Below are 45,995 nucleotides of genomic sequence, written 5' to 3'. Positions count from 1 at the left end.
CAGGTTACCTACGTGTTACTCACCCGTCCGCCGCTAAGCACCGAAGTGCTCCGCTCGACTTGCATGTATTAGGCACGCCGCCAGCGTTCGTCCTGAGCCAGGATCAAACTCTCCATAATAGTTGAACGATTGCTCGTCCATTTATTGAAAGCTGAATAGCTCAATTGACTTGCTAGCGAGATTATTAATCTCATGTTTGAACGATTGCTCGTTCTGTTTACTCACTCGTTGTTCAGTTTTCAAAGATCAATCAATGTCCCAGTCGTTTCGAACCGGAGGTATATCTTAAGACTCCACTAGCGAACTGTGCAACAACTTGAATTTTCCAATTCCGCTTGTTTCGTTCAACTCGCTTGGCGGACTATTAATGTACCATGTTGTATTCATCCTTGGCAACGTACAAAATATGGAATCAATCAAATATCATCATGTATGCTTACTTCATTTAATCGATCCTTGTTAAGTTAAGGTTAAGTTAAATTTTATTGTCGGATACATCTTACTTTACTGCAGTACTGTTTAATCCCATCCCAATTTCCCCATATGCATCCTCGACATTTTTTGGGCTGTCTAATTTTAATCTCTGTAAACAAGTGTACTTCTCCCCATTCATTAGGACTCTGGATATTGATGATTAATTTATCCATTGAAAACAAGAATATACCATCGCCATAAGAACGCTAACGATTAGTCGCTTTTTTAGTTATACAAGCTTCTTTTTAAGAATAAGTTGGTTAAGTAAATCATTCATCAACTTCGAGCGAAGAGGTGTCCAAGCTTGAGTACCATGATTAGTTATTTCATTCTGGGTTTATCGCTTGCGGCTCCGATTGGGCCAATTAATGCTGCCCAATTGGACAAGGGGATCAAGCACGGCTTCATGCACGCATGGATAATTGGCATCGGAGCCATCATTGCTGATGCTATATTGATGGCGCTTATTTATTTTGGAGTTGTTCATTTTCTGACTACCCCATTCATGAAAACCTTCTTGTGGTTCTTTGGGTGCTTCGTGCTCATGTATTCGGGAGTCGAGAGCTTAATGAGCGCGGGCAAGCTGAAAGAAGAACATAATCGAAGCGCAGATACGCTTGCGAAATCGTTCTTCTCGGGATTTTTCATGTCCATCTCCAATCCGTTATCCATTCTCTTCTGGCTGGGCATTTACGGATCCGTGTTAGCTGAGACGATCGCCGTATATGATAGAGATCATGTTTTGTTCTATACGGGAATTATGTTTACAGGGCTGCTTGTTTGGGATATCACGTTGGCCAGTTTAGCGAGTACATTTCGGCGGTTTTTAACATATCGCGCGATAACGTTCATTTCCATTATATCCGGCTTATCCCTTATCGGGTTTGGCTTCCATTTTGGGATTAAAGCTTGCCAGGCACTTTTCGGTTGAAGTACTGCTGTTTATGAGGCACACTCTCGGTTTGTTTGCTTGGTCGCATTTAAAATACTTACATATCGATCAGAATAATGGGGAATATTAATTATTAAGGTTGGTGTGAAAGTATCGTTAGAATCGTTAGAATAGAAAGTTAGGTGCACAATGGAAGAGAGAAAAAACTGGGATCTTTTAGCGATCGCCTCTATTCCCCTAATTATGACATTAGGCAACTCCATGCTAATTCCGGTTTTACCTGCCATTCGCAGCAAGTTAGGGATTTCTTCTCTTCAAGTCAGTTTGTTAATCACCATTTATTCAGGCATCGCGATTATCCTCATTCCCCTAGCGGGTTATTTATCCGATCGGTTCGGGAGAAAAAAAATTATTATTCCAAGTTTGATCATTACCGGGGTTGGTGGATTAATTGCCGGTTTAGGAGCTTGGTGGCTGGATCAGTCTTACCTTGTGATTATGTTGGGCCGTTTGTTGCAAGGAGTCGGGGCATCGGGAGCCTTTCCGATTGTTTTGCCGCTGGTAGGTGATATGTTCAAAAAAGATAGCGACGTCAGCAGCAGTTTAGGACTCGTAGAAACCGCCAATACATTTGGTAAAGTCCTAAGTCCAATCCTTGGTTCAGCACTAGCTCTGATTTCATGGTTCCTTCCTTTTATGTCGATACCTGTCTTTTGCGTTATATCTACCATACTAGTTGCATGTCTAGTTAAAACACCCAAAAAAGAGGACAGTGAAACAAACATTTCATTTTCTGAGTTTATCCAAGATATCAAACAATTGTTCAAAGATAACGGTCGTTGGTTATATGCAATTTTTACAATCGGCTGTATATGTATGCTCGTTATTTTTGGGGTGCTGTTTTATCTATCCGACACTTTAGAAGAGAAATACCATCTGGATGGCATTGTGAAAGGTTTGGTTTTGGCTATCCCTCTAGCCGCTTTATGCTTAGCTTCTTATATCATTGGGAAAACGATCGGAAGAAACATGAAGCTAATGAAATGGATCGCTTTTGCCGGCATACTCCTTGTAACAATAAGCCTTTTCTTAAACGGGCTCGTTCATTCATTGAAAATGCTGATCACACTGATTAGTTTTGGCGGCATTGGAATCGGGGTTGCTCTACCTTGTTTGGATGCTTTAATTACTGAAAATATCGAGAAACCGCAGCGAGGAACCATTACGTCGATCTATAGTTCTATGCGATTCATTGGCGTTGCCGCCGGTCCTCCCCTTGCCTCAATCCTCGTTAAGTTCTCGCCTCAGCTCATGTTTTATTCGATCGGGGGGACTGGGGTTATAGCCGCTATTCTGGCGTTGTTTGCTATTAAACCGGATTGTACAAAGCAAGCGGGATGAAGTCGTCACGATGTGTTGTTGGAAATTTCATTGGCTCAATCCCATCTCCCTTTCCACCAAATTCCCCGTTAAAAAGCTATAAATCCGAGCATGATAACTATGCACGACGATCATATGCCGAGAGGGGAAATGACAACAGTGAAAAAGTTTCGTACATTGACAATGACGGTAGCTTTGACAACAGCATTGAGCTTTGGGGCAGTTGGTGCGTATGCAAATACAGGCACCACCTCGGGAACAACGGGGATGGGGACAACAACAACAACATCTGGCTATACGGGTAGTAATTATGATGCAAGGACAACAACGGATGGGACAATTACACCGATCGGCACTGCCAATCCAACTGGTACTACGACACCAACGTACGGAACAAACAACTATGGTGGCAACAATTTAACGAACCGGATGCACACAACATCGACTTTAACAAACACAAACACGGACCGCGGTCATTATCGTACTTACGCCACTACTACAGACAATAATAGGAATTGGGGATGGCTTGGTTTAGCCGGACTATTAGGTCTCATTGGTCTAAGAGGAAACAACCGCGGCAGAGATGAGAGTTTCAAATAAGAAATCATTGCAAAGGTGTACCTATATAAGGTGCACCTTTTCTTTGTCTGCCTTTATTCATATCTTAATAAATAACCTGGATTCGGTAAGGGGAATACTAATTTTAATTACTTGATAACAAAGGGGTTGGTTATCCATGGTCGGTACTCATGTTGTTGGATTATCATCAACAGAACTTTCGGCATTATGGTCATCTTATGTCAGCGACAGTATCACCGTATGTCTATCCGGGTATCTATTACAAATAACAGAGGACGATGAAATAAAGCCATTAATTGAACGATCATTAAAATTAGCACAAACTCACATGAAAACGATCCAGCATCTCTTTAATAAAGAAAAATTTCCGCTGCCAATCGGCTTTACAGAAGCAGATGTCAATGTTGCGGCTCCCCCTCTCTATTTCGATACATTCCCTCTAAGCTATGTGTACGCGATGAGCCGAATTGGCCTGACCAAATACGCTGCTCTACTATCTAATACAGCTCGGGAGGATGTAAGAAACTATTATACGCAATGCCTGCAGTCGACCTCTGAATTGTACAACGACTCCGTCTCCCTCATGTTAGCCAAAGGAATCTATGATCGACCACCAATGATTCCTTACCCCGAGCATCCTAACTTTATTAAAAAGAAAGAAAACATATTATCTAAATGGTTTGGTCCTCAGAGAACGCTGAATGTCATGGAAATCTCCGAAATGTTCTTCAACATAGAGCGTAACTATTTCGGACTTATCCTTCTTACCTCATTCATACAAGTCGTAAAGGATGAAGCCATAAAGAACTTACTAATCAAAGGAAAAGAATTATCGATGGATCAAATCAAATTTATCAATGATAAGCTCTTTCAAGATGATTTGCTCGGGACTATCATGGTGAATACGGAAGTCACCACATCAACCGTCTCACCCTTCTCAGATAAATTGATCCTGAATCTGATTAACATACTAAATTCAACAGCCCTCATCTATCTTGGTAGTGCCATCTCAGTGACGACACGCCTAGACTTGACCGCTGAATATTTGAAGCTCATAGGAACCATTATGAATTTCGGTAAAGATGTAACGGATCTGCTTATTGAAAGAGAATGGCTAGAAGAGCCGCCGCTCGCACCTGACCGCAAGAAGCTTGCAGGGGTCTAGAACAGTCAATGCAGCATTCTCGTTGAATAATATAACGCTCTAAGGGGATTCTATAAATGTTAATTAAAATACTAGTCAAATAGGAGTTGTTACAACTATGGGTATCTTATCCGGCAATCAAAAAGATGAACCGTTGCATTACGGAGAAATCTATGATTTATGGCAGTTTTCAATGACGGCCAAAGGCTGTGTTTCCGCCAACAAAGCATATCGGTATCATGCTGTCGATAATGACCTCAAGAAGATACTCGGCGACATCATTAACCAAGCTGAGCTGGAGATAAGCGAATGTGATACGATTTTGATAGATAACGGCATCGTACCATCTCCTGCTTTACCGGACAGGCCTGAAACGAAATTAGAAGATATCCCAGCCGGTGTAAAGTTATCGGATCAAGAAATTGCAGCCATGATCGGTGCCGATACTTCCCTTAGCTTAATTGCATGCAGCCAAATTATGGGTAAGGCAACACGAGAAGATATCGGAGCCTTATTCGCTAAATATCACGCAACCAAAGCAGCAATCGGGTTGAAAATATTGAAAACATCCAAAGAAAAAGGTTGGCTGATTCCTCCTCCCCTTCAAATTAAGCGGCCGGAGCTTGTAGAGGCTTAATCATAAAAGCTTAAGGAGATCCTTAGTAATTTATTTACTGAGGGTCTCTTTACGTCATTCTATGATGAATAAGTAGAACGTTATTTTGAAAATAATAACTCCGTTGAGGGGTGGGATTTCATGAGAAAAAAAGACATTATTGAATTGATTGATGCTAATGTTAATCAAGTTCAAACTCTAATTCGTGAACGAGTACATATCTGGCATGAATATGTCCTTTTTTCAGATTTATGGTGGTTCGGCGTATTCTTATCTATTGTCCCTTGGGTAATTTGGTTTTTCTTACGAAATAAATACAGTTCTGATCGAATTCTATATGTTGGGTTTTTCGTCATCGTGATCTCACTTCTTCTCGACATTCTAGGCGACCAATTAGGATTCTGGCACTATAGATTCAATGTTATTCCTGTCCTTCCCACTTATTTCCCGTGGGATGTAACACTGATGCCTGTTTCGATCATGTTTCTTATCCAAGTAAAACCTAATACCAGCCCTTATCTCAAAGCCCTTTTCTTTGCATTGCTTACTTCGTACGTTGCAGAACCATTCATAACATGGCTTAAAATATATGAGCCGACAATTTGGAGATATAGCTACTCATTTCCTATTCAATTCATCATCTACTTATTTGCTCATTACATCAGCAGAAGAAATAAATTTGAAAAATTGACTAGTTAGCTGTGAAAAGAAAAAGCAGGCGTGAATGTACGCCTGCTTGACGGGAGCTTGCCATTTTTTATTCTGACGCATGCAACCACTCGGGTCCGACATCGCTCGGCTGTAGAGGCTTGTTCCGAATAGGCGTGTTGGTTACCTCATCCGCTCCGGCGTCCCTGTTTCCTTGAGGGCGGGGCTGGCCATCCATATCCTCTTTTACGGAGTAAACCCCGTTTTTCAATGCATTAATAATCGGACTTGTGCCGCTTGCGCGATATAAACCGTCTTCTGCCAATCCCAGCTGTGGATCTTGCTCAATAATCCCTGCGACCGGCTCAATCCCGAGTTCAGCGCCATGCATGAAATTACCTTCATACATAAGAGCTGCAGAATCGTCGATTACCTTAATTAGAGGAAGCTTAGCGTTCCCGCTTGCCTGGACAACGTTATTGGCAATTATCGTGTCTACAGGCGCTAACGTATTCGTACTGCTTTTTTTATCGCCTACGATGATGTTATTCTCATTGTTCACGAGTGTGTTGTGAGTAATGAGCACATGTTTGACTTGAAAATATTTGTTCAGAGCTGAGTTCGGAATGCCATTGGTTAGAACGATGGCCCCCCGTGTCGTATTGCTGCCCACAATGCCACTAATATAATTGTTGGCTATCACATGGTCTTCGCCAATAACCCGAATCGCGCCGGCATTCGTCTTGCCATTAGCGAAGAAGAAGTTGTTTTCAATGTGCGTTCCATTGCCATGACGGAGGGTGACGGTCGCTGCATTGTTCAAAAACGTATTGCCGCGAATTACATTCTTCCCTGATTTAACCGAAACCATTTCGATTTCTCCATCATTGTTCTCGAACAGGTTGTTCTCTACCGTTGTATAGGAATCCGTGAGCGAATAGGTACTCGTTCCGATTCTCAACGTTTCCGCTTCATTACTAATCACTTGTCCATGATCGTCTTGCAGGATGGGCCGGCCGGCAAAATGGTTGTAATCAATAACATGGTGCTGCTCGCCCGCCTGCTCTCTCCAGACGACCATCGTTGCACCGATGTTTTTCTTGCCTTTGAAGTAGGAATGATCCACCCTGTTATAGCTGCCGTATAATCCAACCCACTTCGTATTCTTTTCGTTGCTTGGAGGATTGTAATCGAGCATTTGGATGTTCGTAAGCCGGGAATGCGTCGCTTCATGATCTCCTACCCTGAACTCAATGACGCCGGAATCATCGATATCTCCCCCATCTTTGAACACCAAACCATCCACCACAAGATAAGATCCTCCGATGTTGAGTGTGGAGGCGCCGCTGAGCACTACCTGACCCGGCGTTTCCGCGCGGAGCGTGATGGGTTTATTGGGCTTGCCTGCACCTTCCATCACAATGGCAGCATCCTTCCATATTCCGTTCCTCATCACAATCGTATCACCAGGTTGCGCTTTGCTCATGGCTGCTGAAAGTTCGTCCACTGAAGAGACTTTCACGACCGATTCCTCGGCTGATGCACCAAAAGGGATGGAAGAGAAAGCGGTTACAAGACAAAGCGATAATAGGGATTTCCTTAACTTTTTCACTATGCTGCCTCCTTTATGTAGAATCTACAGCTATTATCCTATATTTTCCTGGAGAAGATTATGGTTTTTTTTAGCTTGACTGTGGATTTATTTGGTAAGTGGTCTTCCAGAAGATATAAAAAAAACAGTTATCTCCGCATAGAGATAACTGTCATTTAGGAGGGTACCGCGAATAAGAATTATCCAATTGATTCCTGAAAATCACTCAACGTTATAAACCAATATTACAACTAATGATACTGCCCTGTTATATGTTCATTCGAATCTCTCAATAACTTGGAGAGCAGTACAATTTGGCCGGCATGATAGCCATAGTGTGACGCAACCTGAACAAGGAGCCGGCTGATCACTCTCACTTCATAAGTTTCATTCTCTGAAGCGTTAACCCGAAGCATTCGGTTCCAATCCTCCAAGTCATAACGGATGATGACCTCCCTTTTTAAATCCTCCTCGGACAAAACGGATAGTATACTCGCTGACTCGGAACGTGTCCTTAATAGTAGACTAATCAATTCATCCTTCGATACGCCGCCTTCAGAAGCAAATTCTTGCGTGCGTTCCCGAACGAACGGTTTGTTTCCAATGGCACTTATGAAATTTTGGTACTCGTTTCCTGCTAAATGCAAGATTAGGTTACCAATGCTGTTCACGGAGTCCTTCATTTTAGTCCAAATGAGTTCGTCATCAAGATGGTATAAACTCTTAATAATGCGATCGAGCTGCTTGTTCATATCTTCGAGTACATGCTTGGTCAAGTCTAGCACGATGATTTCCCCTCTCAGCTTTTTTATTGGGATCCATAGTCATTCAACTATTTCTGTAAAAAAAGCAATTTCCGCACTTGCTCATTTCTCAACCAAAGGCCTCCCCAGACCAACACGGCAAGATAAACAGGAAACAAGACGTTAGAAAAAAGCGGGGCATCTAGACGAATATGTGTCGCAATCACACCGCCAAAATAGCCCGTCATCACCACTGCGCCTAAGACCGAAGTCCGGGGTATTGCATAAAGAATCGTTGAAAGAAGTCCAAGAATACCAATTAAGACAATATGATGTTCTTGGTAACCAAGGGAAACCGTAGATTCAACAACGAACGCAGGTTTAAATAATTTCATAATACTATCAAGCAGCATGAATAAGATCGCTACCCCGCTCATCACCCTTGACGTCCAAAGTCTGCCTTTAGAAATTGTTTTTGTCATCGTTCATCTCTCCTTATCATTTGTTCCTTCTAAGCATACAACGAATGAGCTATTTACAAATCGACAAAAGGAAAAAATTTTTTTTCGAGTTAAATAACGATAAGCCGAAACAAGGAAAATGCCTGCAAATACAACAAACTCCGGACCAGCTGCCAACAGGCTGCAGATCCGGAGTTTACTTCTTACTTTGTCGAAGCTGTATTCGTGTAATTAACTTTTAACCAGTCAGCCGTACCAAAATCCACTTTTTTGGAGATACCGGCGTATTGGACGACGGTTGGCACAACGCTATTGAGCGGAACGGTTTGGTAGGCATATGGCAATTTCTCGTTGTAATCGTAAGTGAATGTAAACGGCGTGCTTGGCGGTGCCGTTTTGCTCATGTTCTCTACGCCGACAATATGGGAAGACCACGCCCATTTCCCGATGGTTGATTTGTCATACCAAGTGATCCCCTTGGTAAACATGTTATTGCCATCGTTATCCCAGCTGCTTCCAATATAAGATCCGCTGCTATTCGTTACTTTGGAGTTTACAATTAAGCTATGGTTGAGCGCGTCTTTGAACAACTCATTAAATGGCGCACTCATGTTGCCAATATCGTCACCTTGGCGTTCTGCGCCAATTAGCGGTTCGTTGAAACCATCATACACATTCGTATCTGCGGCTATCGATGCGCCATTTCTTGCATTCACTCCGCGTGATAACGTATCTCCGCCGTATTTGGAAATAGCGGGTACTCGATTCATAATATCTTGATGCGACGAGTCATCGAAAAAATTATTATAGATATGGCCTGTACCTTGACGAATCATCGGCAGCCGCTGTCCAACATTCGTATATCGATTGTACGCCATGGTCAATCTGAGTCTTTGGTTTCCATCCTTGACCTCGACTCCGGTAGGACTTATATAGTTCGTATAATCCTTATCGCCGGAACCAACCAAATGAACTTTCGAATGATAAGCGGCATAAGCCATAATCTGATTTTTGGTAGCGCCCTCATTGCGCATTTTATAGTAAACGCTTGTTGAAGGATCCAATGTACCGGCTGTATATTTTTGCTCCATGAACTCGATGGACTGATAAATTGAACTGCTCTCATCCGGATTCTCCGTTGCTTCCAATCCGAATTTATTCCAAGAGAACGTGACATTGGATGCTCCGTTTTCCATGTCAATCATCCCATCTGCCGCGATCGAGAACTGACAGTGGTCTATCCACACATTGTTGGCGCCATTCACCTTGATGAAAGACCAGCCTACCTCTTTATGCTTGCCCGAGTCGTCCCATTGCCACATTTCATCAAATTTGAGATTCCTTAAGACAAGATCGTTAGATGTTCCTTGCAGCTTAATTTCCGCATGCTTAATGGTCTTGCCTGTTGTTGAAAAGATGGTTAGTCCATCTACATTCGCAATACTTAATTTAGATACACCGGAAGCGATTAGCAATGGATTCGTAAATCCGTTCGATGGCTTCGGATAATTGGTTATGAAGCTATACTTCGATCTTTCGGTTGAATCTAAGGCTAATTCCGTCCATCCTAAATTAATGTCATCCGCCACTTCAATGACTTTGACGGATCCTTGACTCGCGTCCAGAATAGCCTGCAGAAACTCTTTTCCATTATGAACCGTACGATAATAGGAAGTACCGATATAATGGCTTCGATCTTTTACACCTGAAGAAGCATAGCCGGGTACAGACAGAAAGCTGGAATCATAGTTCTTCTCAACCTTCGTTGAATTAGGAATTGTGGTGATTACCGCGGCCTCTGCTACACTGCCAGTAACGATGTACGATGAAGTCACCAGTAGACTCCCCACTACCAAACTGCCTAATACTTTTTTCATCATCATTAAATCCCTCCTTCAAATTGTAACTACACCCCGAGAGCCGTTATCTGCCACCTGTATCCGGCTTTCCCGCCCTCAACAAATGAAGCGCTTCCAAGCTTTGCGGGAAAGATTTCATTTCCATACAAGGAAAGATGAAGCGATGCCTTGGGGTTTATGCTCATTTGTGAAAAAAGGTAATAATTACTCGAATTATAGCATGGGTATGTCCATTATCTATGGGGGGAATCGCTCATTGTTATGGTATGAAACCTTCAATTCTCACCTAAGCTATAACGGGCCAAAAAAAAGCTGACACCGATTAGAACGATGCCAGCTTCTCGCCTACTCGAAAAGAGCAAAAAATTTCGAAACCCGGCTATCTTATGCCCGCCTCCGCCAGTTTCACGTCCAGGATCGCCTTCTGGCGCAAATGGTGTCTGCTGTGCATGCTAACCATCTCAAACCATTCACGCGCATGAAGCCAACCAAACCAACCATGGCGCACCTTGCAAGCCGGATTTGCCTCATCTACACGCCCCGCCCAGTAGGTCAGCTTCTCTCGAACCTGCTCTAGGCCAGCGATGATTTCTTCCTTACTCTCGGGGTTTCTTGTCGCGTTGGGCGGTTCCTCAAGTTTCACAGGGATATTGGGCCACTCTTTTTCGGCAAGCGCCTTCGTTCCGTCTTCCGTCTTGCCTGCAGTCTCTTCGTGTGCTGCCTTGGTGCATGTTTCCATATGCCCGATGTACTCTTTCGCCACTTCGATCACGTGGATATACATTTGCCCGAGCGACCATACGTTTTCTTCACTTTTAAATCGCAGCTGCTCGATTGAATAGTTGTCCAGATTTCGTATGTATTGCTCGATGATAGCCGAAGACTCCTTCAACATCCGTATCCTCTCCTCCCCAATCCCCCCAACCTTCCTAATGAAAATTATATCGTGTGATCTGATTTAAAATCAATTCAAAGATCATCCCTTAACCAACCTTGCGCAGCTGCGGCTACCCAACGAATTAGCTCAGATAGCGGTGACCTTTCCACATGGTGAAACCGTTCCGGTTTTTCGTCATTCTCCCCCAATGCTACGGTGAATTGCGCTTCTTGAATCCAATGATGCCGGTAAAAGTCACGTCCTTTAATCAGTATCTTATCCTTATATACCTCTACATACAGTCCCTCGCTTTCGTTGGGCCCCAGTGCCGTTTCACCGCCGTGGCCATCGTCTGTCCAGGGCTGATGCACGGAAGATGAATTGACCATCGTGAACGGGTCCCGCACAAGCGTATCCTTCAGCTTCAACTCCCAATGGGTGTGCCCGGAAAAGAAAATCACCTGCGGGTAATCCGACAATATTCGTTTCAATTCCTCATGTTGAACGACCGCTCTATTATTCGTACAGCAGAAATGCGTGCCTGCCACACTATAGGGCAAGGGTTGATGCAAAAACACGAAGACGGGCTTCGCCGCATCAACATCTTCCTTCAGCTTCGTTCTCAACCAGTCCAGCTGCTTAGGCGATAGGTAGGCATCTTCCAAGTTAGCCTCATTGGATTGACGATACTGCTCCGAACCAAGAAAAATAAAATGGTACCCCTTCATGTTCCGGTCATAGTAGACTTGTTGTTCACCGGTAAGCTGCAAGAATCGGTGTATCGATGCTTGCTCCGTTTCCTTGTTCGGAAATGTATCGGCATTCCAAGCATCATTGGCGTCGTACCAAGCTTGATAAAATTCATGATTCCCAATCGTCAGCGCAAGGTTCTTCGGATGCGGATTCGCCTTCAGCAATTCATCTAATTTGTCATAGTCAGATGACATTCCGTTTGTTAAATCCCCGTTGATGACGAGGAGATCGGAATTCGGATTCAACTCGTTTAAGTCACGCAGAGCAGCAGCGAACTTATGTTGGGACTGCTCGTCCCAAGACTGCACATGAATATCGCTAATAACGGGGAAAGATAGTTGCGGCTTCTCCTCACCCTGCGCACTGAAAGGTACTGTGAATAAAGCTAGTGATAATCCCCATCTCAAAAAACTTGTTTTCACGCCCACCACACTCCATTTCCATCCATGATGATGTCTGATATTCATTACCACCATAAGCTTTGAATGTAAACAGGAGATTTGGCGCAGCTAAAGCTTATATGAACGCTTGGAGGGCTCTTCATATCGCTTTCACCCAACTTGACAGGATTCGACCCTTGTTGAGCTATCTTCCTTTTTTTCCATATTGAAAAAAAATGCCCCTCCCTCTAAGGTGAACTTAGTAGGAGGGATTTCGATGCTTAGAAAGTTATTTCACAGTTATAAATGGAGGAAACTCAGAGTTTGCATTTGGAAGAAACGGCTGCACCGTCAAATACAAATCCTATCACGGCGGTATTCTCCTGCTATCCCCTGCCAGTTACATGTTACCTCAGGGCCATTTTATGGCGGTTCGGTCTTGGTTGACCGTCAATGTAGAAGAGCCACCCTCTTTATTCATATTTCCTATGACCGATATTTGAGCTCCGATGAAAGGCTTGTGATATCCCGATACTCGATTAAGAAGAATGACCTGCCCTATTTTATTCTCTATCATGAATTTTTTCATCTTCTCGATACTTTAGATTATTTGCAGAAACATCACAAGAAGAACCTCGGCACTTATCAAGCCGCACTGAAAGCTGCTGTTCAGCAAGCAACGAACTACCGCAATCTTGATGTAGAACAGCGCGCAGATGATTTTGCTTATCAGGAATATGTGAAGCAACGCAAAAAGGCCGGTTAAACCGGCCCTTACCATTCGAGTTTCTTCGCTTTCTCTTTGATATAATCGGCCGTCCTTAGCGCCAATGACATGACCGTATTCGTTGGGTTGCCGGCGCCCGAGGTGACGAAAATACTCGCATCGCAGACGAAAAGATTAGGAATATCATGCGTTTGTCCATATGAATTCACAACAGATGACTGTGGATCGTTCCCCATCCGACACCCTCCCATCATATGAGCGGTATCTGGAATGACGAATTCCACTGTGCCGCCGGCGGCCTCAAGAATTGCGCTCATGTTACTGACCGCATGATCAATGAGTTTGGTATCATTATCGCCGTAACTAAATGTCACTTTGGCTCTTGGCAATCCGTACTCATCTTTTTCGTCCGCTAAAGTCACCCGGTTCGCTGCATTTGGCAGAACTTCGCCAACCAGAGTAACTCGACCATAGTAATTGTAATCGAGCAATGTCTCCCTGAATCTTTCCCCCCAAATCGGCCCTCCCTTGGCCTTAGCAATTCCGCTGGCGAAAGCAACGGGTCTTGCTCCGTGCGCATGCAGGGTATAACCACGGACGAAATTGTTATGAGGGTCGGTGCGGTAAAAGTCTTGGGTGGTTGCCAAAACGGGAGTCCCTTTGTATAGCCTGATTTCTTGATCGAATTTGGCATAGACGTCCTGACTGCTGTGCACCATAATGGATTTCCCTACCATGCCGCTGCTGTTGGCTAATCCATCTGCAAATTGGGCATTCGCAGAATGGAGAAGCAGGCGAGGCGTCTCGACGACAAAAGCCGATAGTATAACCAGCTTTGCTCTTTGTTCATACGTTTTCCCATCGTGAACGAAGGTGACTCCTTTGGCTTTGCCATCCTTCCCCATCAGTACTTGCGTGACCATACAATCGGCCAGCACTTCTGCTCCGGCTTTGATCGCTTTGGGAATATGAACGATCAACGTGCTGAATTTGGCGTCCGGCATACATCCTTGATTGCAAAACCCTCGATTAATGCACGGAGGGCGGCCTTCGAACGGTGCGGAGAGGATCGCAAGCGGCGGAACCGACGAACGAATGCCGAGCTTCTCACAGCCTTTCATGAACATATAAGCGTTCGGGCTAAGCGGCTCCCTTTCCGGGTAAGGGTAGGGTCCGTGATACTCCCCCCAAGGAAAGTGCTTCGGACCGGATACGGCAATTTCTTTTTCAATTCTGGTGTAATACGGTTCCAAGTCCGTATAATCGATCGGCCAATCGTCCCCAACGCCATCCATGGATTTGACCTTGAAGTCCGATTGGTGAAACCGCAAGAAGACAGCTGTAAAGTGGACGGTGCCGCCGCCGATCCCGCGCCCCGAGTTATTGTGTCCCATCTGCAAGGGGTCATTCCCATCTACAATTCGGGTGTCCTGCCAACCCAGATTCTTCATAGAGAGCTCATCGCTGGCGAAATCTTTCTGCGGATCCCGGAAGGGTCCCGCGTCTAAGACGACAACACGCATGCCGGCTTCGCTTAATTCTTTGGCCAGCACGCCGCCCGCCGCCCCGGCCCCTACGATTACCACATCTACTTCTTCACCTTCGTATCTGCGTTCTATCATCGTTGTGGTTTCGCCTCCCAAGGATCCAATTGACCTATCTCCGTTCGTACATATCCTCGCGGATAAGCCGGGCCTGCATAACCGATCTCCGACCATACATTCGGATGCGAGCAATAGGATTCTATTGTCAAATTCATCAGCTTCTTGAATAGTTCTTTCTGCGGTATAGGGCTCCAAATATGTTGAGGTTCGGCCATAGACGCGCTTATCGATTGTAAATATTGTATTTGCTCTTGGGTATCCAGTTCGGTATAAGCAGCATCGTATGTCAGGCGTGCCCCTTGCTCAATGGCGCCAAGACCTGACCTGACTAACTCGGAGGCATGGGGTACGCCGACTTTTCTCTGACTTTCTCCCGGCGATTGATGAAGGGTCTGATCAATATGAACCAAAATATAATCCAATACGTCGGCTCTCTGATCATTGACCAGGATCGAACAGATTCGTCGGAGTAACTTCGTTTCCGGTTCGGTTAGAAAATGAAAGGTGATCTCCGAATTCAGCCGCGAGGTTACGATAGATTGCGTATGATCGTCCCACGCATCCTGTTCGTCCATGACATCGAAAGAAGGATAGTGGCCAATTTGGGTCATGAGATCACCAAACTTTCCAGTACATCGCGATCAAGCCGAGAACACTGAGCGCCGAGAACATTAACGGCAGTGTGACCGGCGGTCCGATGAGAAAGTTGCGTAAAGCCCATCCGCCAACTCGAATGCCTACCCCTCTGAAGTGGAAATAGAATCCAATCAAACCGGCTACCGTACCGAACCACATGAGAACCATAAACAAGTTGTGCAGCCAAGCAGCGTTATACCAGGCTAACACCAGACCCGTTATCAGGAAAATCGGTGAAGAAATGACGGGTACCCACATCGCTTTATGGGTGAAATTTTGCCGATAATGAAACATCGTAACTTGAATACCAATCACGAGAAAAGCCAAACTGACAAACAAGATTAACACTCTGTCGAGTGACCATGCTGACCAATTCATCGTAACCCCTCTTTCTTCGCAGTATTGTCGTTTCAAATTATTTCCTCGAGTTACCAAATATATTCTGCATATACGCACATACTAGGTGGAAATGAGACAAGGAGTTCAAAAATATCGATGTTAACGACTGCAGATAACCATTCATCAAAAAGGGTGACTCCGACGCAGCAGCCTTACACGGTTGCTGAGTTGATCCTTGAGCAGCTCAGTATCTTAGGCGTTGAACGGATTTATGGCGTCGTGGGCGATGCCATTTTCGGACTCATGGATGCTATAGCTAAGCATAAAACGATTTCGTTCATCGCGGTTAGACACGAATCCGTCGCCTCCTTAATGGCTTCTGCCGAGGCCAAGCTAACAGGACGGCTGGGTGTCTGTATCTCACAGATGGGTCCAGGGCTGGCCAATCTTCTCAATGGCTTAGGCGACGCCTACTTGGATAAAGCCCCTGTGCTAGCCATTAGCGGACAAGCACCGCTTCGCAAAATCGGGACATTCTATAAGCAATATATCAATCAGCAGGTATTGGCAGATGCCCTAGCTCCCTATAGTCAACTCATCGTTCATCCGGACGCGGTCATCGACGCCTTGAAACAAGCCGTACTCACATCTTGCTTGCATCGAACGGTATCACACTTATCCATTCCTGCGGATCTATTCGCGATGGCTACTACTGCGCAGCCGTTTGAACGTCCGTCTAATCCTACCCTTTTACCCGGTACGGAGACTGTACAGCAGATCCTGTCTCTCATAAGCACTGCGAAGCAGCCTATGATTCTGGTAGGCGATGCGGCCCAGGCCGCTCAAACATCGATTCAGACTTTTGCGGAAATATGGGGCTGCGGTATCGCCTTAAGCTATGGGGCCACAGGCGCCATCCCGGACAACAACCCATGGTTGTTAGGCTGGCTAGGCGAAGGCGGGAACCCCTCCCTCACCCATTTGTTTCAAAAGGCGGATGTTATACTTGTGATCGAATCCTCTTGGTGGCCGGATGGTGATGTTCCTCACACTGCGCAAGTGATCCAAATCGCCAAGCATCAAGATGACATCGGTATCGCCGTTCCCGTTGATATCGGGTGTATCGGAGATCCCGCGAAGATCATGCCGCAGCTGATAGCAGGTTTACAAGGACATCTGCCCAATCAAGCTTGGCTTGACCAGGTTCGGGCAGGCAAACAGCGATGGTCCGAGCAAACCGACAAGGAACGCAATCAATCCTCCTCTCCGCTTCACCCTGCAAACGTCATTCACCTGATGGAGCAGCATCTGGACGATGATGCGATTGTAGCTTTGGATGAGGGCGATGCAACACTCTGGTTTCTAAGGAATTTCCGGCCTGGACATCAAAGGGTTCTGCTCTCGAGCAGATGGCGTACCATGGGCTTCGGTCTGCCTGCAGCCATGTCCGCCAAACTATGCTCCCCGGATAAACAAGTCATCTGCATCACAGGAGACGGCGGTCTAGGCATGGTTATGGCTGACTTGATTACCGCTGCACAATATCAGCTGGCAATAACCGTTGTTGTTTATAATAACGGTACTCTGCAAATGGAGCGGGATAAAATGTTCTTGAAAGGTTTGCAGCCTGAAGGAACCGAATTGACCAATCCTGACTTTGCTAGGGTGGCGGAAGCTTGCGGTTGGGATGGCTACACAATTAGGAACTCTGATGAGTTCAATGAAGCCTTTCTGCAATCGCGGTCAAGCAGTAAACCCGTATTGCTTGATGTTAAGATCGGCCGGATTCCGTTCCCGGAATTCCCCAAACAACCATCATGAGGAGAGCAACCTATGACATCGAACACAACGCATAATTCGAGTGGTTTACTTTCACCGATGAAACCACTGCCTCCATACCAAGCACAGCACCAGGAGCAGCAGCCCGGTATTGAATCACGGATGAACCCGCGCCCCGTATTTGATAATCCTGACTACACAGGCAGCGGCAAGCTGAAGGATAAAGTGGCCATTATTACCGGAGGGGATAGCGGACAAGGGCGGGCCATTGCCTGTGCTTATGCCAAGGAAGGCGCCGATATCGTGATCGTCTATCTGAACGAGCATTCAGATGCGGAGGAAACGAAGCAATATGTGGAACAATATGACCGCCAATGTGTGACCATGGCTGGAGATATCGGTAACGAGGCGTTTTGCAAGCAAATCGTGACCGAAACGATAGCGAAATTCGGCAGGCTGGATATACTCGTTAACAACGCTGCGGAGCAGCATGTCCAGATCAGCTTGGAACATATCACTTCCGAGCAAATGGAGAGAACGTTCCGGACCAATTTTTACTCCATTTTTTATTTATCCAAAGCCGTATTACCTCATATGAAGCCGGGCAGCACGATCATCAATGCGGCATCCTTAACGGCCTATGAAGGGAACGAGCAATTAATCGATTATTCGGCGACCAAAGGAGCCATTGTCGCCTTCACACGTTCCTTATCCAAGTCTCTTATCGCGAGTGGTATACGCGTTAACGGCGTCGTCCCTGGAACGATATGGACACCGCTAATTCCGGCCTCTTTCCCGCCGGATCAGGTTGCAAACTGGGGCGCACAAACGCCGATGAAACGTGCAGGCCAGCCCTATGAGATCGCCCCTGCCTACGTTTATCTGGCTTCGGATGATTCCTCTTATGTATCCGGCCAATTTGTTCATATTACCGGAGGCGTGATTTCGAATGGATAATGGGGAGACGCTCCCCATTGATTTAATCTCTGGAGGTCGTACTATTGCTAATTCGTAAAATTGATACCTTTCCACTCTTTTACCGCCTTCCCAAGCCGTATGGGGATGCCAATGGAATGAAAACCTATCGCACCTGTTATCTGATTCGTATCACGACAAACTCAGGTGTCGAAGGTTGGGGAGAATGTATCGATTGGTTGCCTACCGTACATAAAGGCTTTCAAGAACGAATCATCCCCTATTTGATTGGCAAATGTGCTGCAGATCGGAATACCATCGTGTCGACATTGAAGAAATGGCACTCCCGTTCATCTGCCGCAGTCAGCATGGCATTAACCGAGATACTGGCCAAGACCAACCATTTATCCGTGTGTGACCTCTGGGGAGGCAAGTTTCGGGAGAAAGTGCCCGTATATGCTTCGTTTCAAAGCTATTCGGATGAAAGCCATTGGCAAAAGGTCTCTCTGAGCGGTATTGAGCAAGCAATCAACGAAGGATTTAACAAGATTAAAGTAAAGATAGGCGGGAAATCCATATCGGAAGATCAGCAGCATATCCTTAAGGTTCAAGAGGTGCTGCAAGGCAAGATTGAACTGGCATTGGATGCCAATCAAAGCTATGATGCCATTGCCGTTCTACGTTGGCAGTCATTGCTTGCTTCATGGGATAATTTGCTGTGGCTCGAAGAGCCACTGGAGGTTAAGCGCGTCACAGAATACGCAGCGTTAAGACAGCGCTTGTCCACGCCCCTTGCCGGAGGAGAAAATATCGGAACAACAGCAGACTATCTGCCTATTTGCTGCCAGCATGCTCTTGATTTCATCACGCCGGATCCTATGCATGAGAAGGGCATTGACGGATACAGGGATACGTTAAGTCTTGCCAGAAGCTTTGGCGTTCGCGTAACACCGCATTCCTATGATGGTGCCCTGTCAAGGTTATATGCGCTTATGGCTCAAGCCTGTGTGGAACCTTGGAGTAAAATGGAGCATGACGCCATCGAACCCGTAGAATGGGATGCCATGGAGAACCCTTTTACCAAATTATTGCCCCTCTATCCTACGAATAGTGAAATCACGCTACCCAGTGGCAGTGGAATTGGGCTCGAAATTGACCTTGAGCTGCTTGCATTCTATCAATGGGACGGGAATCGTTATGGATAATTCAAAAAAACAAGGAGCCTGTACTCCTTGTTTTTTGAATCCGGTGCCTGTTAGGTACCGAATTCGGATTATGGAATAATTTCAAAAACAGCACCTTGGCTATATTCAGCCACTTTCATAGAATGATAAACCCCTAGATAAAGTCTGGTCTGATCCAAATTCGTCCCCAAACTGACATAATAAACGGGTTGAGTGCCAAAATTATAGCTGGTTTCAATAACACTATACTCACTTGGTTTGCAGTCATTTCTTACCTTGGTATAGGCTAAGACACCTCTAGCCGGAGGCCGATTCTCTTCATTCCGTGCCAAATCGGTAAACACGACGCTTCCCGTTAAATCCGGGATTGCATACCCTTGATAGGGTTGGACTCCCGTAAGTGCAGTTCCTCCAAATTTATCGGGCCGCGGATCTTTATGAAAGTAACTAGTTATTGGCGAAAGACGCCTCGTCGAAGTTAGAACAGCCTCCTTATAATACGCAATTGTTTTCTCATCCAGAGTTGGATGGTTGGGGCAGCTTCTCATCATCGACGTCGGGAAGCCGCCTTCCCACCCTCGCCAGCCCAAATTAATAACTCCTTCCTCGTCAAGCTCACGATGCATAAGTGAAGCTTGCACAAGCTGAGTAACCGGGATTGGCTGGTAGTGAATGAATGCGAATATCGACTCGACCAGATCTTGTCCGACATTTCCTACATATTTCATATACTGATTATATACCCTGTGGAAAGAAATCCCTGGTATGTTGCGAATCCCTTTGGCCATCACGGTCAACATTCCCTGAATCGACGCCGGGAGTTCATTAAACCGTGTGACGACGGGCGGAGAATCGATGAATGTTGGCATTGCGACGTCGATTTCAATAATTTTACCGGCGATTTCCATATCATCTTGGCTTAGATTGAATGGATCAAAGCCCGATCCGCCATCTCCGGTTGTTAATACAAGTTTGCCTGATTCAGGTGAAAAGTTTAAGCTGTTGACGCCATTATGATTCAAAAATGGTCTTCTGATGTTCAGCAATGTCCGTCGTTTCTGAGGTTGCCCTGCCGGCTGCATGATCCATTCTTCAACTGTATCGATGTGATCATACTGAGTTTCTCTATGAATCCATTGCAGGTTCAAGGTTGCCGGATCACACGGGTCAGGTTTGAAAGGATTCGTCAGAGCACCTGGACCTTGCGTTCCTGCTACTGAATAGTGAAGATAAAATAGACCGTTATAATAAAAATCGGGATGAAACGCTAGCCCTAGTAAGCCTCGTTCATCGTATCCGCCGCGAGAAGCACCAAGTTGAAGGAGTCGATGGCGAATATCCAAAAACGTTCTTACGACTCCGTTTCCTATGTAGAAGATCTCTCCTACTTGGGTTGAAATGAATAATCTTTCTACGGACTCACCCGGAAGTATAGCAGTCTTCAGAACTGTCGGTAAATTTATGTTACTTACAATCGGCAGTAGATTAACCCCAACTTTTTTTAACAACCTATACGCACCTTCTTCTTGTTTTTAAAAGAATATGACTCGTATAGTTCTATTAGTACCTAGTGAGGGCTCGGGAATCTGCTACCCAGGGTGAACCTACGGAATATGATTAACAGGAGAGGAAATACTAAGCAAAAATAAATTAGTGGGAGTTTATATGGAAACGATTAAACCCATCAAAATCAAATCAACTGCGTCAACTACCTATGAAAAACTAACGTCAGCAGAAATGGGCAAGCTTTGGGCAACGTATGTGGGAAACAGCATGTCCAAATGTATATTGAGTTATTACCTTCATCACGTTGAGGATGAGGATATCAAAAAGTTATTGGAGCATGCACTAAAATTAAGCTTAGAGTTCATGAACACTACCGAACATATACTCAGGAAAGAGAATTTTCCGATTCCTAATGGGTTTTCCGATGAGGACGTTAACCTCGGTGCTCCTCGTTTGTATGAAGATGTCTACTATGTTCATTATTTGAAATATGCAGCTAAAGCAGGTATGAGCATTTACAACGTAGCTATTCCGCTTGTTTTTAGGAAGGATGTCAGAGAGTTTTTTATTTATTGCATGGATGCCACCATGGCTCTGATTGTACAAATCAACGAAGTATTGATGAGCAAAGGACTAATCATTAAACCGCCGATTATCCCGGTACCAGATCATGTGCAATATGTTCATCAAGATTTTTTAAATGGTTTTTTAGGCCATGTACGATCTTTGCACGCCTTAGAAATTGCCCATTTGCATGATAATATTGAAAACAATGTTACAAGCAAAGCTTTAATCATGTCATTTGGCCAAGTCGTCAAATCCGAAAAGATTCGTAAATTGTTTACGGAAGGTAAGGAAATGACGCATAAGCAAGTCGAACAATATATGGAAAAATTACATCGTGAAAATTTGCCTTCACCGTCCTTTCTTGACCATCTGGTTACATCGTCAACCTTCTCTCCATTTTCAGACAAGTTAATGTTGTTTCATAAGATTGACATGTTTTCAATGAAAATTAGAGCGATTGGCAATTCAGCGGCTGTAAATGGCAGGCATGACTTAGGAACCCTCTATGGAAAGTCATTAGTGCAGCTCACATCATTCGTTAATGATGCAGCCAAAATTATGATTGAGTACGGTTGGATGGAACAAATCCCCCTAGCAGTGAATAGAGACGTATTATCAACTGAATAGCAGAAAAATCAAAACTAGAGATGGAGCTTGATGCCCCATCCCTAAAAGAACGCATTTCTGCGGTGTTATTCCTCCTCAAACAACCGTTCGCCTTTGTGCAGCCTCCAGGCAATTTTGGCCGTATGCGGGAGCTCGCGTGCAGTTGGCGCATGTGCGGCCAAATATCGGGTGCAGGCAAGCAGCATCGTTTCTTTGGCCTTCTCCGCAAAAGAGCCTGTCACCGCTTGCCAGCGGTCGTATTCGGCTACAGCGGCCTCATACATTTGGAAAGAATGGAATTCCGCATCCTCCCGCAGCAGCGCATGACCAAGCGTATTCATCAGAGCTCCGGGCTCACCGCCGCCATGCAGGTAGTTCACGACCCACTGCGCAGCCGGTCCGACCTGCTGGCGCAGATCCAGCAAATCGAGCAGCTCCTGATGATTGGCAGGCGCTGCGGAGCCGGACGGCTTGGGCCGCGCAGCTGCCGGCACGTTCAAGAAACGGTCCAGATATACGCTGACCGCTCCATGAAAAATCGCCCGCTGCAGCAGCGGCTCATCCGATTGCAGAAGCCTTTCGTGTACGGCGTGAGCATAAGTGAACGTATGAAGGACGGCAATCCAATCGCCGAAATCGTTCTGCGTATGGAACCGAACGATCCGTTCCGCGGCGGCCAATGCTACGATCTGCGCCAATTGCGCGGGAGCCGTTCCCGAGATGAGCAGGTCTCGCAGCAAAGCGATCGTCTGCTCCGGCGAATCACTCAGCAGCAGCTGCAGCAGCTGCTCTTCCGTATCGGCAGACCGGGCTGACTGCTGCCGCGAATCCGCTGCCTCTCCAACGGACATGGTCTGCGCTGTATGCCTTTCAAGCTCCTGAACCGCTTGCTTGATCGGTTCTACAAGATTGAGGGGCGCTTGCCATTGGTGCAGCTCCTCGCTCCTTGTCGGACGCGCCATCATCGGTACGAGCGAGGTTAACACCCGCTCCTTTTGCGATGAGTCCGCCCACTCCAGCGCTTCGAAAGCTTTGCTGTGGAAATCGAACACATGACCGCCGTCTAAGTAAAAGTGATCTGTTGCAGCGATAAGCATCATATCCGACAGCCGCTTCGCATCAATGCCCTTCGAAATCGCGGTGATCAGCACTTTCTCCGCTCCCTGAGTATCCCTCACCTCTATACAGTTGCGATACCATTCCGTCAACCGTTCGAACGGCACGTCCGCTGACGGAAGTGCGGACAGCAGGTGGCGGGTTCCTCGACCCGAGCTTCCCCTTGCGACATGGACAAGACCTTGGTACAAAGCGAGGATCTTGCCGTTCTTGTCCAGCTTGTCGACGATCTGCGCCATCGCTGTAAGTATCGTAAGTCCCGCGTTCCAGCCGGTACCGTAGGTTGTGCCGAATTCGATGCCGACGCGGGCGATGTCCTGCTCCGGCACCCCCGCTTCGATCAGTCCGACGACCGCTTTCGCGATGACAATGCCGATATTTTGCTCGAGTCCTTCCTTCAGTCTATGCTTATATTTATCCACGCCCTCCACTCTTCGGGAAACCGGATTTACCCATACTTCGCCGCTGTCGATCCGCACTTCGTACGAAGGCACATCATCCGCCCATGGATCCAGCGTACCGCCGCTGCAGACATCGAACCGGGCATGATGCCAATGGCACGTCAACATGCCGTCGCATAAGCTCCCCATATGGAGCGGGAAGCCTAAGTGCGGGCAGCGGTTGTCCACCGCGTAGACTTGTTCTTCATGGTAAAATACAGCGATACCTCCTCGTATCACTTTTTTGCCCGCTTGTTTAAGCGCTTCCAAACCGCCTGCTGAAATCCAGTTCAAACTGACATTCATCGATACAGCCTCCTTTATTTATCGAGCTGCACTCCACACCGTAACCGATGTATTCCGCCAGAACGCTCTGCTTTTCGTTCCATAATTATTATACCTTAGTATCCCGGCCAAAGCTTTAGCAAAAAGCATTTGCACGTCTTATAAATTCAAAGAAAATGACTTCAAAATGTCATGCACGTTCACAGGCTGACCGATCTCCATACTTTTCTCCATCGCAGTCAGCAAGGCTAACGTATGGATACCTTCTTTCAAATCCGGTTTAGGGGTTTCCCCGCGATCCAAGCATTCTGCGAAATATTCGATATAGTTTTGATATTCGCCGGCGTGGTGGCTATCTCCCTCAAACCGGAAATAATAGGGGGATTTCTCTTCGAACGAGTGGGTAACCGGCTGCTCCGGCGGAAAGTGAGTGTGATATAACAGCTTGGAGTACAAGGCTCGGCTGGTTCCCTTCGTTCCCCGGAGTGTACAGCTGATGCCTGGATCAACATGCTGCAGCGACGGCTTGGTGTAGGAGCCGGCGACTTGGGCAATTCGCCCCTCCCCATCTCTCATGACAAATCTCATCGTATCAGGTGCAGTCAATCCATACGCTTCGTTCGTGCTGCTCGAATGACCGTATCCGAATACTTCTTCGATGTCCGGCAAGTACCATTTGGCCAGATCTACAGCATGGATCATAAAGTTATACAACCAACTGAACCCTCGCTGCCTGCTCCAATCTTTCTGCAAGAACCAGCGAGAGTCTGAAATGTACGAGGCCTCGACCGTATCCACTTCCCCGTGGCGGCCGGCCATGAAGTCATTACGCTGATGAAGCATCGGCTCGAAAAACCGGGAGCTTTGCCCGACAAATACGTGCTTTCCCGAAGCTTTCCACACTTGAAGCAGCTCGTTTGCTTCTTCTAGTGAATGAAGCAGCGGCTTGGTTACAATGACATGTTTGCCGGCTTCCAAAGCCAATGTGATGTGCCGTCCATGCAGCTGGTCCGGTGTATAGATGGCAATGACCTCAATGTCGGGATCATTCAGCAAGTCCTCATAGCGAAGGGTATACCGTGTAAGGCCGAACTCCTTGCTGCGCAGCTTACACATCTCTTCGTTCATATCGCAAACGTTAACCAGCTCCCAACGGTCGCTTTGCAGCGAGGCCGAGAGAATGCTGCGGCCTTCGCCAAGACCGATGACACCTAGCTTGTATTTGTAAGAATTCATGCGTACACAGCTCCTTTTGTGAAAAATGCAGTGAAGAGGACTCGCGCCGCTCCGCTATCCCTTCACCGATCCGGAGGTCATCCCGGAAATGATGTATTTCTGGCCTAGCAAGTAAATGATGATGACCGGAAGGGTAGTCAGCACAATATCCGCTGACACTAAATTCCAATTCACCTGGAACCGCCCGTAGAAGTTATATACGGCCAGCGTCATCGGCCACTTAGTCGAGGAGTTCAAGTAATATAACGGAAGCACGAAGTCGTTCCATGCCCCCATGAAATTCAGAATGGCCACTGTCACAACGACAGGTGCCAAGAGCGGCAGCACAATGGCGTAAAATAGCCGGAAAGGCGGACATCCATCCACAATGCCCGCCTCATCCAATTCTCGGGGAACCGAGGCAACGAAGCCGTAGATCAGAAAAACACTGAACGGGATTGAGCCCACAGCCAGCAAAACGATGATGCCAAGCTGTGTATTAATAAGATGTGTCATTTGCATGACTTTCGTCAGCGTGACGAAGTTGACCGGCATGGCAATACCCATGATGACAAACAAATACAGGATTCTATGGAGACGCGTACGGTTCCTGGAAAATACATAAGCGGCTATAGCAGCAAGCGCAATCCCGAGCACGGTGGATACGGAGGCGTAAAGCAGACTGTTAAAGAACGATTGAATGAGCTTGCCTTGTTCGATCACGATGGCGTAATTGCTCCACTGCAGACTTCCAGGCAGCGCCATGCTCATGGAGTTCGCCTCCAATTGCGTCTTCAGTGAATTGATGATGATCAGGAGTAGCGGAACGAACATGATCAGGCTGAGTATCCAGGCGAATGAGTTGCGTAGCAGTGAAACGGCAAGGTTCATTTTCATGCACTATGTTCCTCCTCTTTGGCCATCAACCGGATCACGAAATAACCGACGATTGTCATGAACAAGAACAGAACGGTTGACAGTGCTGTCCCCACACCATAACGGCCTTGGGAAAATTCCTTGAAAATCGTCGTATACAGCACATCCGTCGCATACCCGGGACCTCCGTTGGTCAACACATACACAACTTCAAATACCTTGAGCCCATGCAGCAGATTGAGCACCGTCGTGACGACAAGCGCAGGCATTAGCAATGGGACCGTCACGTACTTGAACTTTTGCCAACTGTTAGCACCATCAATTTGGGCAGCTTCATAGTAGGATTTGGAGATGGATTGCAAGCCGGCAAGAAGAATAATCATGATATAGCCGACACCTTTCCAAGTGTCGACCGCGATAATCGACTTGAACGCCCAATTCACGTCGACGAGCCATTTCTGCGTCAGGATATCCAATCCAACGGCCCGCAACGACTCATTCAGCAGACCGGTCGCAGGATTGAGCACCGATTTGAAAATAAGACCGACAACCAGCATCGGCACGATAGACGGCATGAAAATCATGACGCGGTGGAATCCTTTCATTCGAATGCCTTCATTCAGCGCAACCGCGAACGCAAGCCCAAGTAACGTCTTCAGGACCACCGTCGATATCGTAAAATTGATCGTATTGGCAATGAACTTCATATATTTCTCATCGGCAGAAAAAAGCGATTTGAAATTGTCGAAGCCGATCCATTGAATCTCATCGGAGTACATATTCCAATTCGTGAATGAATAATAGAAGCCCATCAAGCCTGGAACAATAAAGAAAACCAAGTATAATCCGAGTGTAGCCCAACTGAAATAAGAAGGATAAATCTTATTGTTCATTTCGGTATGCTCCCCACTCCGTTTAGAATCTGTCTCTTTATTTCGCCCAAGCCGGATCTTTGGCTACTCCCGCCATATCGGATCTTCGTTTGTCGATGCTCTTCAACACATCGGCCGGCTCCATTGATTGGCTGAACATGGCGACGATATCTTTCCCCATATCCATCCATTGCGGATTCACATAATTGACATAATCCTGAATATCCGTCCCTCTTTTCGGATAAGCAGCGAACAGCTTTTTCTGCTCCTCGGTGTACTTATCTTTCAGACCTGAGAAGTTAAGGTTGGAAACGGTCTTGTCGTTGTCCACCATATATTGCAAATTTTCCGGTTTGGCAAGAAAGGCCAAATACTGCTTCGCTTCTTCGATATGTTTGGACCCCGAATAGACGAACTTGCTGGGACCTCCCGGGTTGATGTAGTAAAACTGATTGTCCGCCAGCGGAATCGGGAAGAATCCGAAGTCTTCAGCTTTCCATTCAGGGTTGACCTTGGCGACATCATTCGGCGTACTTTGGGTTGACAAGGCCATCGCATATTTGCCGCTAGCCAGTTTGTTCGCCGTATCGGCACCTGTATCGGAGAACGCATTGTCGCCGAAGAATCCGAGGTCGTACATTTCCTTCAGCTGCGTCAACGAAGCTTTCATCGTTGGATCATCGACAAATTTCTTCTTGTTCGCATTCAAATCGTTATAAAGATTCGGCGTAACTTCATCGTAGCGCGGGCCCGGTTCAGCGAACCAGAGCACGTGATGCCACCCGTCGGCGATCGGCTCATACAGAGGTGTTATACCGGCCTGCTTGATCTTTAAGGAGGCTTGCTTAAATTCCTCGTATGTCTTCGGAATGTGGAGTCCTAGCTTTTCAAAAATTTTCTTATTGTAAACGACGACGAAGCTGTTGCCGGTATCCCAAATCGTAAGCGCATACACTTTGCCGTTCAGAGAAAGCTGCTCCAACGATAGCTTATCTTCCCGCTTCACCCATTCCTGGTCGCTTAGATCGACAGCATTCTTTTCCACATTGTAATTCAAGCTAATTTCGCTTTTGCCGCTTTGTCCGCCGAACAGATCGGGACCTTCTTTGGCATTGAGCTTTGTTTTGAGCACATTGAAATACTGGTCGGCCGGAATGATTTGATAATCGATACGAATACCGGTTTCACTCTCGAACTTTTTGGCCAGCTGCATCTCCGTATCCTTAATCCAACCTTGGCTTGCGATGTACGTTAGCGTTACGTCTTTTTTAGAGGACTCTGCCGATCCTGTTGCTGCCGGAGTTGAAGCGCTGCTCCCTGTTGTTGGTACTGAGCTGCTGCTGCATCCCCCGACCAGTGCCACGGTAATAACGGAAACTGCCAACATCCATAAAGGTTTTCTCATAACACCACTCCCCTTGGTTTATGCCCTCATAAATCCGCTTACATTTCAGTCATGCCTTCATTATAGATAGCCCGTTGCCTGTGGAACATGGAGAAATCCGACTCCTTTTATGCATTTATTTTACTTGGTTGCGCTTACAGAAAAACTTTGACAAAACGTCTCGACGGGTTGAAAATGAAACCATTACCGACGCAGCTCGTGTTTGGAGGCCGTTCATGTGGACTAAATACCGCAACATTCAAACGATTCTCTTCTCCACCTACTCGTTGTTAATCGTTATCGTGTTCACCGTTCTGGTCGCATGGTTCTATCTGTGGGCCTCCGACTTGATACGCAAGAACGCGACAGACTCATTGGAAAGCATGGGACAGTCCATGCAGGATAGTATCGATTCGGAATTCCGTAAATTAAACGATGTATCCTTGAACGTCATGTACTCCAACCTTGTGAAAAACCATTTCCAACGCTATCTGTCCCTTACGAAGAATGAGGACATCAAACAAACGTCAACCGCAAACGTTTCCCCTTTTGATAATTCCGTGCAAAACGCCAAAGAATTAACGGACATTCTAACGGCGGCAATCGGTCCTTCCCGACCGGTCGAACAGTTGTATTTGTACGATTTCAAAAGCAAAGTCTATGGGAATGGCTTCGATAACGGCGAGCGAACATATGTTCCAAGCGAGAAATCATGGTTTGAGCCTGTAATGAACAATGCGGATGGCAAATACATTGCGCTCCCCGTTCCCGATGAGGAAATGTCGCGCTTCATCTCGTCGAGCCAGGAGCAGTACTCCGTTTCTCTATTCCGCCTCTTCTATGACACGTACAACGCTCCGATGGGTATTATCGAGGTTAAGCAGTACTTTAACCGAGTCTTTAAAAGCGCTATCGATTTCACGGAACGGAACCCGTATCAAGCCAAAGTACTGGTCTACAACCATGCAGGTGATATCATCTTCCCGACCAATGCAGACAAAGACCGGTATGAACCTTATATGAGTTTCAAAGGCAAGGTCGATCCAGGCACAGGGCAATCGTTCCTCAACCCGGATACGGGCGAGAAAGCGCTGCTGTCACTGCATCACTCCGATTTTACTGGCTTCAATACGGTCATGATCGTATCCGAAAGCAAATTGTTATCACCGCTTTTTACCTTTGCGAAGCGGACCGTACTTATTGCACTCGTCATTCTGTTGTTGGCCATTGTCCTTTCCTTCCTCGCCGCCAAACGAATCACACGTCCTATTCTGAACATTCACCGTTCCATTAAATCAATGCGTCTGGAAGATCTAGGCACCGTTCGTGCTGCAGCCTTCGAGCTAAACAGCGGATTGAATGAGCTCGACCAACTGCATGGGTCGTTCGTGAAGATGAGCATGCGGCTCAAACAGTCCATGGAGGATTTGCTGATGTCGCAGCATCAAGAACTTCAAGCGAAGCTCGTCGCTTTGCAGACGCAAATGAATCCGCATTTTCTATATAATACGCTTACTACGATTCAAGTCATGGCGCAGGAGAATATGAACGAAGAAATCGTTGCGATGACCGAAAATATGTCCGATTTCCTCCGTTATTTCTCTACGGACGGCTCGCTTGTTGCGCTTAAGGAGGAAGTGCTTCATACCCGCAAATATTTGGAAATCAATCAAATCCGCTTTAGCCGTAAGCTGCATTACGAGTTCCGTTTAGATGAGCGCATCCTTGATCTGTACATCCCGAAGCTAATCATTCAACCGCTTGTGGAAAACTCGCTCAAATTCGCAACCAAACAGAATCCTCCTTGGTTTATCCGTGTAACCGGCACCATGGATGCAAGGAGCTGGCGAATTGAGGTTTCGGATAATGGCGGCGGGTTTAGTGAGGAAAGCTTATCTCATCTGCATAACAAAATACGCGAAATCAATGAGACGAACGTCCTTCCACTGCTCAAGCTGAACGGGATGGGGCTGCTGAACATTTATATCCGTCTGAAACTGATGTATGGCAACGAAACGATTTTCCGGATCGGGAATGGACCGGGACAAGGTGCGACCGTCCTCATAGGCGGAACTTTAGATCAAGGAGGCATCAACGATCATCATGGTCATGGAAGCAAATCGGTTGGTTAAGGTCATTGTCGTTGAGGATGAAGATTTGATCCGCAACAATCTTGTGAAGCGAATCGAAAGCGGTAACCATGCGGTCAAAGTCGTAGGTGCAGCGCAGGATGGCAAGGATGCGTTAGAGCTAGTGCGCCAGGAGCAGCCGGATCTCCTCGTTACTGATATTCGCATGCCCGTCATGGACGGACTGGAGCTTATCCATATTCTGCATATGTATTTCCCCCGTATCCGTAAGATCATCACCAGCGGCTATGCGGATTTCGAGTATGCTAAGCGGGCTATGCAGTATAATGTCAACGATTATTTGCTTAAACCCGTTTCCACGGATGAACTGCAACGAGTCATCTCACGGATGATTACCCTTATAGAGAGCGAGCGTGCGCAGTTTGAGGAGCGCTTGAGAGGACTGAGCCCGCATCCCGCTCCGAATCCAGAGGATACCGTTCAGCTTGTTCGCGATTTTATGAAGGAAAATTTCACTAAGGAGCTCAGCCTCGAGCATATCGCCCGGCATTTCAACTTCACCGCTTCGTATTTGAGCAAAATATTCATTAAGTATACGTCAGAGCCTCCCTCCCGCTATCTCATGATGTTGAGAATCAACGAGGCCAAATATTTGCTTACGCATCATCCCAATCTAACGATCAAAGAAGTTGGCGAAAGCGTCGGCTACCCCGATCAATTCTACTTTAGCAGAATTTTCAAGCAGATAACCGGTTTTACACCAAAGGAGTATCAGAAATAAATCATGGATTTTGATGGAAAAATCACACCTTTTAACTTCATGATGGCCATTCATTAATTGATGAAATGCATTCATATTTGATATTCTATTATTATCATTAATGAACTGGTCATTTTAATGCCTAATAATCGATGTAAGTTATAAAGTGAGGCCACATCACATGGAATTTCGCCAACTGGAATACTTTGCAGCCATCTGTAAAGAAATGCATTTTACTAGAGCTTCCGAGAAGCTTGGCATGAGCCAGCCTACGCTAAGCCATCAAATCAAAACGTTGGAGGATGAATTAGGGGTTCCCCTATTCGACCGAATCGGTAAAAAGATTGCCATCACGGAAGCGGGAAAAATTTTACTAGCGGAGTGCAAAGTGATTTTTTCTTCCCTGGAGAATGTGAAAGTGCAGATCATGGAGCTTCAGAAGGTTGCCCGCGGCACTTTATCCATCGGCGCACTCCCTGGCGAGCTAACGCAATTAGTCTCCTCTGTGTTGCTTGACTTTCACTATATTTATCCTGAAATACAGATTAAAGTTATTAACCTAGACGATATTGTGGAACGCGTTATGCAGAATGAAATCGATCTTGCAATCACAATCTTCCCTATTGAAGACGAGCGGATACGCAAAATACCGTTATACAAAGAAGATATGTATTTAGTGGTTTCCAGCCAGCATCCACTAGCTGACCAAGAACGTATTAACTTTGAGGATATCAACCAATATCCCGTCGTTTTGTTCCCTCAATCGCATAAGTGCCGTCAAGTCATTGATTTTACCAGCAACAGCTGCGGGTTAACTATAGAGCCAATAATTGAAACTACAGCGATAGAAACGATTATTAGCCTTGTAAAGACTGGTGCTGCAGTGACCGCGCTATCCAAAACGTATGTAAATATGTACAACGACGCGCAGTTAACCGCAATTCAGATTGTAAATCCAACGCTCAGCAGAGAAATTGGCATCATCTACCATAAAGATAAATATATTAGCCAGGCTACGCGGTTATTTATAGATTTGTTATCGAAGTCTATCGTTGAGCTGAAGCTGGCCTAAAAGGAGCCTCCTGCAGAGGCTCCTTGGTCTAGTTCAACCGTCCACTAAGTATACTCCTGATTTCGTCAATATTCTTCATCTCCTGGACCATCTTCCCTGTGTGTCTTATGTAGATATCCCTAATGAAGTCTGCGCCGAAGTCATGCAGTAACAGTGCGCCAAACACTTTATCCTGAAAGTCACGGGGATGAGAATCAGCCATAAACGCCTTGATCGCTTGCCGATCGTGATCGAAGAGATCGAACAAAATCGGCGGATATTCATACCAGACAGGAGCAACTATGCATTCTGCGAAATCTATGAGATAGAGTCGGTGATTCTCATCTTGAATCAAATTATTTGCGTTCAGATCCCCATGCACATACACGCAATCGGACAAGTCAAGTTCGCCAATAATCGTTTCAACCTGCCTCTTCACACACTCGGGAAATGGCTCCCATCTAGAATTCATCAATGCCCGAGTACGAATCATCCGGGTATCCATCTCTTTATCAGGTATGGTGTTGAACAATGACATCGTATGCTTAAGCTCTTGAATAAACTGCATCTTTTGGGCGTCATCGTACTTGTTGAATGCGTGTCCGGCTAGCTCACCATCAATGAAATCCATGACTATATAAGCAAATAAATACTTGTCTTGCCAACTGGAAGCGGCAACGATTCGCGGTGTACGAATGCCTAGTTCATAGGCTCGACGCATGGATTGCAGCTCCACATCATAATCGGCGTCCTGGTTTACGCCAGATTCGCAGGGTGCTAATATTTTGATTACATATTCCCCCACCCTAAAAACCGCATTCGTTCCTGCTGCTAGCAGCGAGATCCGGTCAATGCCCTCTAGTCTTTCCTTCTCGAAAATGGCACTGATTAATGGTCGAAAGTCTTCAATAGACTGGAGAACAGCAGCCCAGGATGTCCAATCAATGATTTCCTTACGAAATAAATACGCCACTATTTCTCCCTCCCATCTTGGCAATCCTCCGTGCTTCTATCGCAAAAAATGAAAAAGCCATCCTTGCGGGATGGCCTACTCCTTGACCTCAACGTTCGTTATCCGCTTATTCACTAGGCAGGACCGCTTTCATGGGGTAAAATTCCGTTGACATGATTCCTGCCACAACCGCAGGGTCTTCATCTATGATATGGGGAACTTGAGCTTCATTCTCAACTTCAATGATAGCAAGCCCATGCGGTGATGCGGGATTAAGAACAGGCCCGAACACTAGGGCAATCCCCTGATTCTGCTTATCCGTCCAATAGGCGATGTGATCCATCATGATCTTCCGTTCTTCCTCGGTCATGTCGACATGAAAAGTGGGTCTCGGCGGTGTGGACCATAACATGAAGTGCATCTTTTCCGAATTGTTAGCGATGTTCTCTGCCATAGCGTATCACTCCATATTCTTTGATTGTATGTCCAATGATGCCATAAATACCATCCATAATCCGATCACGAACAATCAGAATCTTATTTGCAGTGATAGCTTTCTGTTGGCTGATTCAAAACCCATTCCAGCATTTCGATTTGAATTCGAATAGCCTCCGTATCATTTACTTTCTGAAGTTCTCGTAATTGGATTAATTTAGCTTTGACTTGATTCTCTGTTCTCATACTAGCCTTCCTTCACATTCATATTTCTATCGAATTAGTATCCAAATCATGAAGCCAAGCAGCAAGCGCTTCGCCAACTTCATCTGGTGCGTCTTCTTGGGGATAGTGGCGTCCCGGTACAGTAACTTCGGTTTGCACGGGCCATGTACGGCAGAAATCGATGTGGGCTTGGGGCAATAGGCCGGGAGTGCATTGAATAAATAGCTTGGGAACAGCGCTTTGCGCCATCCACTCACCATACTCCGTGACGATTTCGGTTACATCAGCCGGATCTCCATCGAAGGGAAGTTGGCGTGCCCAACTTAGCATCGGACGGCGGCTTTCGCCTTGCTCCAGAAATGGCCGACGGTAATGCGCCAGCTCTATATCCGTTAGCTTACGTAATATGTTGACCGGCAAGTTGAACTCGATGAACGAATTTTGCTCTGACACCATTCGCTCTCCTTCCGGCGACCGGAGCGATTGGAATATGCTGCGTCCATTCTCCGGCATTTCACTCCAACTGCGCGGTTTGATGATCGCCTCCATGTACGCGATGCCTTTGACGGCGCCGGGATGGCGTTTACTCCAGTCGAAGCCTAGGGCCGATCCCCAGTCGTGAACGACGAAAGTGACACGCTCGCGAACACCGAGCTGAGCGAGCAGCTCGTCAAGATAGCGTCTGTGTTGGGCGAAGGTATAGGCTTGAGGCCCGCTATCCGGAAGCTTTGCCGAATCCCCCATTCCGATGAGATCAGGCACTATGCAGCGCCCGAACTTCTGGGCATATGGAATAATGTTGCGCCATAGATAGGAGGATGCTGGATTGCCGTGCAGGAATACGATTGGATCTCCGCTTCCTTCTTCCACATATGCCATTTCTAATCCGAATACTTGGTTTCGTTTTTTCTCATAAGGGAAGGTCTCGTTCATCATTTTTCATCACACCCTTCGATTTCATTTGATCATATTTAGAACGGGCGATTTCGATGGCATAAGCAACATCTTGCTCGGTATTCAAATAAACGGATAACCAGCCTGAATCCGGGTACATGTGATGCACACTTGCCTTCCCAGCTTCGACCCACCGCTTGCGTTCAGCAATCGGCACAAGGAGGTCAAACAAATGATTGCCGTGCAAATGCCCGATTTCCGTACCGTTTAGTTGAAACTCCACCCCTCCGAACCGATGCGGATGCTTGGTTACACCAGCCCAGCTTAACAGTTCTTCCGACAGGCCTGCTCCCCCAATCATGCTCATATTACGATTCCCCTTGTTCGGTCAGATTGTGAAGCACCATTTTCAGCAACTTGATGAATAATTCATACTCCTCATCGGCAATACCTTTCCGGGTTTTATTCTTCACACGAGCCAATGCTTCCTGTACCTTAGGTACCACCTCAAGTCCCGAGTCCGTCAAATAAAGCAGATGATAACGGTTGTCTTCAGGATCGGCTTCCCTCCTCACGTAACCTTCCGCTTCCAGCTTGGTTATGGCTTTGGCGGTAGTCGTTTTGTCAATAAGCAGTTTCTCGCTTAACGCCTTCTGAGTGATTGGTTGTTGGAATGCTATCGCCATAAGAAAAATATACTGTCCGCTTCCGATACGATAGGGTGCCAACTCGGCTGAAATCAATATTTGCATATGCCGGTAAATAGCCGAGATGTACGGACCGTGGGATTCCGCTGCGCTTTTGTCATTTTGACTGCAATGATCGCTCAATTGGTCGCCTCCTTCAATAGGATGTTATTGCAACTAATTTCAGAATACACCAAATAGGATGCTATTGCAACTAATTTTTGTAATATTTACCCAGCTCGCACTGCCGCCCAGCAATTTATCTAACTCGTTCCGCCAACTCTAAAATAATTCCCTCTGGCCCACGACAATAGCATAACTTAATAGTTCCTTCATAGGTTTGTATCTCACTAAAGATCTCCATACCTTTCTTTCTCAATTTTGCAACAATGCCTTCAATATCTTCGACAGTAAATGCAATATGTCGGATTCCCAGGGTATTGGCCAGAGGTTGTTGAATGTCTTGATCATCGGACGGCTTATAAAATTTGATTAATTCTATCCATACCTGACCGTCTGGTGTCCCCAATCCTACACAGGCTGTTTTGACATCATTCAGCCCAACTACCTGATTCAACAACTCTCCTTCCATTTCCCATTCCCCTTGCACCTTAAGGCCTAAATCGACGAAAAACTCCTTTGCGGCTGAGAGATCATTTACGACTACTCCCAAGTGATCTATTCTATGGATCTTCAAAAATCTACTACCTCCTATATCGCTGTTTCATTTCAGAATCAGTTTCATTAATCGATCGACTTCGTTCCGCCAACCGCCATCGATGCCGGGGGTATCCTGTAACATAAGACCCGTTATGACCGAGAAGTAGAAGAACAACAGCTTCTCCGGCTCACCTTCGGTGAATTCGCCGGCCTGTTGGCCTTGTTGGAACAACGGAACCAGCTTCCCGATCGTCCGGTCGGGTGAAGAGCTCGCCAAGATTTGCTTCGTCTGCTCCGGTACACCTTCCTCGATTTGCGCGTATCGCAGAAGCAAGAAGTAACTCTTGTGGCTTTCATCCAGCATCGTCAACGTGAAAGCTCTTAATCGTTCCTTTGGCGAGCCAGGGAGCCGCGAGATGTCCGCTAAGGATGTCTCCGCTTGGTCGAGAGCTTCTTGCACGAGCATTGTGAAGAGCTCTTCCTTCGAGCTGAAATACCGATAAGACAGTCCCTGGCTGACACCGGCTTCTTCCGCGATCATACTTATCTTCGCTGCCTGCAGCCCCCATTTGGCGAATACTTTCAAAGCCGCTTTCTTAATGCGTTCCCTTCGGTCATCGGGTAACATTGCTGGTTTCTGATCTTGATCTTGCTTCATTCACATTTCTTCCTTTCCGTTCGGCTCATTGCCAACTTTATAGTTGATTTTCGCTCATCTCCCATAACTGTTTCGCAGCTGCCGGATCCTGTGCCTGATTGGAAGGAACGGTGCGCTGCATATCCTTGTAATAGTGCCCGCTCGATAAGGACATTTCGTCGGAATCTGCGAGCCATACCAGCGTTTCGGCCCCTTTCTCCGGTGTGCGCGAGAACCGCTTCATGACGGACATCGTCATCCGTGCCAACGTTCCGTTGTCTTGGTTGAAATTCGTCGACACGAGCCCGGGGTCGAAGCAAGCTGCAGTAATGCCGGTTCCCTTCAGACGCCTTCCCAGCTCGGCGGTGAACATAATATTGGCAAGCTTCGTTTCGCCATAACGGAAGTTGGGACCGCCCATCAGTAAGTGTGGGAAACGAAAATTTTTCCGGCCGCTCTGGTCATCGAATCCGATACCGGTCCGTGCCATCTTGTGCCCATGGGAGGCGGTCGTGATAATGCGCCCATGTCCGCTCTCCTTCAACTTATTCAAGAGCAGCTTCGTCAGCAGGAACGGAGCCAAATGGTTAACCGCCCACGTCATCTCAATACCGTCTTCGGTAGTTAGATACTTAACGAACATCGCGCCTGCATTATTGATCAAAACGTCCAGCCTCGGCCATCTATTCTGAATATCCTTCGCCGCATCGCGAATCGACTGTTGTGAGGTCAGGTCGGCCAGAAAAATATCCACCTTGGCTTCTTTCCCTGCCGCCGCCTTCAATGCCGCTGCCGTCGCTTCCGCCTTCGACTGGCTGCGGGCTATGATTCCCACTATGGCCCCGCGCTTCACAAGCTCCTTGGCTGCTGCCAAACCGATTCCGCTAGTTGCGCCGGTAATGATGACGTATTTGCCTTTTACCGACCAAGTTCCTTCTTTTGCTTCCATCATTCAACACTCCCTCATAAGTGAATGAACCATTCATTCATTTGTTGACTCAAGCTTATACCTGAAAATGGAAAATGTCAACAACCATTTTGAACGCTTGTCACCGAATCCGCGCAAGCCTTGCGCGCGGTGCTACCGAAAAGGCAACCGTTCATTAGTCGGTTGCCTTTTGTCCAGTATCGTTATATCTTAAATGGAAATTCCACGCCTCGAACTTTGGAAAATATCATCGTATTACGCAAAGAGCCATCTACATCATACTTATCGTTTCGAAGTACCCCCTCTAGCGTAAATCCCAAGCGTTCGGCAACTCTAGCACTCCTTTTATTCCTTTCATCACATCTGATTTCGATACGATTCGCTTGTAACTCATTTATGGCGAAGTTCGTGATAGCTTCTACTGCTTCTGTAATGTATCCTTGCTTCGCATAGGAAGTACGTACCCAGTATCCAATTTCAAATTTACGTGATTGCCAATCTATCCTGTGTAGACCGCTGCTTCCAACAACCTCATCGGTTCCCTTACGTATAAGGAGTAACCTTAAATCAGAGCGATCCAAGAATTGTAGACGCGATTTACGGCAATTAATTTCGGACTCTTCGACTGTGGGAATGTTATTTGCCCACGGCATCCAGGGACGCAATTCCTCAATACTTTCTTTTACCGCCTCATTGACCTTAACGCCATCATTCCATAAGGGAGCACGTATAAGCAATCTTTTACTTTCGAAGCTCTCCGGTATCGAATAAATAATTGGATCAATTGCCGCCATATCAGTACCTCTTATTCGTTTAATTTTAAAATAATCCTATTTATTGAAATTAACTCAAATGGCCGGACTGCCCATGCTTCATATGGAAATTTCCCATGATTGAATGTTGATCTCACCACGAAGATACTCGCCATTCAAACCTGCATCCAATATATTCCATAGGATCATTGAACTTGTATCAAAAAAGCAGCCGATCATCTCTGACCAGCCGCCTTCATGCTTTGAATTACTGCTCTGTTAAGTTTATCGGACTCCCTTTCCCCAAACAAGTAATCTCATCCAATCGATGACTAAGACTGGTATTGGTCATCACTGACCTTTTCCAACCACTCCACCGCTTTACCGTCAAGACGTTCTTGAATAGCTATATGAGTCATAGCTGTGGTAGGCGAAGCTCCATGCCAATGTTTCTCACCTGGCGGGAACCACACCACGTCACCCGGGCTAATTTCTTCAATCGGACCTCCCCAGCGTTGAACGCGTCCTTTGCCTGCCGTTACGATAAGCGTTTGACCGAGCGGATGAGTATGCCACGCCGTGCGTGCACCTGGCTCGAACGTAACGCTGGCTCCAGCTCCGCGGGCAGGTTCAGCCGCTTCAAATAGTGGATCGATGCGAACCGTGCCGGTAAAATAATCAGATGGTCCTTTACCCGATGGTTGGGATCCAACTCTTTTAATTTCCATTTTCTAAACGCCTCCGTTTGAATTACATATTTGTTTTCACGTTGTTCTTGCCATCATTGACATTCTCTCGCCGCGATTCGATTCTCACAAGTCGGGAATGACTGCGCGTGCAAGGTGCCTGGCCGGAAGACGCACTTCCCGCAATTTGTCCATGTGATTCCATCGCTAAGCTATGGGCAGCGACAAATGGCGTGCCGGCAACGAAGGTAAATACAACGGCGAATAAAATACCATTTACAAGAGCATAACCCATAAATAGTATCTCTTATAACCCCCCAAAAAACAAACACGCCAATCTATGAACTGAACAAAGTGACCAGACTCCCTTCATTGGGGAGAAGAGCGACACGGTTGATCATCTTCAGCAGAGAGATGAATTTCGTCATTGCGATACCGCGGTAGGTATCGCGGGTAATCACGCGAAATGACGAAGCCAGCCGATGCGGCCACCCGCGGTTAGACTCGCTTATACTGCATTGCGCGGGTCTGCGCTGCAGTAACTGGAAAAACTCCATTTAATCCAGTGTCCAGACAGCCCTCGGCACGGTATAAAAGGAATTTCTCCTGTTAAAATTAGCGGTTGGCGAATCAGTACGGCACTTATCGAGAAATTAACAGGAGATTTTCCAGTTATTGTATCATCCGAAGGGGAAATCGGTTGCAATAACTGGAGAAATTCCTGTTACGCTTCATGCCGCACTCGCAACTGCCTCGCTTTGGTCCACTCCACGTTTCCCTACACTTGTATCTGCCTCGCTTTCATGCACCCTGCGTCTCCCCGCGCTTGTAACTGCATCGCTTTCGTACACTCTGCGTCTCCCCCGCGCTGCCACGCTCTAAGCTGATCTGCGCTGCAGTAACTGGAAAAACTCCAGTTAATCCAGTGTCCAGACAGCCCTCGGGACGGAATAAAAGGAATTTCTCCTGTTAAAATTAGCGATTGGCGAGCCAGTACGGCACTTATCGAGAAATTAACAGGATAATTTCCAGTTATCAAAAGCGAGCACGCTCTGCCGGTTGGCTCGAGCTCCGGAGCGTGGGCCGCCGGCTTTTTTGCTCGTTCTGTTGCTGCGCTGTGTTGCCCTGCAGAGCCGGGTAGCGCCAATCACCATTCGGATTTATAAAGTGGCTATGTCGATGACGAACCGGTAACGCACGTCACTGCGCAAAATTCGCTCGTACGCTTCGTCCACTTGATCGGCCCGGATGACCTCAATTTGAGGAACAATGCCATGCGCCGCGGCAAAATCAAGCATCTCTTGCGTTTCCCGAAGTCCGCCAACTAAGGACCCCGCTACACTTCGTCTGCTCATGATTAGCGAGAAAACGTTGTATTGACTTGGTTCCGCCGGTGCGCCGACATGAATAAGCGTTCCGTCTACGCGAAGCAGCGATAAATACGCATCGACATCAATATTGGCGGACACCGTGTTTAGAATCATGTCGAAACGGCCGGCTAACGTGTGGAAAATTTCAGGATCCAGCGTTGAGAAATAATGATCCGCGCCAAAGCTCAATGCCTCGTTTTCCTTATCTTTTGCCCGGCTTAAGACCGTAACTTCAGCCCCCATGGCATGCGCAAACTGGATGGCTACGTGGCCAAGACCACCCATCCCCAGAATAGCTACCTTTTTCCCAGGACCGGCTTTCCAACGTTTCAGAGGGGAATAGGTGGTAATACCGGCACACAATAGCGGACTGGCTACATCTAACCCTAAAGAATCCGGAATATGCACGACGAATCTTTCGGTAACTACAATGTTTTGGCTATAACCGCCATAGGTTGGATTGCCCTCATAGTCCAAGGAATTGTAAGTAGCTACAAAACCTTTGGAACAATGCTGTTCTTCTCCCTGTAGACAATACTCGCACTCTCCACAGGAGTCCACATAGCAGCCTACGCCTACCCGATCACCAACTGCAAACTTCGTTACCTGCTCCCCTACTGCCGTTACAATCCCGGTAATTTCATGACCAGGCACCATGGGGAAGATTCCCCCGGCCCAGTCCCCGTGTGCGCTATGAATATCAGAGTGGCAAATCCCGCTGAACTTAATATCGATCGAGACGTCATTCGCCCGTAATTGTCTTCTTTCAATTGTTGCCTTTTCGAATGATGCTTTGGCAGCAGTAACTCTTAAAACACGAGTTTTACACATGAATATGATCTCCCTTCCAATTTAACCAAACTATGATGATTAACCAAATCGGATTGATTAATCAACTAGTGTTTATTATTATATAATTAAATACGTCTTATCAATGGTTAAATAATCGCGATCTGTTGATATATCAACAGATTGCTCGATCCTGTTAAATAACTTAGAAAGATTGGTGAATATAAAGATGGCTAAAGTGGATAGGAGAATTATCAAAACACAGGAAGCTTTGAAAAAAGCGGTAATTGAATTAATGACGGAGAAAAATTTCGATGATATAACTATTCAAGATATTGCCGATCGGGCAAATTTAAATCGCGGAACCATCTATCTTCACTATCAAGACAAATTTGATCTATTGGATAAGCTCATAGAATCCCACCTGAATGAATTAGGTGAGATGGACGAATGGGCATGCAAGATGGATTGGAACGAGGCACTCGTCCCCTATTTTGAATATTTTGAGAAAAACTATTTGTTTTTTTCGACCATGTTAGCAAGTACTGGCGTTCCTTCGGCTTTCAGAACCCGGCTGTTAGCTTCTTTTATGGAAGGGTTCAAAGGTGAAATTGACAGAGAAAGCGGAAAAAATGCGGATTTATTGGATGATGTCATGCTGCAATATGCCGGCACCGCGTATGTCGGTGTCATCGAATGGTGGATCAGGAATGGAATGCCCCATTCTCCTCAAGTGATGGCTAAGCAGGTCGGAACGCTGTTAGAGAGAAATCTGTAGAAACAACAAAAAGAAGGCACGCTTCGGTGCCTTCTTTCTTTTTGTCGTTCCTTCCTCTTTCTGCCGCGGATAGCCTTACTTGCTCCGCTCCAGCACCAGCACATAGCCGCGCGTCCCGTCCAAGCGAATGCGGTCGCCGTCGCGGATCAAGGTCGTCGCCCCGTCGATGCCGACGACCGCCGGCAGCCCGTACTCCCGGGCTACCACGGCGCCATGCGTCATCAACCCCCCGACCTCCATCACCAGCCCGACGGCGGAATGGAACAGCGGCGTCCAACCCGGGTCGGTGAAAGGGGCGATCATAATTTCGCCCTTGTTCAGCTTCGCCTCCTCCGGCCGCAGCACCACGCGGGCGATGCCCTCTATGACGCCGGCGGATACCGGCGTTCCGACGAATGCGCCCTCGGGGGCATCCTGCAGCTTGCGCCGGCCGATAATCATTTCGCCTTCGCTCGTCATCAGCCTTGGTGGCGTCAGAGCGCGGAAGCGCTCCAGCTCCTCCTTCCGCTGCTCGAGCAGCACAGCAAGCCCGGCCGGCCGCTCGCCCTCGGTCAGCTGCAGCAGCTCGTCGAGTGTCAAATAAAACACATCATCCGCCCGCTTCAGCACGCCCGTTTTGACCAGCGAGTGACCTTCGTCGAGAAGTCCTTCGCGCACGAGGCGGAAGTGCTGCATCATTAAATATTTGGGATGCTCCCGCAGCCCCATCAACCCGCGGTATACGCTAATCAACCGCGACATCAGCTTCGCCTTCAGCCTGCCGAAAGATTGAGCGCGCAGGCGCTTCAGCAAGTCTCTTGCTGCAGTCTCCGCTTCGAGAGCGCCTTCGGCGAACTTGGTCCGGTGCTCCCCAGGCTCCATACTCCGCATATGGCTGCCGATCGACGGCAGCAGCGTGCTCGGGTCCTCGTACCACCGGGGGCGCGTGATGTCGATTTCGCCGGGGCACCTCATTCCGTAAAGCTCCATGAACCGGTCCCACTGCTGTCCGAATGCATCGCCGCCTTCCACCTGCCGCAGCTTCTCCCTGAACTGAAGAGGATCGCCGTGCAGGATCAGCTCGGTCACCTGCGGGTACGGTCTTGCCGCATCCGCCAGATCGCCGATCATGAGCCCCATCTCACTCGTAATGTTGCCAGGAAGTCCTCGATTGAGCACATGCACGACCTCGGTATCGCCTAACCACTTGATTGACAGTGCATTCACCAGCCGCGACGAAATAATTCCGGCAAGCGGATAGGGGATCAACTGGGGAAAAATGATCAGCAGCAGCAAACCGATATGCTCCTGAAGTCGGACGACCCGTTCAACGCCGGAGATGCCCGATAGCCGCTTTCTCCCCTCTTGGATCGAAGCTGCGATGTATGCATTTACTTCAGGATGTGCTTCGGAGACAGGAGCGTACAGCAGCTTGCGCACCACCTTCCCCAGCACGGGACGAATAAAGCGAAGAACGCCTTTTTTCACACCGGGCGCTGAAGGGAGATGTTGAACGTATGACTTCCGCTTCACGAGTTCCGCTACGCCGAGGCCGATCATTTCATCGACGTTGGCCAATACCTTAGGTAAAATAATGCGGGCCTCCTTCACCGTCAACAGCTTCGTGATATCGATGTAGACCCTTCCACCGACCGCCGCCGTGTGGTCGTTCATCGACCGGATGCCCGTTTTGCCGAATGGAAAAAGCGTGCGAAGCACGGACAGCCCCATCGGCTTCATCGCGTCCGTCATCATCTGTTGATGGCCGAAGGAAACGAGCAAATGCGGGCTCTCCCCTGCCGGGATATTCATCTCAGGCAGCGGATACAACGAAGTGATCGGCCGGCTCTGTACGATATAGAATTGCCCTTGCGCGAAACACCACTCGATGTCCTGCTCCGACCCGTAATGCCGCTTGATCTTCTCGCCGAGCGCAGCGAGCTCCAAAATCCGCGCATCGTCCAGCGCCTGCAGCTCCTGCTCCGCCTCCGGCAGCTCCTTCGTTACGGTGCCTCCCTCTGCGAGCGCATAGATAGCCAGCTTCTTGCGGGAGACGGTCTTCGTCAGCAGCTTTCCTGACCTCACCTGGTATAGGTCGGCGGATACTTGCCCGGACACGAGCGCCTCTCCCAAGCCGAAGCTGGCGTCAATCGACACCGTTCCCCGGTGGCCCGTAATCGGATCGGCCGTAAACAGGATGCCGGATACTTCGGGGAACACCATGCGTTGCACGACAACGGATAGCTGCACGGCACGGTGATCGAACCCATGGCGTGCTCTGTACGATATCGCCCGATCGGTGAACAGCGACGCCCAGCATTTGAGGACCGCGTCTAACAGTGCGGCTTCCCCGCATACATTCAGATAAGTATCCTGCTGACCGGCGAACGAAGCCGTCGGCAAATCCTCCGCCGTGGCGCTCGAGCGCACCGCATACGCTTGATCCGCTCCGGACCGGTGCCAGCTTTGTACGATTGAGGTGCGAATATCATCCGGAACAGGCATGCTCACCAGATGCTCGCGGATGAGCTGGCCCAATACCGTAATTTCCCCTAGTTGATCCGCCTCAACCTTATTCAACCGCCCAAATAATTCGTCTATAAGGACACTCTGCTGCAGGAACGCCCGGTACGCCTCCGTAGTGACACAAAAGCCCGAGGGAACGGGAAAACCCGCCTTCGTCATTTCGCCCAAATTCGCGCCTTTGCCTCCGACAAGTGGAAGGCTGTTCTTATCCAGCTGGCCAAAATCAAGCACATAAACGCTCATGGTTATTCGCTCCTCTTATTGGATTCATCCGTGCGAAGACCGTACATAAATAAACCAAACAACGTTTCGCCCATCTCGACCATCGTAACCCCATACTTGGCGGCCACATCTGGACGCGCCATCCGATGGATGCTTTCCAGCATGATGGCTGTCACTAGCTTGGGATTAACGTTCCGGATATGTCCCTCCTGCATCGCCCGCTGAAGCAGCCGTTCGATGAACGTGAGCTGAGCACTGCGGAAAGCTTCCAGCTTCTCCCATAAGCTCGGAATATATTTTTGGATATCGTTCAAAAACAGCGGATGCAGCTTGATAAGCTCCCCCTTGATGCCCATAAACACGCGCTCAAATACGTCCAGCGGATGACCTGTCGTCTCCATATGCTCCTTGACATGAATCGCAACCGCTTTCAAGACCGTTTCTAGCACCGCTTCGGCAATCTCCTCTTTCCCGCTAAAGTACAGATACAGCGTCTTCTTGCTCATCCCGAGGCGGGACGCCAATTCGCTCAGCGTCACGCCGCGATAACCTTGGGCATTAAATAGATCGGCCGCCTCTTGAACGATGCGCGACCGGACCGATTCATCCATCCGCACAATCCCTCCTATCCACTCCGGAAACCAGTTTGGTTTCTATAGTTTCCATTGTACACATCCGCCTTCCCGATCGCAAGAGTGTAAGCTCATTACCGGCCGGCAAAATGAAGGGATTGTTCGATTCCGATTACAAATGAGAGCCCCCGCTAGCATCGAGACATTGCCCGGTTATCCAGCGGCTGTCGGGAGAGGCTAGGAAAGCAGCAATATCCGCGACATCCTCCGGCTGCCCCCATCTTCCAAAGATAGAGAAGTCGGCTCCGAATTTGTTGGAAGCAGGATCTTGCAGCATGCCCGCATTCATATCCGTGGCTACGAATCCGGGTTGGATGGCATTGATCGTAATTCCACGTGGGCCGAGCTGTTTGGATAGTGCAAGCGTTAGTGTATTTATTGCCCCCTTAGTCATACTGTATGCCGGAATCGCAGGCAGTGAAATTCTTGTTATAGCAGACGACATATTAATGATTCGGCCTTCGTCTCTTAAACGTGGTAATGCTTGTTGAATCA

At 47.3% G+C, this 45,995-nt stretch carries 47 protein-coding genes and 1 rRNA gene (1 of these 48 running past the window's edge); 15 read left to right on the top strand and 33 right to left on the bottom strand.

Annotated features, from left to right (window positions below; translation table 11 throughout):
• Positions 1–119, bottom strand: a 16S ribosomal RNA gene (locus PUT07_RS25950); the annotation flags it as partial.
• A 659-nt stretch (positions 120–778) separates the two neighbouring features.
• Between PUT07_RS25950 and PUT07_RS25945 the strand changes: the two genes are divergently transcribed.
• The 6 genes from PUT07_RS25945 (at position 779) to PUT07_RS25920 (ending at position 5,784) form a co-directional block, all read left to right on the top strand.
• Positions 779–1,405 carry a LysE family transporter gene (locus tag PUT07_RS25945; RefSeq protein ID WP_274471651.1) on the top strand — a complete coding sequence of 209 codons (627 nt, stop codon included), beginning with the start codon at positions 779–781 and terminating at the stop codon, positions 1,403–1,405.
• 150 nt (positions 1,406–1,555) lie between these two features.
• On the top strand, positions 1,556–2,767 hold the full coding sequence (locus PUT07_RS25940; RefSeq protein ID WP_274471650.1) for an MFS transporter: 1,212 nt from the start codon (positions 1,556–1,558) through the stop codon (positions 2,765–2,767).
• A gap of 129 nt (positions 2,768–2,896) precedes the next feature.
• On the top strand, positions 2,897–3,346 hold the full coding sequence (locus PUT07_RS25935) for a hypothetical protein (protein ID WP_274471649.1): 450 nt from the start codon (positions 2,897–2,899) through the stop codon (positions 3,344–3,346).
• Positions 3,347–3,482: 136 nt separating this feature from the next.
• Positions 3,483–4,490 carry a DUF3231 family protein gene (locus tag PUT07_RS25930; RefSeq protein WP_274471648.1) on the top strand — a complete coding sequence of 336 codons (1,008 nt, stop codon included), beginning with the start codon at positions 3,483–3,485 and terminating at the stop codon, positions 4,488–4,490.
• Positions 4,491–4,587: 97 nt separating this feature from the next.
• Positions 4,588–5,106, top strand: coding sequence for a DUF3231 family protein (locus tag PUT07_RS25925; RefSeq protein WP_274471647.1), 519 nt, complete (start codon positions 4,588–4,590; stop codon positions 5,104–5,106).
• Between the two features lie 120 nt (positions 5,107–5,226).
• Complete coding sequence (locus PUT07_RS25920; RefSeq protein ID WP_274471646.1) at positions 5,227–5,784, top strand: CBO0543 family protein; 558 nt, start codon at positions 5,227–5,229, stop codon at positions 5,782–5,784.
• 58 nt (positions 5,785–5,842) lie between these two features.
• Here the strand turns inward: PUT07_RS25920 and PUT07_RS25915 are convergent, their stop codons facing one another.
• From PUT07_RS25915 to PUT07_RS25890, 6 genes are all read right to left on the bottom strand, one after another.
• Entirely contained in the window at positions 5,843–7,345 is a 1,503-nt protein-coding gene (locus PUT07_RS25915; protein WP_274471645.1) for a polysaccharide lyase 6 family protein, read from the bottom strand.
• 230 nt (positions 7,346–7,575) lie between these two features.
• Positions 7,576–8,109 carry a DUF1572 family protein gene (locus tag PUT07_RS25910; protein ID WP_274471644.1) on the bottom strand — a complete coding sequence of 178 codons (534 nt, stop codon included), beginning with the start codon at positions 8,107–8,109 and terminating at the stop codon, positions 7,576–7,578.
• Positions 8,110–8,156: 47 nt separating this feature from the next.
• Positions 8,157–8,549, bottom strand: coding sequence for a DoxX family protein (locus PUT07_RS25905; protein WP_274471643.1), 393 nt, complete (start codon positions 8,547–8,549; stop codon positions 8,157–8,159).
• Positions 8,550–8,731: 182 nt separating this feature from the next.
• Positions 8,732–10,411, bottom strand: coding sequence for a pectate lyase family protein (locus PUT07_RS25900; protein ID WP_274471642.1), 1,680 nt, complete (start codon positions 10,409–10,411; stop codon positions 8,732–8,734).
• A 355-nt stretch (positions 10,412–10,766) separates the two neighbouring features.
• Positions 10,767–11,282: a DinB family protein gene (locus tag PUT07_RS25895; RefSeq protein WP_274471641.1), complete on the bottom strand. Its 516-nt coding sequence runs from the start codon at positions 11,280–11,282 to the stop codon at positions 10,767–10,769.
• A gap of 74 nt (positions 11,283–11,356) precedes the next feature.
• Positions 11,357–12,439, bottom strand: a complete 1,083-nt coding sequence (locus PUT07_RS25890; protein WP_379240615.1) for a metallophosphoesterase family protein — start codon at positions 12,437–12,439, stop codon at positions 11,357–11,359.
• A 235-nt stretch (positions 12,440–12,674) separates the two neighbouring features.
• On the opposite strand from PUT07_RS25890, the gene PUT07_RS25885 reads away from it, so the two are divergent.
• Positions 12,675–13,163, top strand: a complete 489-nt coding sequence (locus PUT07_RS25885; RefSeq protein WP_274471640.1) for a hypothetical protein — start codon at positions 12,675–12,677, stop codon at positions 13,161–13,163.
• An 8-nt stretch (positions 13,164–13,171) separates the two neighbouring features.
• On the opposite strand, the gene PUT07_RS25880 is transcribed toward PUT07_RS25885, so the two are convergent.
• From PUT07_RS25880 to PUT07_RS25870, 3 genes are read right to left on the bottom strand one after another with little or no spacing between them, the layout of a single operon-like run.
• Entirely contained in the window at positions 13,172–14,746 is a 1,575-nt protein-coding gene (locus PUT07_RS25880; protein ID WP_274471639.1) for a GMC family oxidoreductase, read from the bottom strand.
• Positions 14,743–15,339 carry a gluconate 2-dehydrogenase subunit 3 family protein gene (locus PUT07_RS25875; protein ID WP_274471638.1) on the bottom strand — a complete coding sequence of 199 codons (597 nt, stop codon included), beginning with the start codon at positions 15,337–15,339 and terminating at the stop codon, positions 14,743–14,745. The genes PUT07_RS25880 and PUT07_RS25875 overlap by 4 nt, the downstream gene beginning before the upstream one ends.
• Before the next feature lie 4 nt (positions 15,340–15,343).
• Positions 15,344–15,742, bottom strand: coding sequence for a hypothetical protein (locus tag PUT07_RS25870; RefSeq protein ID WP_274471637.1), 399 nt, complete (start codon positions 15,740–15,742; stop codon positions 15,344–15,346).
• A gap of 117 nt (positions 15,743–15,859) precedes the next feature.
• On the opposite strand from PUT07_RS25870, the gene PUT07_RS25865 reads away from it, so the two are divergent.
• Genes PUT07_RS25865 through PUT07_RS25855 form a run of 3 tightly spaced genes read left to right on the top strand, consistent with a single transcriptional unit; the run spans position 15,860 to position 19,602 of the window.
• Positions 15,860–17,524, top strand: coding sequence for a thiamine pyrophosphate-binding protein (locus tag PUT07_RS25865; RefSeq protein WP_274471636.1), 1,665 nt, complete (start codon positions 15,860–15,862; stop codon positions 17,522–17,524).
• Between the two features lie 57 nt (positions 17,525–17,581).
• Entirely contained in the window at positions 17,582–18,439 is an 858-nt protein-coding gene (locus tag PUT07_RS25860) for an SDR family oxidoreductase (protein WP_274471678.1), read from the top strand.
• 44 nt (positions 18,440–18,483) lie between these two features.
• Positions 18,484–19,602 (top strand): mandelate racemase/muconate lactonizing enzyme family protein, encoded by a 1,119-nt coding sequence (locus tag PUT07_RS25855; RefSeq protein ID WP_274471635.1) that lies wholly within the window; start codon positions 18,484–18,486, stop codon positions 19,600–19,602.
• A gap of 68 nt (positions 19,603–19,670) precedes the next feature.
• Here PUT07_RS25855 and PUT07_RS25850 read toward each other — a convergent pair whose 3' ends face one another.
• On the bottom strand, positions 19,671–21,089 hold the full coding sequence (locus tag PUT07_RS25850; RefSeq protein WP_274471634.1) for a PQQ-dependent sugar dehydrogenase: 1,419 nt from the start codon (positions 21,087–21,089) through the stop codon (positions 19,671–19,673).
• A gap of 157 nt (positions 21,090–21,246) precedes the next feature.
• Between PUT07_RS25850 and PUT07_RS25845 the strand changes: the two genes are divergently transcribed.
• Complete coding sequence (locus PUT07_RS25845; RefSeq protein ID WP_274471633.1) at positions 21,247–22,281, top strand: DUF3231 family protein; 1,035 nt, start codon at positions 21,247–21,249, stop codon at positions 22,279–22,281.
• 65 nt (positions 22,282–22,346) lie between these two features.
• On the opposite strand, the gene PUT07_RS25840 is transcribed toward PUT07_RS25845, so the two are convergent.
• From PUT07_RS25840 to PUT07_RS25820, 5 genes are all read right to left on the bottom strand, one after another.
• Positions 22,347–24,122: a Rieske (2Fe-2S) protein gene (locus tag PUT07_RS25840; protein WP_274471631.1), complete on the bottom strand. Its 1,776-nt coding sequence runs from the start codon at positions 24,120–24,122 to the stop codon at positions 22,347–22,349.
• 138 nt (positions 24,123–24,260) lie between these two features.
• Positions 24,261–25,337 carry a Gfo/Idh/MocA family protein gene (locus tag PUT07_RS25835; RefSeq protein WP_274471630.1) on the bottom strand — a complete coding sequence of 359 codons (1,077 nt, stop codon included), beginning with the start codon at positions 25,335–25,337 and terminating at the stop codon, positions 24,261–24,263.
• A gap of 54 nt (positions 25,338–25,391) precedes the next feature.
• Complete coding sequence (locus PUT07_RS25830) at positions 25,392–26,213, bottom strand: carbohydrate ABC transporter permease (protein ID WP_274471628.1); 822 nt, start codon at positions 26,211–26,213, stop codon at positions 25,392–25,394.
• On the bottom strand, positions 26,210–27,085 hold the full coding sequence (locus tag PUT07_RS25825; RefSeq protein ID WP_274471626.1) for a carbohydrate ABC transporter permease: 876 nt from the start codon (positions 27,083–27,085) through the stop codon (positions 26,210–26,212). The genes PUT07_RS25830 and PUT07_RS25825 overlap by 4 nt, the downstream gene beginning before the upstream one ends.
• Before the next feature lie 37 nt (positions 27,086–27,122).
• Positions 27,123–28,469, bottom strand: a complete 1,347-nt coding sequence (locus tag PUT07_RS25820) for an ABC transporter substrate-binding protein (protein ID WP_274471624.1) — start codon at positions 28,467–28,469, stop codon at positions 27,123–27,125.
• Between the two features lie 215 nt (positions 28,470–28,684).
• On the opposite strand from PUT07_RS25820, the gene PUT07_RS25815 reads away from it, so the two are divergent.
• From PUT07_RS25815 to PUT07_RS25805, 3 genes are all read left to right on the top strand, one after another.
• Complete coding sequence (locus PUT07_RS25815; RefSeq protein WP_274471622.1) at positions 28,685–30,580, top strand: sensor histidine kinase; 1,896 nt, start codon at positions 28,685–28,687, stop codon at positions 30,578–30,580.
• The gene (locus tag PUT07_RS25810) at positions 30,552–31,319 is read left to right on the top strand and encodes a response regulator transcription factor (RefSeq protein ID WP_274471621.1); all 768 of its coding nucleotides are present in this window, start codon (positions 30,552–30,554) and stop codon (positions 31,317–31,319) included. Before PUT07_RS25815 ends, PUT07_RS25810 begins: the two co-directional genes overlap by 29 nt.
• Before the next feature lie 160 nt (positions 31,320–31,479).
• Positions 31,480–32,370 (top strand): LysR family transcriptional regulator, encoded by an 891-nt coding sequence (locus PUT07_RS25805; protein ID WP_274471620.1) that lies wholly within the window; start codon positions 31,480–31,482, stop codon positions 32,368–32,370.
• A gap of 28 nt (positions 32,371–32,398) precedes the next feature.
• Here the strand turns inward: PUT07_RS25805 and PUT07_RS25800 are convergent, their stop codons facing one another.
• The 14 genes from PUT07_RS25800 to PUT07_RS25735 form a co-directional block, all read right to left on the bottom strand.
• Complete coding sequence (locus PUT07_RS25800) at positions 32,399–33,322, bottom strand: phosphotransferase (protein ID WP_274471618.1); 924 nt, start codon at positions 33,320–33,322, stop codon at positions 32,399–32,401.
• Between the two features lie 106 nt (positions 33,323–33,428).
• Positions 33,429–33,755, bottom strand: a complete 327-nt coding sequence (locus tag PUT07_RS25795; RefSeq protein WP_274471617.1) for a YciI family protein — start codon at positions 33,753–33,755, stop codon at positions 33,429–33,431.
• Between the two features lie 83 nt (positions 33,756–33,838).
• Entirely contained in the window at positions 33,839–33,982 is a 144-nt protein-coding gene (locus PUT07_RS25790) for a hypothetical protein (protein WP_274471616.1), read from the bottom strand.
• Between the two features lie 18 nt (positions 33,983–34,000).
• Positions 34,001–34,897, bottom strand: coding sequence for a haloalkane dehalogenase (locus PUT07_RS25785; protein WP_274471615.1), 897 nt, complete (start codon positions 34,895–34,897; stop codon positions 34,001–34,003).
• Positions 34,872–35,222 carry a luciferase domain-containing protein gene (locus PUT07_RS25780; RefSeq protein WP_274471614.1) on the bottom strand — a complete coding sequence of 117 codons (351 nt, stop codon included), beginning with the start codon at positions 35,220–35,222 and terminating at the stop codon, positions 34,872–34,874. Before PUT07_RS25780 ends, PUT07_RS25785 begins: the two co-directional genes overlap by 26 nt.
• 1 nt (position 35,223) lies before the next feature.
• On the bottom strand, positions 35,224–35,685 hold the full coding sequence (locus PUT07_RS25775; RefSeq protein WP_274471613.1) for a MarR family winged helix-turn-helix transcriptional regulator: 462 nt from the start codon (positions 35,683–35,685) through the stop codon (positions 35,224–35,226).
• Between the two features lie 115 nt (positions 35,686–35,800).
• Entirely contained in the window at positions 35,801–36,238 is a 438-nt protein-coding gene (locus PUT07_RS25770; RefSeq protein WP_274471612.1) for a VOC family protein, read from the bottom strand.
• A gap of 27 nt (positions 36,239–36,265) precedes the next feature.
• Positions 36,266–36,859 carry a TetR/AcrR family transcriptional regulator gene (locus tag PUT07_RS25765; protein WP_274471611.1) on the bottom strand — a complete coding sequence of 198 codons (594 nt, stop codon included), beginning with the start codon at positions 36,857–36,859 and terminating at the stop codon, positions 36,266–36,268.
• 37 nt (positions 36,860–36,896) lie between these two features.
• Positions 36,897–37,790, bottom strand: coding sequence for an SDR family NAD(P)-dependent oxidoreductase (locus PUT07_RS25760; RefSeq protein ID WP_274471610.1), 894 nt, complete (start codon positions 37,788–37,790; stop codon positions 36,897–36,899).
• Between the two features lie 179 nt (positions 37,791–37,969).
• The gene (locus PUT07_RS25755; RefSeq protein WP_274471609.1) at positions 37,970–38,560 is read right to left on the bottom strand and encodes a GNAT family N-acetyltransferase; all 591 of its coding nucleotides are present in this window, start codon (positions 38,558–38,560) and stop codon (positions 37,970–37,972) included.
• Positions 38,561–38,850: 290 nt separating this feature from the next.
• On the bottom strand, positions 38,851–39,246 hold the full coding sequence (locus PUT07_RS25750; RefSeq protein WP_274471608.1) for a (R)-mandelonitrile lyase: 396 nt from the start codon (positions 39,244–39,246) through the stop codon (positions 38,851–38,853).
• 22 nt (positions 39,247–39,268) lie between these two features.
• Positions 39,269–39,499, bottom strand: coding sequence for a hypothetical protein (locus tag PUT07_RS25745; RefSeq protein WP_274471607.1), 231 nt, complete (start codon positions 39,497–39,499; stop codon positions 39,269–39,271).
• A gap of 43 nt (positions 39,500–39,542) precedes the next feature.
• The gene (locus tag PUT07_RS25740; RefSeq protein ID WP_274471606.1) at positions 39,543–39,761 is read right to left on the bottom strand and encodes a hypothetical protein; all 219 of its coding nucleotides are present in this window, start codon (positions 39,759–39,761) and stop codon (positions 39,543–39,545) included.
• Positions 39,762–40,364: 603 nt separating this feature from the next.
• The gene (locus PUT07_RS25735; RefSeq protein ID WP_274471605.1) at positions 40,365–41,405 is read right to left on the bottom strand and encodes an NAD(P)-dependent alcohol dehydrogenase; all 1,041 of its coding nucleotides are present in this window, start codon (positions 41,403–41,405) and stop codon (positions 40,365–40,367) included.
• A 187-nt stretch (positions 41,406–41,592) separates the two neighbouring features.
• Between PUT07_RS25735 and PUT07_RS25730 the strand changes: the two genes are divergently transcribed.
• Positions 41,593–42,141, top strand: a complete 549-nt coding sequence (locus PUT07_RS25730) for a TetR/AcrR family transcriptional regulator (protein ID WP_274471604.1) — start codon at positions 41,593–41,595, stop codon at positions 42,139–42,141.
• A gap of 75 nt (positions 42,142–42,216) precedes the next feature.
• On the opposite strand, the gene PUT07_RS25725 is transcribed toward PUT07_RS25730, so the two are convergent.
• The 3 genes from PUT07_RS25725 to PUT07_RS25715 form a co-directional block, all read right to left on the bottom strand.
• Complete coding sequence (locus PUT07_RS25725) at positions 42,217–44,889, bottom strand: phosphoenolpyruvate synthase (RefSeq protein WP_274471603.1); 2,673 nt, start codon at positions 44,887–44,889, stop codon at positions 42,217–42,219.
• A 2-nt stretch (positions 44,890–44,891) separates the two neighbouring features.
• On the bottom strand, positions 44,892–45,479 hold the full coding sequence (locus PUT07_RS25720; protein ID WP_274471602.1) for a TetR/AcrR family transcriptional regulator: 588 nt from the start codon (positions 45,477–45,479) through the stop codon (positions 44,892–44,894).
• A 133-nt stretch (positions 45,480–45,612) separates the two neighbouring features.
• A protein-coding gene (locus PUT07_RS25715; RefSeq protein WP_274471601.1) for an SDR family oxidoreductase crosses the window boundary here: on the bottom strand, positions 45,613–45,995 show its 3' portion. 382 nt of this gene lie beyond the right edge of the window; the window shows 383 of its 765 coding nt (coding positions 383–765); the start codon falls outside the window, past its right edge; it ends in the stop codon at positions 45,613–45,615.

This window comes from Paenibacillus sp. MAHUQ-63 (assembly GCF_028765165.1).
Lineage (GTDB): Bacteria > Bacillota > Bacilli > Paenibacillales > NBRC-103111 > Paenibacillus_E.
Note: the sequence above shows the minus strand (reverse complement) of the source record. Positions and strands in the feature narration are given on the sequence as shown.

What these genes read in the sequence shown, in the direction of transcription:
- PUT07_RS25940 (WP_274471650.1), top strand. Translation starts at nt 1,556, where the DNA reads ATGGAAGAGAGAAAAAACTGGGATCTTTTAGCGATCGCCTCTATTCCC.
- PUT07_RS25935 (WP_274471649.1), top strand. Translation starts at nt 2,897, where the DNA reads ATGACAACAGTGAAAAAGTTTCGTACATTGACAATGACGGTAGCTTTG.
- PUT07_RS25930 (WP_274471648.1), top strand. Translation starts at nt 3,483, where the DNA reads ATGGTCGGTACTCATGTTGTTGGATTATCATCAACAGAACTTTCGGCA.
- PUT07_RS25925 (WP_274471647.1), top strand. Translation starts at nt 4,588, where the DNA reads ATGGGTATCTTATCCGGCAATCAAAAAGATGAACCGTTGCATTACGGA.
- PUT07_RS25920 (WP_274471646.1), top strand. Translation starts at nt 5,227, where the DNA reads ATGAGAAAAAAAGACATTATTGAATTGATTGATGCTAATGTTAATCAA.
- PUT07_RS25905 (WP_274471643.1), bottom strand. Translation starts at nt 8,549, where the DNA reads ATGACAAAAACAATTTCTAAAGGCAGACTTTGGACGTCAAGGGTGATG.
- PUT07_RS25900 (WP_274471642.1), bottom strand. Translation starts at nt 10,411, where the DNA reads ATGATGATGAAAAAAGTATTAGGCAGTTTGGTAGTGGGGAGTCTACTG.
- PUT07_RS25895 (WP_274471641.1), bottom strand. Translation starts at nt 11,282, where the DNA reads ATGTTGAAGGAGTCTTCGGCTATCATCGAGCAATACATACGAAATCTG.
- PUT07_RS25885 (WP_274471640.1), top strand. Translation starts at nt 12,675, where the DNA reads ATGCTTAGAAAGTTATTTCACAGTTATAAATGGAGGAAACTCAGAGTT.
- PUT07_RS25880 (WP_274471639.1), bottom strand. Translation starts at nt 14,746, where the DNA reads ATGATAGAACGCAGATACGAAGGTGAAGAAGTAGATGTGGTAATCGTA.
- PUT07_RS25875 (WP_274471638.1), bottom strand. Translation starts at nt 15,339, where the DNA reads ATGACCCAAATTGGCCACTATCCTTCTTTCGATGTCATGGACGAACAG.
- PUT07_RS25870 (WP_274471637.1), bottom strand. Translation starts at nt 15,742, where the DNA reads ATGAATTGGTCAGCATGGTCACTCGACAGAGTGTTAATCTTGTTTGTC.
- PUT07_RS25865 (WP_274471636.1), top strand. Translation starts at nt 15,860, where the DNA reads ATGTTAACGACTGCAGATAACCATTCATCAAAAAGGGTGACTCCGACG.
- PUT07_RS25860 (WP_274471678.1), top strand. Translation starts at nt 17,582, where the DNA reads ATGAAACCACTGCCTCCATACCAAGCACAGCACCAGGAGCAGCAGCCC.
- PUT07_RS25845 (WP_274471633.1), top strand. Translation starts at nt 21,247, where the DNA reads ATGGAAACGATTAAACCCATCAAAATCAAATCAACTGCGTCAACTACC.
- PUT07_RS25840 (WP_274471631.1), bottom strand. Translation starts at nt 24,122, where the DNA reads ATGAATGTCAGTTTGAACTGGATTTCAGCAGGCGGTTTGGAAGCGCTT.
- PUT07_RS25835 (WP_274471630.1), bottom strand. Translation starts at nt 25,337, where the DNA reads ATGAATTCTTACAAATACAAGCTAGGTGTCATCGGTCTTGGCGAAGGC.
- PUT07_RS25830 (WP_274471628.1), bottom strand. Translation starts at nt 26,213, where the DNA reads ATGAAAATGAACCTTGCCGTTTCACTGCTACGCAACTCATTCGCCTGG.
- PUT07_RS25825 (WP_274471626.1), bottom strand. Translation starts at nt 27,085, where the DNA reads ATGAACAATAAGATTTATCCTTCTTATTTCAGTTGGGCTACACTCGGA.
- PUT07_RS25820 (WP_274471624.1), bottom strand. Translation starts at nt 28,469, where the DNA reads ATGAGAAAACCTTTATGGATGTTGGCAGTTTCCGTTATTACCGTGGCA.
- PUT07_RS25815 (WP_274471622.1), top strand. Translation starts at nt 28,685, where the DNA reads ATGTGGACTAAATACCGCAACATTCAAACGATTCTCTTCTCCACCTAC.
- PUT07_RS25810 (WP_274471621.1), top strand. Translation starts at nt 30,552, where the DNA reads ATGGTCATGGAAGCAAATCGGTTGGTTAAGGTCATTGTCGTTGAGGAT.
- PUT07_RS25805 (WP_274471620.1), top strand. Translation starts at nt 31,480, where the DNA reads ATGGAATTTCGCCAACTGGAATACTTTGCAGCCATCTGTAAAGAAATG.
- PUT07_RS25795 (WP_274471617.1), bottom strand. Translation starts at nt 33,755, where the DNA reads ATGGCAGAGAACATCGCTAACAATTCGGAAAAGATGCACTTCATGTTA.
- PUT07_RS25790 (WP_274471616.1), bottom strand. Translation starts at nt 33,982, where the DNA reads ATGAGAACAGAGAATCAAGTCAAAGCTAAATTAATCCAATTACGAGAA.
- PUT07_RS25785 (WP_274471615.1), bottom strand. Translation starts at nt 34,897, where the DNA reads ATGATGAACGAGACCTTCCCTTATGAGAAAAAACGAAACCAAGTATTC.
- PUT07_RS25780 (WP_274471614.1), bottom strand. Translation starts at nt 35,222, where the DNA reads ATGAGCATGATTGGGGGAGCAGGCCTGTCGGAAGAACTGTTAAGCTGG.
- PUT07_RS25765 (WP_274471611.1), bottom strand. Translation starts at nt 36,859, where the DNA reads ATGAAGCAAGATCAAGATCAGAAACCAGCAATGTTACCCGATGACCGA.
- PUT07_RS25760 (WP_274471610.1), bottom strand. Translation starts at nt 37,790, where the DNA reads ATGATGGAAGCAAAAGAAGGAACTTGGTCGGTAAAAGGCAAATACGTC.
- PUT07_RS25755 (WP_274471609.1), bottom strand. Translation starts at nt 38,560, where the DNA reads ATGGCGGCAATTGATCCAATTATTTATTCGATACCGGAGAGCTTCGAA.
- PUT07_RS25750 (WP_274471608.1), bottom strand. Translation starts at nt 39,246, where the DNA reads ATGGAAATTAAAAGAGTTGGATCCCAACCATCGGGTAAAGGACCATCT.
- PUT07_RS25745 (WP_274471607.1), bottom strand. Translation starts at nt 39,499, where the DNA reads ATGGGTTATGCTCTTGTAAATGGTATTTTATTCGCCGTTGTATTTACC.
- PUT07_RS25740 (WP_274471606.1), bottom strand. Translation starts at nt 39,761, where the DNA reads ATGGAGTTTTTCCAGTTACTGCAGCGCAGACCCGCGCAATGCAGTATA.
- PUT07_RS25735 (WP_274471605.1), bottom strand. Translation starts at nt 41,405, where the DNA reads ATGTGTAAAACTCGTGTTTTAAGAGTTACTGCTGCCAAAGCATCATTC.
- PUT07_RS25730 (WP_274471604.1), top strand. Translation starts at nt 41,593, where the DNA reads ATGGCTAAAGTGGATAGGAGAATTATCAAAACACAGGAAGCTTTGAAA.
- PUT07_RS25725 (WP_274471603.1), bottom strand. Translation starts at nt 44,889, where the DNA reads ATGAGCGTTTATGTGCTTGATTTTGGCCAGCTGGATAAGAACAGCCTT.
- PUT07_RS25720 (WP_274471602.1), bottom strand. Translation starts at nt 45,479, where the DNA reads ATGGATGAATCGGTCCGGTCGCGCATCGTTCAAGAGGCGGCCGATCTA.